The sequence below is a fragment of the Hyphomicrobium sp. genome (genome assembly GCF_019753045.1).
In the GTDB taxonomy this organism is placed as follows: Bacteria; Pseudomonadota; Alphaproteobacteria; order Rhizobiales; family Hyphomicrobiaceae; genus Hyphomicrobium_B.
Window position 1 is genome coordinate 1 of sequence record NZ_JAIELN010000021.1, and the last position, 56,457, is coordinate 56,457.

At 61.2% G+C, this 56,457-nt stretch carries 56 protein-coding genes and 1 tRNA gene (1 of these 57 only partly in view); 26 read left to right on the forward strand and 31 right to left on the reverse strand.

Going from position 1 to position 56,457, the window contains the following annotated elements:
- Positions 1-4: 4 nt before the first annotated feature.
- The 3 genes from K2Q04_RS19775 to K2Q04_RS19785 all read right to left on the reverse strand — a co-directional run bounded on the left by K2Q04_RS19775 (position 5) and on the right by K2Q04_RS19785 (position 3,202).
- Positions 5-856, reverse strand: a complete 852-nt coding sequence (locus K2Q04_RS19775) for a glucosaminidase domain-containing protein (protein WP_291166779.1) — start codon at positions 854-856, stop codon at positions 5-7.
- Between the two features lie 30 nt (positions 857-886).
- A complete protein-coding gene (locus K2Q04_RS19780; RefSeq protein WP_291166781.1) occupies positions 887-2,284 on the reverse strand; it encodes a glucosaminidase domain-containing protein in 1,398 nt (465 codons plus the stop codon).
- Between the two features lie 177 nt (positions 2,285-2,461).
- Positions 2,462-3,202 carry an SDR family oxidoreductase gene (locus K2Q04_RS19785; protein WP_291166783.1) on the reverse strand — a complete coding sequence of 247 codons (741 nt, stop codon included), beginning with the start codon at positions 3,200-3,202 and terminating at the stop codon, positions 2,462-2,464.
- A gap of 451 nt (positions 3,203-3,653) precedes the next feature.
- On the opposite strand from K2Q04_RS19785, the gene K2Q04_RS19790 reads away from it, so the two are divergent.
- Both K2Q04_RS19790 and K2Q04_RS19795 read left to right on the forward strand, forming a co-directional pair.
- Entirely contained in the window at positions 3,654-4,421 is a 768-nt protein-coding gene (locus K2Q04_RS19790) for a TorF family putative porin (protein ID WP_291166785.1), read from the forward strand.
- Between the two features lie 206 nt (positions 4,422-4,627).
- Positions 4,628-5,419: a hypothetical protein gene (locus K2Q04_RS19795; protein ID WP_291166787.1), complete on the forward strand. Its 792-nt coding sequence runs from the start codon at positions 4,628-4,630 to the stop codon at positions 5,417-5,419.
- Between the two features lie 79 nt (positions 5,420-5,498).
- Here K2Q04_RS19795 and K2Q04_RS19800 read toward each other — a convergent pair whose 3' ends face one another.
- The gene (locus K2Q04_RS19800) at positions 5,499-6,470 is read right to left on the reverse strand and encodes a ribonuclease T2 (RefSeq protein WP_291166789.1); all 972 of its coding nucleotides are present in this window, start codon (positions 6,468-6,470) and stop codon (positions 5,499-5,501) included.
- A gap of 56 nt (positions 6,471-6,526) precedes the next feature.
- Positions 6,527-7,933, reverse strand: coding sequence for a dipeptidase (locus K2Q04_RS19805; RefSeq protein ID WP_291166791.1), 1,407 nt, complete (start codon positions 7,931-7,933; stop codon positions 6,527-6,529).
- A gap of 149 nt (positions 7,934-8,082) precedes the next feature.
- Here K2Q04_RS19805 and ppdK point away from each other — a divergent pair, with 149 nt between their 5' ends.
- On the forward strand, positions 8,083-10,794 hold the full coding sequence (gene ppdK / locus K2Q04_RS19810) for a pyruvate, phosphate dikinase (RefSeq protein ID WP_291166792.1): 2,712 nt from the start codon (positions 8,083-8,085) through the stop codon (positions 10,792-10,794).
- Here the strand turns inward: ppdK and K2Q04_RS19815 are convergent.
- The 8 genes from K2Q04_RS19815 to K2Q04_RS19850 all read right to left on the reverse strand — a co-directional run bounded on the left by K2Q04_RS19815 (position 10,791) and on the right by K2Q04_RS19850 (position 18,248).
- Positions 10,791-11,015 (reverse strand): hypothetical protein, encoded by a 225-nt coding sequence (locus K2Q04_RS19815; RefSeq protein ID WP_291166793.1) that lies wholly within the window; start codon positions 11,013-11,015, stop codon positions 10,791-10,793. The two genes, ppdK and K2Q04_RS19815, sit on opposite strands and share 4 nt — an antisense overlap.
- Before the next feature lie 135 nt (positions 11,016-11,150).
- Positions 11,151-12,026: a carboxylating nicotinate-nucleotide diphosphorylase gene (gene nadC, locus K2Q04_RS19820; RefSeq protein WP_291166879.1), complete on the reverse strand. Its 876-nt coding sequence runs from the start codon at positions 12,024-12,026 to the stop codon at positions 11,151-11,153.
- The gene (locus K2Q04_RS19825) at positions 12,023-13,687 is read right to left on the reverse strand and encodes an L-aspartate oxidase (protein ID WP_291166794.1); all 1,665 of its coding nucleotides are present in this window, start codon (positions 13,685-13,687) and stop codon (positions 12,023-12,025) included. Before K2Q04_RS19825 ends, nadC begins: the two co-directional genes overlap by 4 nt.
- A gap of 35 nt (positions 13,688-13,722) precedes the next feature.
- On the reverse strand, positions 13,723-14,781 hold the full coding sequence (nadA, locus tag K2Q04_RS19830) for a quinolinate synthase NadA (protein WP_291166796.1): 1,059 nt from the start codon (positions 14,779-14,781) through the stop codon (positions 13,723-13,725).
- Positions 14,782-14,967: 186 nt separating this feature from the next.
- On the reverse strand, positions 14,968-16,023 hold the full coding sequence (locus K2Q04_RS19835) for an NAD regulator (RefSeq protein ID WP_291166797.1): 1,056 nt from the start codon (positions 16,021-16,023) through the stop codon (positions 14,968-14,970).
- A 109-nt stretch (positions 16,024-16,132) separates the two neighbouring features.
- Complete coding sequence (locus K2Q04_RS19840) at positions 16,133-16,741, reverse strand: HD family hydrolase (RefSeq protein ID WP_291166799.1); 609 nt, start codon at positions 16,739-16,741, stop codon at positions 16,133-16,135.
- Positions 16,738-17,346 (reverse strand): DNA-3-methyladenine glycosylase I, encoded by a 609-nt coding sequence (locus K2Q04_RS19845; protein WP_291166801.1) that lies wholly within the window; start codon positions 17,344-17,346, stop codon positions 16,738-16,740. Before K2Q04_RS19845 ends, K2Q04_RS19840 begins: the two co-directional genes overlap by 4 nt.
- Entirely contained in the window at positions 17,343-18,248 is a 906-nt protein-coding gene (locus K2Q04_RS19850) for a folate-binding protein (protein ID WP_291166804.1), read from the reverse strand. Before K2Q04_RS19850 ends, K2Q04_RS19845 begins: the two co-directional genes overlap by 4 nt.
- 82 nt (positions 18,249-18,330) lie before the next feature.
- Here K2Q04_RS19850 and K2Q04_RS19855 point away from each other — a divergent pair, with 82 nt between their 5' ends.
- The gene (locus K2Q04_RS19855; protein WP_291166806.1) at positions 18,331-19,668 is read left to right on the forward strand and encodes a dihydroorotase; all 1,338 of its coding nucleotides are present in this window, start codon (positions 18,331-18,333) and stop codon (positions 19,666-19,668) included.
- A gap of 31 nt (positions 19,669-19,699) precedes the next feature.
- Here K2Q04_RS19855 and K2Q04_RS19860 read toward each other — a convergent pair whose 3' ends face one another.
- Both K2Q04_RS19860 and K2Q04_RS19865 read right to left on the reverse strand, forming a co-directional pair.
- Positions 19,700-20,449: a L,D-transpeptidase gene (locus K2Q04_RS19860; RefSeq protein ID WP_291166808.1), complete on the reverse strand. Its 750-nt coding sequence runs from the start codon at positions 20,447-20,449 to the stop codon at positions 19,700-19,702.
- Positions 20,450-20,574: 125 nt separating this feature from the next.
- Entirely contained in the window at positions 20,575-21,087 is a 513-nt protein-coding gene (locus tag K2Q04_RS19865; protein ID WP_291166810.1) for a hypothetical protein, read from the reverse strand.
- Between the two features lie 214 nt (positions 21,088-21,301).
- Here K2Q04_RS19865 and K2Q04_RS19870 point away from each other — a divergent pair, with 214 nt between their 5' ends.
- A complete protein-coding gene (locus K2Q04_RS19870) occupies positions 21,302-21,967 on the forward strand; it encodes a LysE family transporter (protein WP_291166812.1) in 666 nt (221 codons plus the stop codon).
- 16 nt (positions 21,968-21,983) lie between these two features.
- Here the strand turns inward: K2Q04_RS19870 and K2Q04_RS19875 are convergent, their stop codons facing one another.
- Together K2Q04_RS19875 and K2Q04_RS19880 are read right to left on the reverse strand one after the other, a co-directional pair.
- Positions 21,984-22,229 (reverse strand): hypothetical protein, encoded by a 246-nt coding sequence (locus K2Q04_RS19875; RefSeq protein ID WP_092867658.1) that lies wholly within the window; start codon positions 22,227-22,229, stop codon positions 21,984-21,986.
- A gap of 158 nt (positions 22,230-22,387) precedes the next feature.
- A complete protein-coding gene (locus K2Q04_RS19880; protein ID WP_291166815.1) occupies positions 22,388-22,795 on the reverse strand; it encodes a TIGR02301 family protein in 408 nt (135 codons plus the stop codon).
- A gap of 108 nt (positions 22,796-22,903) precedes the next feature.
- Between K2Q04_RS19880 and K2Q04_RS19885 the strand changes: the two genes are divergently transcribed.
- The 4 genes from K2Q04_RS19885 to K2Q04_RS19900 all read left to right on the forward strand — a co-directional run bounded on the left by K2Q04_RS19885 (position 22,904) and on the right by K2Q04_RS19900 (position 26,993).
- On the forward strand, positions 22,904-23,587 hold the full coding sequence (locus K2Q04_RS19885; protein ID WP_291166817.1) for an SOS response-associated peptidase: 684 nt from the start codon (positions 22,904-22,906) through the stop codon (positions 23,585-23,587).
- Positions 23,588-23,763: 176 nt separating this feature from the next.
- Positions 23,764-25,458 carry a Clp protease gene (locus tag K2Q04_RS19890; RefSeq protein WP_291166819.1) on the forward strand — a complete coding sequence of 565 codons (1,695 nt, stop codon included), beginning with the start codon at positions 23,764-23,766 and terminating at the stop codon, positions 25,456-25,458.
- Positions 25,459-25,582: 124 nt separating this feature from the next.
- Positions 25,583-26,692, forward strand: a complete 1,110-nt coding sequence (locus tag K2Q04_RS19895) for an acyltransferase (RefSeq protein ID WP_291166821.1) — start codon at positions 25,583-25,585, stop codon at positions 26,690-26,692.
- 112 nt (positions 26,693-26,804) lie between these two features.
- A complete protein-coding gene (locus K2Q04_RS19900) occupies positions 26,805-26,993 on the forward strand; it encodes a hypothetical protein (protein WP_291166823.1) in 189 nt (62 codons plus the stop codon).
- Positions 26,994-27,012: 19 nt separating this feature from the next.
- Here K2Q04_RS19900 and K2Q04_RS19905 read toward each other — a convergent pair whose 3' ends face one another.
- Positions 27,013-27,975 (reverse strand): L-threonylcarbamoyladenylate synthase, encoded by a 963-nt coding sequence (locus tag K2Q04_RS19905; RefSeq protein ID WP_291166825.1) that lies wholly within the window; start codon positions 27,973-27,975, stop codon positions 27,013-27,015.
- An 81-nt stretch (positions 27,976-28,056) separates the two neighbouring features.
- Here K2Q04_RS19905 and K2Q04_RS19910 point away from each other — a divergent pair, with 81 nt between their 5' ends.
- From K2Q04_RS19910 to K2Q04_RS19940, 7 genes are all read left to right on the forward strand, one after another.
- A complete protein-coding gene (locus K2Q04_RS19910) occupies positions 28,057-29,826 on the forward strand; it encodes an acyl-CoA dehydrogenase (protein WP_291166827.1) in 1,770 nt (589 codons plus the stop codon).
- Positions 29,823-30,596 (forward strand): crotonase/enoyl-CoA hydratase family protein, encoded by a 774-nt coding sequence (locus tag K2Q04_RS19915; protein WP_291166829.1) that lies wholly within the window; start codon positions 29,823-29,825, stop codon positions 30,594-30,596. The genes K2Q04_RS19910 and K2Q04_RS19915 overlap by 4 nt, the downstream gene beginning before the upstream one ends.
- Before the next feature lie 104 nt (positions 30,597-30,700).
- Positions 30,701-31,582 (forward strand): NAD(P)-dependent oxidoreductase, encoded by an 882-nt coding sequence (locus tag K2Q04_RS19920; protein ID WP_291166831.1) that lies wholly within the window; start codon positions 30,701-30,703, stop codon positions 31,580-31,582.
- A gap of 29 nt (positions 31,583-31,611) precedes the next feature.
- Positions 31,612-32,556: a histone deacetylase family protein gene (locus K2Q04_RS19925; RefSeq protein WP_291166833.1), complete on the forward strand. Its 945-nt coding sequence runs from the start codon at positions 31,612-31,614 to the stop codon at positions 32,554-32,556.
- A gap of 31 nt (positions 32,557-32,587) precedes the next feature.
- Positions 32,588-32,866: an exodeoxyribonuclease VII small subunit gene (locus K2Q04_RS19930; RefSeq protein ID WP_092868165.1), complete on the forward strand. Its 279-nt coding sequence runs from the start codon at positions 32,588-32,590 to the stop codon at positions 32,864-32,866.
- Positions 32,867-33,083: 217 nt separating this feature from the next.
- The gene (gene dxs, locus K2Q04_RS19935; RefSeq protein WP_291166836.1) at positions 33,084-34,991 is read left to right on the forward strand and encodes a 1-deoxy-D-xylulose-5-phosphate synthase; all 1,908 of its coding nucleotides are present in this window, start codon (positions 33,084-33,086) and stop codon (positions 34,989-34,991) included.
- Positions 34,992-35,036: 45 nt separating this feature from the next.
- Positions 35,037-35,405, forward strand: coding sequence for a DoxX family protein (locus tag K2Q04_RS19940; RefSeq protein WP_291166838.1), 369 nt, complete (start codon positions 35,037-35,039; stop codon positions 35,403-35,405).
- 22 nt (positions 35,406-35,427) lie between these two features.
- Here K2Q04_RS19940 and K2Q04_RS19945 read toward each other — a convergent pair whose 3' ends face one another.
- Positions 35,428-35,850 (reverse strand): DUF4399 domain-containing protein, encoded by a 423-nt coding sequence (locus K2Q04_RS19945; RefSeq protein ID WP_291166840.1) that lies wholly within the window; start codon positions 35,848-35,850, stop codon positions 35,428-35,430.
- 77 nt (positions 35,851-35,927) lie between these two features.
- Here K2Q04_RS19945 and K2Q04_RS19950 point away from each other — a divergent pair, with 77 nt between their 5' ends.
- Together K2Q04_RS19950 and K2Q04_RS19955 are read left to right on the forward strand one after the other, a co-directional pair.
- Positions 35,928-36,659, forward strand: coding sequence for a TlyA family RNA methyltransferase (locus K2Q04_RS19950; RefSeq protein ID WP_291166842.1), 732 nt, complete (start codon positions 35,928-35,930; stop codon positions 36,657-36,659).
- Entirely contained in the window at positions 36,652-37,884 is a 1,233-nt protein-coding gene (locus K2Q04_RS19955) for a TRAM domain-containing protein (RefSeq protein WP_291166844.1), read from the forward strand. Before K2Q04_RS19950 ends, K2Q04_RS19955 begins: the two co-directional genes overlap by 8 nt.
- On the opposite strand, the gene K2Q04_RS19960 is transcribed toward K2Q04_RS19955, so the two are convergent.
- The 11 genes from K2Q04_RS19960 to K2Q04_RS20010 form a co-directional block, all read right to left on the reverse strand.
- Positions 37,881-38,585 (reverse strand): NAD-dependent deacylase, encoded by a 705-nt coding sequence (locus K2Q04_RS19960; RefSeq protein ID WP_291166881.1) that lies wholly within the window; start codon positions 38,583-38,585, stop codon positions 37,881-37,883. The genes K2Q04_RS19955 and K2Q04_RS19960 overlap by 4 nt on opposite strands.
- Positions 38,586-38,599: 14 nt before the next feature.
- Positions 38,600-39,688, reverse strand: coding sequence for a chorismate synthase (aroC, locus tag K2Q04_RS19965; RefSeq protein ID WP_291166846.1), 1,089 nt, complete (start codon positions 39,686-39,688; stop codon positions 38,600-38,602).
- A 529-nt stretch (positions 39,689-40,217) separates the two neighbouring features.
- A complete protein-coding gene (locus K2Q04_RS19970; RefSeq protein WP_291166848.1) occupies positions 40,218-40,835 on the reverse strand; it encodes a histidine phosphatase family protein in 618 nt (205 codons plus the stop codon).
- Positions 40,832-41,683, reverse strand: coding sequence for an enoyl-ACP reductase FabI (gene fabI / locus K2Q04_RS19975; RefSeq protein WP_092867642.1), 852 nt, complete (start codon positions 41,681-41,683; stop codon positions 40,832-40,834). Before fabI ends, K2Q04_RS19970 begins: the two co-directional genes overlap by 4 nt.
- Positions 41,684-41,851: 168 nt before the next feature.
- Complete coding sequence (locus tag K2Q04_RS19980) at positions 41,852-42,592, reverse strand: ABC transporter ATP-binding protein (RefSeq protein WP_291166851.1); 741 nt, start codon at positions 42,590-42,592, stop codon at positions 41,852-41,854.
- Between the two features lie 20 nt (positions 42,593-42,612).
- Positions 42,613-43,827 (reverse strand): ABC transporter permease, encoded by a 1,215-nt coding sequence (locus K2Q04_RS19985; RefSeq protein WP_291166853.1) that lies wholly within the window; start codon positions 43,825-43,827, stop codon positions 42,613-42,615.
- 108 nt (positions 43,828-43,935) lie between these two features.
- Positions 43,936-44,499 (reverse strand): hypothetical protein, encoded by a 564-nt coding sequence (locus K2Q04_RS19990; protein ID WP_291166855.1) that lies wholly within the window; start codon positions 44,497-44,499, stop codon positions 43,936-43,938.
- Between the two features lie 212 nt (positions 44,500-44,711).
- Positions 44,712-45,134 carry a hypothetical protein gene (locus tag K2Q04_RS19995; RefSeq protein ID WP_291166857.1) on the reverse strand — a complete coding sequence of 141 codons (423 nt, stop codon included), beginning with the start codon at positions 45,132-45,134 and terminating at the stop codon, positions 44,712-44,714.
- 23 nt (positions 45,135-45,157) lie between these two features.
- The gene (locus K2Q04_RS20000) at positions 45,158-45,376 is read right to left on the reverse strand and encodes a hypothetical protein (protein WP_092867637.1); all 219 of its coding nucleotides are present in this window, start codon (positions 45,374-45,376) and stop codon (positions 45,158-45,160) included.
- 363 nt (positions 45,377-45,739) lie between these two features.
- The gene (locus K2Q04_RS20005) at positions 45,740-46,822 is read right to left on the reverse strand and encodes an efflux RND transporter periplasmic adaptor subunit (RefSeq protein WP_291166858.1); all 1,083 of its coding nucleotides are present in this window, start codon (positions 46,820-46,822) and stop codon (positions 45,740-45,742) included.
- Between the two features lie 267 nt (positions 46,823-47,089).
- A complete protein-coding gene (locus tag K2Q04_RS20010; protein WP_291166860.1) occupies positions 47,090-47,365 on the reverse strand; it encodes a hypothetical protein in 276 nt (91 codons plus the stop codon).
- 204 nt (positions 47,366-47,569) lie between these two features.
- Here K2Q04_RS20010 and K2Q04_RS20015 point away from each other — a divergent pair, with 204 nt between their 5' ends.
- Entirely contained in the window at positions 47,570-48,160 is a 591-nt protein-coding gene (locus tag K2Q04_RS20015) for a glutathione peroxidase (protein WP_291166862.1), read from the forward strand.
- A 79-nt stretch (positions 48,161-48,239) separates the two neighbouring features.
- Positions 48,240-49,841, forward strand: a complete 1,602-nt coding sequence (locus tag K2Q04_RS20020) for a glucan biosynthesis protein (RefSeq protein WP_291166864.1) — start codon at positions 48,240-48,242, stop codon at positions 49,839-49,841.
- Between the two features lie 82 nt (positions 49,842-49,923).
- Here the strand turns inward: K2Q04_RS20020 and sseA are convergent, their stop codons facing one another.
- Positions 49,924-50,787, reverse strand: a complete 864-nt coding sequence (gene sseA, locus K2Q04_RS20025; protein WP_291166866.1) for a 3-mercaptopyruvate sulfurtransferase — start codon at positions 50,785-50,787, stop codon at positions 49,924-49,926.
- Between the two features lie 250 nt (positions 50,788-51,037).
- On the opposite strand from sseA, the gene K2Q04_RS20030 reads away from it, so the two are divergent.
- The 6 genes from K2Q04_RS20030 to K2Q04_RS20055 form a co-directional block, all read left to right on the forward strand.
- Positions 51,038-51,122 (forward strand) — tRNA-Leu (locus K2Q04_RS20030).
- Positions 51,123-51,320: 198 nt separating this feature from the next.
- Positions 51,321-52,625, forward strand: a complete 1,305-nt coding sequence (locus tag K2Q04_RS20035; RefSeq protein WP_291166867.1) for an NAD(P)-binding protein — start codon at positions 51,321-51,323, stop codon at positions 52,623-52,625.
- A gap of 14 nt (positions 52,626-52,639) precedes the next feature.
- Positions 52,640-53,488 (forward strand): hopanoid biosynthesis-associated protein HpnK, encoded by an 849-nt coding sequence (gene hpnK / locus K2Q04_RS20040; RefSeq protein ID WP_291166870.1) that lies wholly within the window; start codon positions 52,640-52,642, stop codon positions 53,486-53,488.
- Between the two features lie 95 nt (positions 53,489-53,583).
- Complete coding sequence (gene hpnI, locus K2Q04_RS20045; protein WP_291166873.1) at positions 53,584-54,792, forward strand: bacteriohopanetetrol glucosamine biosynthesis glycosyltransferase HpnI; 1,209 nt, start codon at positions 53,584-53,586, stop codon at positions 54,790-54,792.
- Entirely contained in the window at positions 54,789-55,814 is a 1,026-nt protein-coding gene (locus tag K2Q04_RS20050) for a lysylphosphatidylglycerol synthase domain-containing protein (RefSeq protein WP_291166875.1), read from the forward strand. Before hpnI ends, K2Q04_RS20050 begins: the two co-directional genes overlap by 4 nt.
- A gap of 162 nt (positions 55,815-55,976) precedes the next feature.
- Positions 55,977-56,457: the 5' portion of a DsbA family protein gene (locus tag K2Q04_RS20055; protein WP_291166877.1), read on the forward strand. Its footprint extends 62 nt past the window's final position; the window shows 481 of its 543 coding nt (coding positions 1-481); it begins with the start codon at positions 55,977-55,979; the stop codon falls past the right edge of the window.

Below are 56,457 nucleotides of genomic sequence, written 5' to 3' on the forward strand. Positions count from 1 at the left end.
GAGTTTATTTCGTTGCCGCCGGGGCGCCCGCAGCCGCAGGCTGCTTTTTACTCGAACCAGCCGCGGGCTGCTTCTCACTCGAACCAGCAGCAGGCGTCGAAGGTGCCTGGTCGTCTGGCAGGGGACCGCCAAGCCCTGACGGCGGACGGAACGGGGCCCGCCACTCGCTGCGCATAGGTAGCGGAGCCGAAACCGCGTCCGCTTCGGCGGAACCCGCAGCAGGATCGCAATAGCGCTTCTGATAGAGGCCGGCGATGAAGTCGATCGACTTGCCGTAGGCGCGGTCAGCCGCCCAGCGGCGTGCAAGATCGCCGAATGTCACCGGACGCCCGAGACGCTTCGACTGAGCTGCGATGTCGTCCTGGTTCTCCCGCGTGCGCTTGGCGACTGGAGCCGCGAGACGTTCGCCCGAATAGGCGACGAGATGCTGGATTTGCGCGTGAACGCCGGTCTGGATGTTGGGGAAGAATTCGCCACGAACGCCACCGCCGGTCGCGCCGATTCCGGCGAAGTTGTTTTGATTTTCCCAAACGTCGCCGCGCTTGCCGCCTTCACGACGGAACTTCAGGTAGTTGGTCTCGATGACCATCTGGTAGAACGCATAGTCCCACCGCACGCGCCAGCCATCGCCGTAGTATTTGTACCAGTGCGCAATTTCGCGGTAGCGCGGATCAACATTCGGATTGCGTTCGCTGATGAACGCCATGAGCCGCTCGGGCGTAACGCAGGCGGGAACTTTGTTGCTTTCGCTCGTCCGAATGGGAGGAGCGGCGTTGGCGGCGTCGGTCGCTAACGCGAACGACGCAGACGCTAGAGTGCAGGCAATAATACGCGATACAAGCGACTTAGTCGCCATTCAACTATCCTTTGAGATTATGTGTTGGTTTCAGCCGTCGGGGCAGAGCTCGAAAGCTTTGTCGAGGGCCTGGGAGGGATTGGAGAATTCGCCGACTGTCTCGCCGCCCTTTGCGTAGGCTGCGATGTAAGCGTCGGCTTCTCGCTTTTCCGATCCTTCGTTGACGTCGAGGACGGTATAATTGTCTTGCTGATCGGCGCGTGCGCGGATGATGACGGAATGACCGCCGCCATAGCTCGCCGTCCAGACCTTGCAGTTCGGTTTGACGCCCTTCGGCGGAACCATGATCGCCGACTTCGTGGCGGCGCCCGCCGTGACGGACGCTTTCGTTCCAGCGCCGAGTGCGGCCGTCTGGATTTTCTTCGTCGTGGTCTTCTTCGCGGGAGCCTCGACGGGAGCTGAATCCGCCGGACCGCGCGCATCAGCTGTCGCGCCCGACGCATCGGTCGTAGACGAAGCATCGTCTGACGGTGCGGCAGCGTTGATGATCTTGAAGGCTGTGGGTGTCTGGTCCGCGACTTCCGGTTCACCGACCGCCGGAGTGACGTTCGCTGTCTCGATCAAGGATTCGCCGCCAAGGCCCGAGCGTACGAAGGAGCCGGACTTGCGGGCTTCTTCAACGGCACGGCGAGCGAGATCGGCGCCGGAAAGCTTGGCCGCCGACTTGTTCGAGTCTTCAATAGAAGCGGTTTGCACGCGCGCAGCGTCGGCATCGGCACCGGCCTTGGCCTGAGCGTTGCCCGTCTTCGCATAGGCAAGAAGTTCAGGCTGCGGATCGGCGCCCTTGCACGGGCTGCCGTAGAACGCTTCCGCAAGAGCGGCGATGTCCCGGGCATAGTGACGAGACGTCGGCGCCCACTGCTTGGCAAGCTGGGTGTAATCGATCGGTCCGTTGAGCGTCTTCTGCCAGTCGGTGAGAACGCCCCACTCCTGGACCTTGCGCGTGCGCTCGGCGACCGGATCGTCGAGATGCTCGCCCGCATAGAGAAGGAGATGCTGGAGATGTGCTTTAACGCCGGTGCTGACGTCGGCGAAGCTTTCGCCGGGGACATGCTTGCCCGTGGCGCCCATGCCGGCGAAGTTGTTCTGCTTAGAGGAGACGTCGCCTTTGAAGGTCAGGTTGCCCGTCTCGAGCATCATCTGGAAGAACGCAATGTCCCAGCGGATATTGAGTTCGTTGCCGACGCGCATGTAATCCGCGGCGATTTTTTCGAAGCGCGGATCGATGCTTCGGTTCCGGCTTGCGAGGAAGCCCATCAGCCGTCCCGGCGTGGCACACGCCGGAACCTTGTTCTTTGCGCTAAGTTTAACCTGTGGAAGATCCGCTGCCTGAACCGGCAGAGACATGGCAGCCAAAGGCATGGCTGCTGCGATGACGAACGCCAGCGGCGTCCGAGCACGGCCAATCATGAATACACCCTTGAGCACGCGGCACCCTCGTAAAGGCGCCCAACAAAACCATTAAGGTTCGTAGACGCTTAACGTTAATAAAATGTTGATAAACCCCCTGTGGGATCCCGAATCGAGAGTCGCGGACCATTTGGGCAGCAATGAGAAAGATGCGCGGTCAGATTGCGGCAGGGGCGAGCGGCCGCAACGTTTGGTTTACGTTAAATGCTGCCCCCCATCGAGGGCGATCATCTGACCGGTCAGGGATGGCGTGGCGAGGATAAACCTGACTGTCGCCGCAATTTCCTCGGGCGAGGCGCCGCGTTGGAGCAGCGTCGACTGGCTTTCCCGAACGAAGTCGTCGTCGGTTTGATGGATGCTGCGCATCACAGGGCCAGGACCGATGGCATTGACTCGGATGCGCGGCGCGAGCGCCTGGGCGAGGGTTCGCGTTGCCGTCCAAAGCCCGGCTTTCGAAATCGTGTACGAGAAGAATTCCGGCGTCAGATTCCAAACGCGCTGATCGATGATGTTGATGATGTTGCCTTCGCAACCTAACGGCAGGTTCGCCGCCATCGCCTGCGCGAGAAACATCGGCGCTTTGAGATTGATGCCGAGGTGAAGATCCCAAGTGGTATCTTCGAGGCTCTGGATTGTGTCGGGTTGAAATTCCGAAGCGTTGTTGATGAGCACGATCGGCGGGCCGAGGTCGCGGACGACGTCGGCCATGAGCCGTCGCGAGGCGTCGGGTTCGGCGAGGTCGGAGCGGAACGATTGTGCGCGGCCGCCTCTGTCCACAATCTCGCGAACGAGGCTCTCGGCTTCGTCATCTGATTTCCGATAGTGGATGGCGACGGTCCAGCCGTCGCTGGCGAGATCCATCGCAAGCGCCCGGCCAATTCGGCGTGCGGCCCCGGTGATAAGAGCGGTCCGAGAGTCGTTCTGAGGCTGGTTCATGATCTCTGTTTACTTGGGGGCCGGGCGGTCCGGAATAGTGACTTAGCGAGCACAGAGTGGCTAGCACAAGCACAAGACGGAATCCCGCCGCCAAGTCGAACGAGAATCGCGCACTTCCAGTTGCCAACGTTTTCAGCACATTGCCGCAGGCTTCGCGCTGTCGACGGCGCTACTGTGCTCAAATTCAAGGCATACCTGCGGGATGCTAGCTTCTTATCGCAGCAGAGTGTCCCGACGGCGACATCGTCAGTATAAGTCGCAATATGCGACGTGTAATGACTTGTGTGGTTTGCGTGAAAAAGTTTTCCTAGCCCCAGAGCGGCAGAGAGAGTCGCTGTGTCCGCATAGAGCGGGTGCGGCGAGCCGCAAATCTGGGACGGGGGTTTGTCTTATGACGAATATAAAGGGTTTCTTGGGGGCTGCTGGATTCGCGGCAATCGCAGCGATCAGTATGTCTTCTGCTGCACTCGCGGATGATGATGGAGAGCGGAAGTTCGGCTACTCGATCACCATTACAGGTACGAGCGACTATATCTTCCGTGGTATCTCGCTGACGAATAACGATCCGGCCTTCCAGCCGTTCATCGAATTTACCTACGGAACGCCGAGCCTCACGTGGTATCTTGATTTCTGGGGATCCAACGTCAACGACGGTCTTGGCGATCCATGGGAATTGGACGTGTATGCGGGTGTCAGGCCTGTAACGGGACCAATCAGCTGGGATTTGGGTGTCTTGTACTACTCGAACCCAAGCCATCAGGCTTCGACAATCAATCCGACGGACGCCGGCACGGACTATGTCGAATTCAAAATTGCGGCGACGATCACGCCCATTACGAACCTGAGCCTGACCGCCGTTGGTTACGCCACACCTGACGTCGGCTTTGCCTCGCCGGTAACGGAAACGGGCGAACTCGACGTTGCCTACACGCTTCCTGCTTGGGGCATATTTACGCCGACGATCAGCGGCGCGGTAGGTTACACCCATGCGGAGCGAGCGGGCACCTTCGACGCATGGTGCCCGAGCGATCACTGCGATCCTTCACAAATCAATCCCGGCACAGACGCCTACACCTACTGGAATGCGGGCGTTAAACTGACGGTAGACAAGTACTTCATGGACTTCCGGTATTGGGATACTAGTATCAGCAAGCAGGATGACCCAAACGGTTATGCCGATGCCCGTTTCGTATTCCAGGCTGGTGTAAACATCCCGTAATCGAGACGACCTATTCCGTCGCAGTATTAAACCGGGGCCTATGCAAGGCCTCGGTTTTTCGCGTCGGGTGCGTTTGCAATTCGAAGACCCGTGACATGCCCAGCTGATCGCGGAACGCGATCAGCCGGCATCCCCATACCCTCAAGTTTTCACCAACGGCCTCGACGCTTTGACTTGAGAAATTCCGCAACTCACGCCAGAGATTGATGCGAGGGGTTCCCTGGTCATCTGCTGCTCAATCCGTGCTCATATCGGTCTTCGCGCTCGTAATCTTGACCACGGTGATCGCCGGCGCGGTCCTGGTGCCGCGTTTCCTGACGCACCACGTCCGGCTGGCGAACGCACCTGACCAGCCGCGCGCATTCGGCCGCGACATGGCTTGGCTTGCCATCCAGACGGACGACGGTGACGCCGTGGCTGCCGCGCTGGGATTGACTGGCTTGCGTCCGGCAAACTGGGATTCCGGCATCGGTGCGATTTATGGCCCCGAAGTCTCGGACGGACTTCTCTTCATTTCACCCCCCGTGCGGGGCTGGACGATCGTCGCCGGCGAAGCGCTGCCGGTACCGGCTGGGTCTCCGTTCATCGACAAGATGACGCCGCTGCTGAAACATCTCGGAAAGAAGTTTCGCAGCGTCCAGTACTTCGCCTCCTTCCCGATCATCGACTTCTATGCGTGGGCGCGCGTCGACAAGGGACGCGCCAAAAGAGCGTTCGCAATAGGCGAGGCAGGTATCGTCTGGGATTTGGGGAAGCCGACGTCTGAGGAGAGGCGGCTCGGCCTCTCCTACATCGAGGTGAGGGGCATCACGGAGCGGCACGGCGATGTCGGCGGACAGCTGTTGCTGCATCCGACCGAGGAGAACGTGTTTGGTGTCGCCGCGGGCTGGAGCCTTAATCCGATGACGCTGGAGGGTTTCAAGCATCCCCGCGGAGTCGGCTGGATTGCGGACGCGCCGCGGTCATGGCGGCCCGAGCGAGCCCGTAGAGTGGCCTGACCGCACAATTCGATATCGGAAGCGACTTCAGTCTGCAGTCACTGCGTGGCCGTCGCCGCGCGCGCCTCATTCTGCGGGATCACTGAGCGTGGCGGCCGTAGTCGTAATCCATTCGCGGCCCCGGAAGCGGAGACGATCGGTCGGTTGCAGCCGGACTTCCGTTCGCGGATCCCGACCGCTGGCCCGATGGCTGATTGTCCGTCGCCGAACGTGCCGGCGGAATGAAAACCTGGTTGGCCGTGCAGAGCTTGCGCCGCGTTTCGTTTTGGCCGCACGAACGTGGCTTGCCGTCTTTCGACAGGCACAATCGGACTTCCCTCAGACTTGCGGCCGCACCGCCGCAAACGACGGCGATCATATCCGGCCGAAACTGCGGGTTGGCCCGCAGGAACTCCCGCTCCACATCGGCAGCCGAGACGGTTTGCGACTCGAATGGATTTCGAAAGCGGTCGGGAATGTTGATGCTGTCGAACAGCCGATGGGCGGTCGCGAAGTATTGCGCTGGGTCCATTCCCGAGCATGTCCCGTGCGTCCGGTACTCATGGATCACGAGCCCGCGGCTCGGCATGACATCGAGCATGTTCGAGATGACGGAGTCCGGCACGAACGGTCGTCGCGGCAATCGGCAATTCGACGGGTAGCCGTTTTCATATTGCGGCCAGAGGCCGTGGAGGACAAATGAGTAGCGGCGGCCGTCGCGGCGATTGCATTGCGTGTCGTCGTCCCGGTCGCGGCCCTCTCCTGCGCAGTAGGTCGGGCTCCACGACAGAACGAGCGCGTAATAATCGAATTCGCCCGGCACGTTTCGGCCGTAGCCGCCGTAGCCGTTGTCCGAACCGTTGTCGTTCGAACGAGAGCCGTAATCTCCGTTATCGGCGCGCCTGTTCGATCCGCTCGAGTTCGATCCGCTCGAGCCGCTGCTCGCGCCCGTGTTCCCGGTCGTCACATTTCCAGGCGACAGCGCCGTCCGCTGCTCGATGGCGAAATGCGCGATGTACACGCCAAGCAGCGCGAAGACCAAAATCGTGAGAAGAATATGTGGTCTCAGCATTTCATCGTCCCGGTCGGGTTACGTGCGAAGTCGCGCCACGGCGATGGCGCCAGAGCCTACGCGGATTGCTTTGCTAGCGCCGCAAGAATGCGCACCCAGCTGCGAGCGCCCTTCTCGAAGCTTCGGACATTGTATTTTTCGTTCGGCGAATGAATGCGGTCGTCGTCGAGGCCGAAGCCGATCAGCAGGCTGTCCATGCCGAGCGCATCGCGGAACGATGACACGATCGGAATGGACGCGCCGCTTCCCATCAGCACGGCAGGCTTTCCCCATTCCTCTTCGAGCGCCTGCGCTGCCGCACGCATCGAAGGATCGCTGGTGTCGAACATGATCGCGCCCGACCCACCCCGATGGCCGAGCCACGTCGCCTTGCAATCGGCCGGAATGAGTTTTTCGACGAAGTCGTGAATGGCCTTCAGCACGTGATCGGGATTTTGGCCCGGAACGAGCCGGCAGGTGATCTTCGCCGATGCTTTTGCCGGAATGACGGTTTTTGTGCCGGCGCCCTGGTATCCGCCGGTCACGCCGTTGAACTCGAGCGTCGGCCTCGACCAGAGCTGCTCGATGACGGAGCGGCCCTCTTCGCCCGCGGGAACCTTGAGCCCGACGGAGCCGAGAAACGTATCGGCCCTGACATTCAGCGACTGCCACTGCGCGAGCTGCTCGGCCGTCGGCTCCTTGACGCCGTCATAAAAGCCCGGAACGGCCACCCTGCCGGTATCGTCATGCAGGGCTGCCATGACTTTGGCGAGTACGCGAATGGGGTTCGCAACCGGACCGCCATAGATGCCCGAGTGGAGGTCGCGCGTCGGGCCCGTAATGATGAGCTCGTCACCGGCGAGGCCCCGCAGCATCGTGGTGATGGCGGGCGTATCCTTGTCCCATTGGCCGGTGTCACAAACGAGCACGAAGTCGGCTTTGAGTTCGTCGCCATACTTGGCCAGGAAGGCCGGGAGGGACGGCGAACCGCACTCTTCTTCGCCCTCGATCAGCACCGAAACGGCGATCGGAAGATTGCCTGCAACCGTCTTCCAGGCCCTTGCCGCCTCGAAGAAGGTCATCAGCTGGCCCTTGTTGTCTTCGGCGCCACGAGCAACGATCACGTCGCCGTTCTCCGGCTCATTCGCGATGCGTGGCTCGAACGGAGGCGTTTTCCACAAATCCAGCGGATCCGGCGGCTGCACGTCGTAATGGCCATAGAAAAGGACGTGCGGCATATTCGGATCGCGATCGAGCCGGTCATGGGCGACCACCATGGGATGACCGCTTGTTGGCACAACCTTGGCCTCGGCGAACCCGATGTCTCGAAGCGTCGCCGCGCACCACTCCGCGGCTTTGACGCAGCTCGCCTTGTAGGCTGGGTCGGTCGATACGCTGTCGATGCGCAAAAGTTCGAACAATCGATCGAGACCCGCCGACTTCGATTGGCCGAGGGTGTCGAGAACCGTTTCAAGCGTGCTCATCGTGCTAGTCTTTCCGGGTTGCTGGCTGCGGCGGGGGAACTTGGTTCCCAAGCTAGGAATAGCGGGTCTCATTTGCTATGCCACCTCTCCCTGCGCCAACCACTCGTGACGAGAATGGTGGGCAGCATGAAGACCGCATTGGAGGTCTGATGGCACAGCCAAACGCCGACGGCAAAAAGAAATGGGTTTATGCCTTCGTGCCGGGTAGGGCCGAGGGCAGCGCCAGCATGGCCGAACTGCTGGGCGGAAAGGGTGCCAATCTTGCCGAGATGGCGTCCCTGGACTTGCCCGTGCCCCCGGGCTTCACAATTACGACCGAGGTTTGCGAAGCCTTCTTTGCCGCAGACCACAAGCTGCCCGAGGCCCTGAAGGGCGAGGTCATGCAGGCGCTGGAAGCCATCGGCAACACCGTTTCGGCAAAATTCGGCGACGAGAAACGTCCGCTCCTCGTTTCGGTGCGATCAGGCTCGCGCGCCTCGATGCCGGGCATGATGGACACGATTTTGAACCTCGGTCTCAACGACAAGACGGTCGAGGGCCTGGCGGAGCTGACGGGTGACGCGCGCTTCGCCTTCGATAGCTATCGCCGCTTCATCCAGATGTACGGCGACGTCGTGCTCGGTGTCGATCACGGGGCCTTCGAGGACATTCTCGAGAATTTCAAAAACCTGAACGGTTTCGCGGCCGATACGGACCTCGACGCCGAAGCGTGGCACGAAATCATTGCGGACTATAAGGCGGCGATCGAGCGCGAACACGGCGCGCCGTTCCCGCAAGATACGAGCGAGCAGCTTTGGGGCGCGATCGCCGCAGTGTTCGATTCCTGGCACAACCCGCGCGCCGAGACCTATCGTCGGCTGCATGACATTCCTGACGACTGGGGAACCGCCGTCACGGTTCAGGCGATGGTCTTCGGAAACCTCGGCGACAACTCCGCGACCGGTGTTGCCTTCACCCGCAATCCGTCGACCGGCGAGAAGGAAATCTTCGGCGAATATCTTCCGAATGCGCAGGGCGAAGACGTCGTCGCCGGCATCCGGACGCCCCACGCTTTGACAAAGAAGAACACCGGCGAAGCATCGGACGCTTCGCTCGAGGTTGCGATGCCGGAAGTGTTCGCGGAGCTGAGAAAGATCTTCGATCGCCTCGAGCGGCACTATCGCGACATGCAGGACGTGGAATTCACCGTCCAGCTCGGAAAGCTTTGGATTCTGCAGACGCGCTCGGGCAAGCGCACGACGGAAGCCGCGCTCAAGGTCGCAGTCGACCTCGCCGCGGAAGGCCTCATCACGCAGGATGAAGCCATTCTGAGAATTGAGCCGTCGCAGCTCGACCAGCTATTGCATCCGGCGATCGACCCCGTAGCCGAACACGATCTGATCGCGAAGGGCCTGCCCGCGTCGCCCGGCGCGGCTTCCGGCGAGATCGTGTTCCACTCGGAGATGGCGGAAGCACTGAAAGCCAAAGGCCGCGATGTCATCCTGGTCCGTTCCGAGACGAGCCCCGAGGACGTGCACGGCATGCACGCGGCCGTCGGCATTCTGACCGCGCGTGGAGGCATGACCAGTCACGCCGCTGTCGTCGCGCGCGGCATGGGCCGGCCCTGCGTATCGGGTGCTGGAACGCTCAGGATCGACGCCAACGCCGGCATCATGCGGGCCGGCGCGCGCACGTTCAAATCCGGCGACATCATCTCGATCGATGGCAGCACGGGCCGCGTCTATGCCGGCAAGGCGAAGATGCTGCCGCCGCAGCTTTCCGGCACGTTCGGCACGATCATGGAATGGGCTGACGCCACGCGCCGCATGAAGGTGCGCACCAACGCCGACACGCCGCGCGATGCCCGCCAGGCAAGATCGTTCGGCGCCGAAGGCATCGGCCTCTGCCGAACCGAGCATATGTTCTTCGAGGAAAAGCGCATTCTCGCCGTGCGCGAAATGATCTGCGCGGAAGACGAGGAGGGGCGCCAGCAAGCGCTCGACAAACTCCTTCCCGTTCAGCGCGCCGACTTCGAGGAGCTGTTCGAGATCATGGCCGGGCTGCCGGTGACGATCCGCCTGCTCGATCCGCCGCTTCACGAATTCCTGCCCCACGAGGATCGCGAGGCGGCGCAAGTCGCGGCGGCACTTGGCATGGATCTCATGCGGCTCAAGGCGCGCGTCGCCGAGCTCGAGGAATTCAATCCGATGCTCGGCTTCCGCGGCTGCCGCCTCGGCATCAAATTTCCCGAGATCACGCGCATGCAGACGCGTGCGATTTTCGAAGCGGCCGTCAACGCCCGGAAGAAAACTGGCGAGGCGATCCGTCCCGAGGTCATGATCCCGTTCATCGCCTATCGGCGCGAGTTCGAGATTTTGCGCGAGGTGATCGCCGAGACGGCAAAGGCCGTCGAAACGGAACAGGGTGTCCCCATACCCTACGATATCGGCACGATGATCGAGCTGCCCCGGGCTGCTCTGCGCGCGGCCGACATCGCAGCTGGACCGTTGGGCGCCGACTTCTTCTCGTTCGGCACGAACGACATGACGCAAACTGTGCTCGGCCTCTCGCGCGACGACGCGGCGCCCATTCTGTCGAACTACCTCGAGCACGAGGTGATCGCGATCGATCCGTTCGTATCGATCGATCAGGCGGGAGTTGGCGAACTCGTCAAGATCGGCGTTGAGCGCGGCCGTTCAGCGAAGCCCAATCTCAAGACCGGCATTTGCGGTGAGCACGGCGGCGATCCGCGATCGATCGGCTTCTTCGAGACGGTCGACCTCGACTACATCTCTTGCTCGCCCTATCGCGTGCCGATCGCACGTCTCTCGGCGGCGCAGGCCGCTATTCGCCGGCGGCGCCGCGAACAGAAGGCGTCCTAGTAGCCGTTGTCGCGCCGGTCGATCTCGTCGAGGCGAGGCTGCCGCGGACGCGGACCTTTGTACTTCGGAAGGAACAGCAACCAGAGAACGACCGGCGGCACGACGAAGCTCCAGCCGATCCAGTAGGAAAGATCACGGTTTTTGATGCCGGCCAAAATGCCCGCGAGAATTGAAGCGGCGATTGCGGTCCCGCCCCAAAGCACGATCCACTGCATCGCCATGGAATTTCCCTCCATGTCCAACCGGACACTCCTTTTAGCACGTCCTGCCAAATGCGAGTTGCCCGACGCGAACGCCGGGAGCGCAGTGCCAAATGCGCAGTGACTATGGCGAATTCAAGCTTTGCGGGCCGGTGACTATTTCCCGGGCGTCACAAAATCCAGCCCGAGATCGAGAACAGGCGCCGAATGGGTGAGCGCGCCGACCGAAATCATGTCGACGCCGCTTGCAGCAATGTCTCTAACCGTATCGAGGTTAACGCCGCCGCTGGCTTCCGTCAGGCACCGCCCCGCCACAATGGCGACTGCTTTCCGAAGTTCCGCCGGAGCCATGTTGTCGAGGAGCACGCAGTCGATCTTGTCCCGCATGACCACTTCGAGCTGATCGAGTGTGTCGACTTCGACCTCGATTTTCGTCATGTGCCCGGCCGTCGCCTTGGCGGCTTTGATCGCGGCTTCGATGCCGCCTGCCGCGACGATGTGATTGTCCTTGATGAGAACCGCGTCGAACAAACCGAAGCGATGATTGTGACCGCCGCCGCACCGCACGGCATATTTTTCAAACGCCCTCAATCCGGGCGTCGTCTTGCGCGTATCGACGATTCTGGCGCTGGTCGCCGCCACCGCATCGACATAACGGCGCGTGAGGGTCGCGATCCCGCACATCCGGCCCATGAAATTCAATGCGACGCGTTCCGCCGTAAGAATCGCACGCGCGTTCCCCGAAATGCGCGCGATCGTGCCGCCGGCCGCCACCGCGCTGCCGTCCTCGATCTCGATTCTGAAGGCACATTCGGGATCGAGTTCGCGGAACGCGGCTTCCGCTAATGCCAAGCCGGACACGATGCCGGGCTTGCGCGCCGCAAGGAGAGCCACTGTGCGTGCATCCGGCGAGACCGTCGCGTCCGTGGTGATGTCGCCGCTGAGCCCGAGGTCTTCTTCGAGCGCGTTCCGTACGGCGGCAAGAACAAGATTGGGGAGGAGTGTCGCGAATGAGGAAGAGGGGGCCGTCATGTGCCGCATGGAGCTAGCGCCGGTGGTTCGCAGTGAGCTTTTTTTGGCTTTTCACCAACCGCTTCCAGATCGGCGAGCGTGATGAACGTGCGGCGCGCAAGCGCCGGATTGGTTTTCGGATAATCGGTGCGGTAATGACCGCCGCGACTTTCCTTCCGAAGCAGCGCCGCCGCCGCGATCAACTGCGCGGCGAGAAGCATGTTCGACAGGACGCGATCGTTCGAACTTGCAGCGCTAAGCGTCCTGAGCTCCGAAAGCGCCGTTTTCAAACCCTCACCGGAGCGCTGAACGCCGACGTACTTCGTCATGATGCTGCGCAACGCGTCCATGGCCTCTTGCCGCGACGCCGTATCGGCCGCGCGGCCGCTCCCGGGAATACGGTGCGGGACGACGAAGTGGCCCACGCGATCGTGCGGGAGAAGGTTGCGAATGTCGCTCGCGGCGCGGGCACCGAAAACGACGGCCTCGAGCAGCGAATTCGACGCGAGCCGATTGGCGCCGTGAAGCCCAGTCGAAGCAACTTCGCCGACGGCCCAAAGTCCCGTCAGGCTGGTGCGCCCGTTCGCGTCGGTCGCAATCCCGCCCATGTGATAGTGCTCGGCCGGCGCCACCGGGATCAGCTCCTTCGACGGGTCGATGCCCGCGCGCTGGCAGTGTCCCCAGACGGTCGGATATTCTTTTTCGAAATTGGCGCCGATCGCCGTGCGGCAATCGAGATAAACGCTGCGACCCGCGTTGAGTTCGTTGTAAACGCCGCGCGCAACGACGTCGCGTGGCGCGAGTTCTCCACGCGGGTCGATCGCAAGCATGAAACGCTCGCCATCCGAATTGACGAGCGTCGCTCCTTCGCCGCGAAGGGCTTCCGTCGCGAGCGGCGCCGGATCTATGCCCGCGTCGATGGCGGTCGGATGGAATTGCACGAACTCCGGGTCCGCGATCACCGCGCCCGCGCGTGCGGCCATCGCAAGCGCTTCGCCTTTTGCATAGGAGGGGTTCGTTGTCAGCGCGAACAGCGCGCCGACCCCGCCTGTCGCGACGACGACCGCGGATGCCGGAACGAAGGCATATCTGCCGTTGCCGAGAGCCGTCGGCCGGATCAGCCGGACGCCTTCGATCCGATCGTTCGCAACGATGAGATCGTCGGCTTCGTATCCTTCGAGCACGCGTATCGACGGCGTTGCGCGCACGGCCGCGATAAGCGCTTGCATGATTGCGGCGCCCGCCTTGTCGCCCGACACGCGGACGACGCGCTTCTCCGAATGCGCCGCTTCCTTGGACAGAATGTAGTGACCTTTGAGATCGCGGTCGAAAGGTACCCCGTAGGCCAGAAGATCGCGGATCCGGTCGGGACCCTCTTCGGCAACCAACCGTGCGACGTCCGGGTCGACGATGCCGGCTCCTGCCTCGATGGTGTCGGCGGCATGCTTGGCCGTGCTATCGCCTTCGCCGACAGCGGCCGCGATGCCGCCCTGCGCCCACATGCTCGACGCGCCTTCACCGAGCGGTGCGGCGGCAATGACTGTCACCGGCAGCGGCGCAAGCTTCAGCGCGGTGAAAAGTCCCGCGAGCCCGGCGCCGATAATAACGACGTCGCCGGGGCCTGGCTCGCCTTTGAAACCCTTGAACTCGGTAGCGGCGCGACGTTTCGTCGGTGCGGCCATGAGATTGCCCTCCTGGGGCATGTGGTCCCGAAGAGCTAGTTGGTGAGATTGACCATGCGTTCGACCGCGCGGCGCGCGCGCTCGGCGACATCCGGATCGACGGTCACCTCGTACTGCATGTGCACGAGGCTCTCGTAGATGTTTTCAAGGCTGATGCGCTTCATGTGCGGGCAAAGATTGCAAGGCCGGATGAACTCGACGTCCGGAACTTCGACGGCGACGTTGGACGCCATCGAGCATTCGGTGACGAGCATAACTTTCCGGGGTCGCTTGTCCTTCACCCAGTTGATCATCCCGGACGTAGAGCCGGTGAAGTCGGCGGCTTCGATCACATCAGGCGGGCATTCGGGATGCGCGATGATCTTGAGGCCGGGCTCGTCGGCGCGCATCGCGCGAAGCTCCTCGCCCGTGAAGCGCTCGTGCACCTCGCACGCGCCCTTCCAGGCAATCACCTGAACCTTGGTCTGCGATTGTACCCACTTCGCCAAATACTGGTCAGGAATGCAAAGCACGCGGGGCACGCCGAGGCTCTCGACAACCTGGACGGCATTGGACGACGTGCACGTGATATCGCATTCGGCTTTCACCGCTGCTGATGTGTTCACGTACGTGACAATCGGCACGCCAGGATAAGCCTCGCGCAGCATGCGGACGTCTTCGGGCGTGATCGACGAGGCGAGCGAACAACCCGCGCGCATGTCCGGGATGAGAACGGTTTTATCGGGCGAGAGCAGTTTCGACGTCTCGGCCATGAAGTGCACGCCGGCCTGCACGATGACCTTCGCATTGGTGCGTGCGGCTTCCTTGGCGAGCTGCAGCGAGTCCCCGCGGAAATCCGCGACGCAATGGAAGATCTCCGGCGTCATGTAGTTATGCGCCAGTATGACCGCGTTGCGCTGCGCCTTCAGCGCATTAATCGACTTGATGAGAGGCGCGTAGTGCGGCCACTCCATCGGGGTAATGATGTGCTTAACCCGGGCATAAAGAGGCGCCATCTCCGCCTCGAGGGCGGGGGACCAGGTAAACAGGGGCGCCGTTTTCGCCCTATTCCGGGGCGAAACCGGCGTCGCCAAGCCTGAGACAGAAACAGCCATTGTAGTCGCCCTCCATATATGCTCGAAACGAGCATATTCGGGGTGTGGATTACGCCGGCACATTCGCCGCTCACACCGTGCATCGAAATGCTCGCCGCGAGCACTCCTGAACACTGATAAAATAGTGGAAGTTCGAACAAATTTCCAGGGCGGAGGTTCCCGCCCTGGAATTTCGACCATGGGTCGTTAGCTGCGGCTTGGAGGTGCCGAGACCCTGACGCCGGGTGCCGGTCTCTCGAGAAGGACTTCGCGGCGGAAACGGAAAAGTTTCGCCGGGCGTCCACCTGTCCGCGTTTTGACTTCTCCCGTCGGTTCGACGAGGCCTGCGCCTTCGACGAGTCGCCGGAAGTTTTGCTTATGGAGATGCGGACCAAGAATGGCTTCGACAGTCTTCTGAAGCTCGTAGAGTGTGAACTCGTCGGGCATCAACTCGAAGACGACGGGCCGGTATTTGATCTTGGCACGCGTGCGGCTGATCGCAGTCGCAAGTATCCGCCGGTGATCGGCCTGCATCGGAAGACCGAGTTTGGGCCTGTCGGTCCATTCTTCGGCGCCGTTGCGTCCATCCCGTGCAGCTTCGTCGGCAAGACCCGCTTCGTAGAGAAGCTCGAAACGCTCGAGAACCTTCTCTTCGTCCCAGGCAGTGCCATCGAGGCCAAAGCAGATACGTGCTCGATCGCCACGGGCGATCGAATGCTGGGTGCTCGTCGTCGGCGTGGGCTTCTCGGCCCATGCTTTGAGACGGGGCTCAATGTCCCGGGCGATGATTTCGGGCCGCCCGCGACGCCAGTCTTCCCAAGGAAAATATTGGTACCAACTCCGCCAGAGACCATTGGTTAATCCATGGTGTCCGACGGCCTGCGTCAATGCAAGATAACCAATTGAAACATAATTCGGCGCAACATCGCCAGGGGTGGCGTGCCGGCCGCGATCAGCAAATGTATAAAGTTGCTCGGCATAGCCGAGGTCCAAACCGGTCTGGTCTTGAACCCAGGCTCGTAAGCCGCTCTCCAATGTTCTGTGCTCGCGCGGATTAAAAGGCCCGAACGGCAATACATCTGTTGCGCCTATGCTGTCCGGATCGCCCCGGACGACAAGTGCGACTGGTTCGTTATCGGATACGGCGACGATCGCCGCATTTAGTCCGATGCCGAGAGAAGGCTCTAACTCGTGGTCGTCTTCTGGTGCGAGTTGAGACTTTTCAGGCGTCGGTTTTCTCCTGCCAGAAAGTTCCATGTTCATGTTTGTCTTCCCCGTGCTCCCCATGAGGCGAGCTAGAGGGCGATCATGGCGATTTTCAGATAGTCGCCCCAAATGAAAAACGCGAAGTAGCCCCAAATTCGCCAGATTGTCAGTGCGGAGACAATTTCTCAAATCTCAAAAGAAACTGAGTTTGAGCATCCTTCGCCGATACGGGGTGGAGAACGGAGAGAACGCTATGAAGTTCCGTGGGCAGCTTCGGAATTCCAAAAAATTCTTCCGCCTCGGCTGTTTCGAAGCCGGCGAGCAGCGTCGCTTCGTAGTAGGCCGCGACCGTATCCGCATCCTTGATTGCCGTCGCAGCAGCGACACTTAATTGCCCAACACCGAACCGCCGATGGATCGCGTCGAGCAGATTGAGTTCGAATGCCTTGTAGTCGAGTCCGATGGCGGTTTTGAAAGGGCTGATAAGATCGCCGATGACGTATTCAGGCGCGTCGTGAAGCAACGCAGCGAGACGTTCGTTCGATGTCGACGCCGGCCACAGAGCTTCGAAGATGTCGGTGACGACGAGGCTATGCTGAGCGACGGAGAAAGCGTGATCGCCCTTCGTCTGTCCGTTCCATCGCGCAACGCGTGCGAGCCCGTGCGCGATATCCTCGATCTCGATGTCGCGAGGCTCCGGCGAGAGTAGATCGAGCCGGCGCCCCGACAGCATGCGCTGCCAGGCTCTCGGCGTTTTCGCGCGTGATGGATTCATAGTCCTGCGATCTTCAGCTTCTTTTGAAGTTTGGCACATGCGCCGTGTCTGAAGCACGAGACGAGATGATCGTTGACCATGCCCGTCGATTGCATGAATGCGTAAAGCGTCGTCGATCCGACAAAGCGGAAGCCGTCGGCTTTGAGTGCTTTGCTCATTCTCTTGGAAACGTCGGTTTCGGGCTTGATGTCCTTCGTTGACGCGAGCGCGTTGATAATCGGGCGACCCTCGACAAAGCCCCAAATATATTGGGCAAACGGCATCCTTTCGGATATCTCAAGATACATCTTTGCGTTCGAGATTGTGGCCTCGATCTTCGCGCGGTTCCGGATGATGCCTTCGTTTTTGAGTAGGCGATCGATATCGCGCGCAGAGTAAGAAGCGATGCGCGCCGCGTCGAAATTGTGGAACGCCTTTCTGAAATTTTCGCGCTTACGGAGGATCGTGATCCACGAGAGTCCAGCTTGAAAACCTTCGAGCATCAGCTTCTCGAAGAGCGCGCGATCGTCGGTCATCGGCACGCCCCACTCTTCGTCGTGATAACGAATGTAGGTGGCGTCCGCGCCGGCCCACGGACAGCGTTCGATCTCCTTCGATGTGATCATGACGAAGGTAGAGCCGCTGCCGATCGCGCCGCTGCCGACGCGCGGTAATTCTCGAGTGCGGTATGGTCGACAGTGATCGCGACGCCGCCCGCTGTGAGCGTCTGATGTTTCTCCTGCGCTTCGAGAGCTCGGTCGAGCCGAAGCATGGCGATGGCATCGCGACCGTCGACGGTGCCGATGCGTCCGATCGCGACGTCTCCGATCAGCACATCGTCGTTTGAGGAGAGAGGTGCTGCGCCGGAAATCTTGACGGCGCGTTTGCGTACGACGGTCTTGTTCTGCATCCGCGCGACGATCTCTTGTCCGACGTAACAGCCCTTGGAGAACGACACGCCGTTGAGCAGATCGAAATCCGCTTCATGCGGATATGCGTCGCCGAAATTGTAGTCTCGTCCGCCCTCAGGCACGCCGAGCGAAACGCGAAGCGCATCGTAATCGCGAAGCGTATTTGGAGCCTCGAATCCGGTCGCGGAATCGTCGGCCGATCGGGTGTCGATCAGGTGGCGAACGCCTAGAAGTGAATGTCTGGGGTCCGAAAAATGCATGGCGGAATTGCGTTGAAAACTCGTCGCGCCGTCGCCCCACGCGGCCTCGATTCCAAACGACTCCGAAATGTCGGTGATGATGACATCGGCGCGAAGCTTGTACATCGACAGCCGCTTTACCAGATCACCGGCACTCGAACGGAGAACATCAAGTAAAAATCCGTCTCCGTGACGGACGACGAAAAAGTCGAAAAGGATTTTGCCTTGCGGCGAAAGTAGCGCCGCGTGATGCGCGTCGCCTTGGGCAAGGCCCTCGACATCGTTCGTCACCAGCCCTTGCAGGAGCTTTTCGCTGTCCTTGCCGGTGACGCTGACAACACCACGATCTGCAAGGCGCACTAGCTTTGCGGCAGACATGAATTTCACGCCTCAGTTGCAAATGAGGGAAGAGTTACGTATGCGGGCTTTTCTCGTATGCAAGCCTAAGGAGCACCGCAAGATGGTTGAGACGTTCGACGTCATTATTCGGGGCGCGACGGTGGTCAACCATGACGGAGAAGGCATCCGCGATATCGCAATTCGGAGCGGAAGGATCGCCGCCATCGGCGATCTCGGCAGCTCGGCCACTGCCCCGGAGATCATCGAGGCGAGGGGCCTGCACATACTTCCCGGTGTCATCGATACGCAAGTGCATTTCCGTGAGCCCGGCCTTGAGCATAAGGAAGATCTCGCGACCGGCAGCCGGGCGGCGGTCGCAGGCGGGGTGACGGCAGTTTTCGAGATGCCCAACACCAAGCCGCTGACGACGAGCGCCGAAACCCTCGCCGACAAAGTCCGCCGCGCGCGCCACCGCATGTTCTGCGACTTCGCATTCTTCGTCGGCGGAACGCGGGATAATGTGGCGGACATCCCCGAATTCGAGAAGCTCGAAGGCTCGGCGGGCATGAAAGTGTTCATGGGGTCGTCTACCGGCGATCTCCTCGTCGATGATGGTGTGACACTCGACCAGATCATCGCCAAGATCTCGCGCCGGGCATCCTTTCATGCCGAAGACGAAGCCAGGCTCAAGTCGCGGATGCATTTGCGGCGGAAGGGCGATCCCTCGTCGCACCCCGAATGGCGCGATCCGGAGGCAGCCCTCATCGCAACCAAGCGGCTCGTCGGTATGGCCGAGAAGCACGGCAAGCGCGTCCACGTGCTGCACGTCTCGACGGCCGAGGAGATGGAATTCCTGAGGGATCACAAAAAGTACGCGACCGTCGAGGTGACGCCCCATCATCTGACGCTCGAGGGCCCGGAGTGCTACGAGCGCCTCGGTTCCTACGTTCAGATGAACCCGCCCGTTCGGGACGCGCGGCACCGCTCGGCGATCTGGGCCGCGCTCCAGTCAGGGGTAGTCGACATTCTGGGGTCGGATCACGCGCCGCATACGCGCGAGGAGAAGGATCACGTCTATCCGGACACCCATTCCGGAATGACCGGGGTGCAGACGCTCGTTCCGGTCATGCTCGATCACGTCAATGCGGGACGCCTGTCCCTTCAGCGCTTCGTCGATCTGACGAGCCACGGCCCGCAACGCCTCTTCGGAATTCGCTCGAAGGGGCGTATCGCCGTCGGTTATGACGCCGACCTGACCGTCGTCGATCTGCATCGGACGGCAACCATTACGAACAAGTGGATCGAAAGCCGCGCCGCCTGGACGCCTTACGATGGCGTGAAGGTCAAGGGCTGGCCGGTCGGAACGTACATTCGCGGCCGGAAGGTGATGTGGGAGGGGGAGATTATCGGCCCCGCCAGTGGAGAGCCCGTCGGTTTTCTCGAGGGCTTCGCCGGCTGAGGCCGAAAACTGATGCTGAACCTGCTGCCGGTCAGCCTTCGCTGCCGGTTTTGGCGACGCGCGACAGTTCCGGCGGCAACTGCTTCAGCACATGGACGGTCGTGCCGACCTCGGCGAGGCCCGAAAGGTGGACGACGTTACCGTTGGTCATGCGAATGCAGCCCGACGATGACGCCGTTCCGATCGAGGAAGCTTCATTCGTGCCATGGATGCGGTAGAGTGTATTGCCGAGATAAAGCGCCATCGCGCCAAGCGGATTGCGGACGCCGCCCGACATCCGGACGGGCAGCTCCGGTCTCCGCTTGCGCATCTCCGCCGGCGGAATCCAGTCCGGCCAAGCTGCTTTCCGCGTGATCTTTTCCGTGCCCGACCAGGCAAAACCCTGCTTGCCGACGGCAATCGGATAACGATAGGCCGTCGAGGAATCGAGCACGTAATAGAGGCGCCGTCCCGCCGTATCGATCACGATCGAACCGGCTTCATAGCCGCTGTGGAACGGCACCTTCGGTGGCGCCTTCGCGGCAATGCGCGGTTGTCCGCCACCGGTCAGGGAACCCGGCGCCTGGCCGGGAACGCTGCGGTCGCTCGGTGCGGGCTGGTCCCAATCCCATCCCATTCCGAAAAGCTGCTGCCCGTCTCTGCGGGCACTCTCGCGCTGTTTGCGATCTAGCTTTTTGGGTGCAACGTATCCGTAGCTCTCTTCGGAAGGATGAAAGGCATAAGCCGGCGCAGCAATGGCGCAGCTCAGAACCGCTGCTGCCAAAAGCGACATACTCTTCATCGACAAAGTCCCTCGCTCTTCGTTTAACTTGTAACGAGCGGAATAACCCTTTCCGTCGGAGCTTGAATACCCGGCTGCGGCAATTGGCGATGCAAGGCGAGCGCATCGGAGCAATGCGCTGACGTTCAGTCTGCTTTTTTGAACGAGGTCCAAGAACCGTCAGCCGCGATGACGAGGCGCCACCACAGCCAGCGCTTTTTTTCCCGCATTTCTGCGGCCTTGGCTGGCGTGACGAGACGGTATAGATCGACTTCCTCGGCAGGCGTGAGCTTGTCGATTGGACGCTCGGCGAGATAGGGCCAGACATAGATCAGGTTGTTCTCGATGTCGTTGCCAAGCGGCAGGGCGACGGGCGGCATCTCGAATGCCTGAATGAGTGCCGCGAGAATTTCCCGGCCCTCGTGATCCTCCGAATGCTCCTTCAGCGCTTTGATCGGATCACCCGCTGCGTCGATGCCGAGGTCCGGCACGACCCCGCTGACTTCAAATGCTGTCTTGAGTTCCTCGATATTGCCCGAGCGAGCGGCCGTCAGGATCACATCGCGAAGGTCTTCGACATGAGGCGGCAGCTTCACGTTGTTGTTGCCGGCTTCGTTGGCCCCCGCCGCTGCAACGTGGACAAGTGCGGCTCCCGCCACTACGAGTACTATTAATACCCCAAGCAGGCCCGTTCTCTGAAGGAGCGCCTGCCGGACAGACCTAAGTCGCCTTTTGCATGTTGCCCGAGGGATTTCCCACATTGCAGTTGCGCCTTCCGTTGATCCCTGTAGCCGTCGCGCCAATGGCCGTGTTGGATATGCGAACGCCGCCTAGCACAACATGCTCCCAACTCCGACACCGAGCTCATACCCATTGCTGAGTTATATCCCGAACCCTCTCATCATCCCGATTGGCCTGATCGTTGGGATGCTCATTGCCGCCCCCGTCGGGCCTGTCAATGTCCTGTGCATCCAGCGCGCCATCGAGCGCGGCTTCTGGGGCGGGGTCGCAGCCGGTATCGGCTCGGTGATGGGCGATGGCCTGATAGCACTATGCGCAGGCATGGGCGTCGGCACGGTTTCGGGTGTCGTCCAGGAACATCGCGCTACCATCCAGGTCATCGGCGGCTTGGCGCTTATCGCCTTTGGTCTGCGCCTCTATTACAGCGCGCCGCGTTTGAAGATGACATCTGAGGCGGATGCCCAGACCGCCCGTCTGAAGGACTTCGTCTGGGACATCCCGCAGACATTCTTCCTGACGATCACGAACCCCGGGGCCGTCCTCGGCCTCTTCGCCGTTTTCGGCGGCGTCACCACATTCGTCGAAGTGCATTCGACGATCGACGTCCTGCTGCTGGTCGCGGCGATCGTCTGCGGCAGCATGCTGTGGTGGATTACGCTGTCGAACATCATCAGCCGCTATCGGCACCGTATGGACCTTCACATACTAAAGGTCGTCAATCGGGTTGCGGGTCTGCTGCTCGCCCTCTTCGGCGGCGTATTGATCGCCGAAGTCATCATGAAAGCCGGCAATTTCTAGTCCCGGCTGTGGCCGATTATTGATCGCGGCGCGTCAGCGTGAATTCGCCCTCGACGACGCGCTTTTCCAATCCGCGCGTCAAATGGATAACGGCATCTTCGCCGTAGATCGCCACCAGATCGGTGAGTGCGGTGAACAGTGCCGCATAGGCCATCTGCTGCGGCTCGACCCCCGTATCGACGCCCTCGTCCCAAGCGGCGAGGATGAGGTCCAGCGCCTTCAGCGTCGGGTTCTTAGTATCGATGTCCTCGAAGCACTCCATGCCGGTCCCAATCTTCCCTCATCCCTGGCCGTCGCTTATGCGAGCGGCTCCCACCGGTTGTCACCTAGCACGACCTTTTGCGATAGGTCGATGCTGCCACTATTCACAGTAAACCTTGTGAAAAGGAGCGGCCCGGCGTTAAGCGAGATTTCGCGGGATCAGTTTGGAAACGCTTTCAAGAGGCCGTCCGAGAGTTCGGAGCCTTCAGAAAGAAATCGATTGATGGCCGTCTGGGCCGAGGGGCTGCAGGTATTATAAGTGCGGCTATAGCTGCGATACCCTTGGTTGAACGCGCGGGTCAGCTTCGCGCGCCGGAGCGCGGTCGATCCTTCCGCGTCCATTAAGTCGCGCATGCGGTCGCGCCAGTACTGGCCTTCGTTGGCGCCGCAAAGCTCGCGGAGATAGTGAACGGCGCCGAGGATCTCGGACAGCCGGAGCAGCCTGTCGTCATAGGGCTTCGAGTCGGACGCGGCCATGACCGGACCGCTGGCGGCTGCCCAAAGCGCCATCAGGGCCATAAGAGGCGACCCAAGATTTCGCCAGATGTTGGGTTTGCGACGTTCCACTATTCGGTCCGGATTTCTCATGTCGGCTTGCTTAAAGCAGATTCTGGGCGGCCGAGCAGCGAACGCTTATATTCGAGTGTCATTCTACATCAAAAGGACCAAACGGGTTTGTGCGCACGATACAGTTTGACCTCTCCGGCTGAGGCCGTGCGGGCTTTCTTCAGGGCGCCAGGCGTCGAGGATTTCCCGCCGCGCTATAATATTGCGCCGTCGCAACCCGTCCTGATCGCCCGAAACGACGTGCATAACCGCCCCGAGCTGCAACTGGTGCGCTGGGGCCTCATCCCGTCCTGGTTGAAGGATCCGAAGTCGCTGGGCTCGCCGCTGATCAACGCGCGAGCTGAAACGGCAGCCGAGAAGCCCGCCTTCCGAGGTGCCATGCGCCATCGCCGGTGCCTTGTGCCGACGACCGGCTTCTACGAATGGACCGGGCAGCGCGGCGCCCGCCAGCCGCACCTCATCCGACTGAAAGACCAAGAGCTTTTTGCGCTCGCCGGCATTTGGGAAGGGTGGCTCGGCGCTGACGGCAGCGAGATCGAGACAATGGCGATCCTGACGACCGCCGCGAATGACGAGATGGCGCGCCTGCACGACCGGATGCCGGTGATCCTTGACGAGGCGGACTTCGATCGCTGGCTCGATTGCCGCCCGGGATCCGCCGAAGGCGTGCTCGACCTTCTCAGACCTTATGGACCCGGGCGCCTCTCCGCGACCGCGGTTAATTCCAAGCTGAACGATGCGCGTGCGGAGGGGCCGGAACTTCAACAGCCGGAGTTTTCGACGCTGCTGTAGCGACCCGTTCGGCGCCGCTCGTAACAGTCTAAAATCGGCGCTAACCTAAAGATTACCCTTAAACTGAAGACCTATTTGTTATCCAAGTGTAGATAGCTAGCAAGGGAACGGCCGGTGTTTGCGGCCGCATGGCTTGGGGCCGGGCCGGCGCCAAGGGGACATATGGGGAGAGCGCGATGGCGTACCACGGCGAGGATCTCGACCTCAGAACACAGCAGACTTGGACGCCCGCTGATGTTTTGTCAGAGCCCAATGCGCCATCCGCGAACGGCAAGCGCGGCCCCCTTCAGGCCGGGCCGGTTCTCGTCGAGGATACGGTGCTCGCTTGTTTCAACCAGGCTTACGACATCGCATCGGCGCACCGCGCGATAGAAGTCCGCGTCGAGCATTTGCTGAACGCGATGACCCGCGTCGACCCCGCCGCCGTCGCGCTTGAGGCGAACGGCGTGCGCGTTGTCGCTCTGAAACGCGAGACCGCGACCATCATCGCGGGGGACATTCCGGCTGCCCCCGGCAGCGGCGCCGTCTCACCGCGACGCTCGGATGAATTGGCGGAACTCCTGCGGCTCTCGGCATCGTTCGCATCGCGAAGAAATGCTGCGGTAAGCATCGACGATCTCCTGCATGTGCTGTTCGATCAGAGGTCGGATTTTGCGCAGTCCGAACTGCTTTTCCGCTTTTCCTCGCGCCTCGCCCAGAGAGAAATGCCCGAGCCGCTGCCGCCGTTGACGCGCGCCGATAGCCGTTATCAGCCAACCAACCTCCGCTATTCCACGGACTACGCGCGCGCCTCCTACCGCAACGACTATTTGGGAACACAGGCTGACGCACTGCAGAATTCCCGCATTGATGCGCTCGAGCAAATGCTGCGCGGACTGAGCCACGATTTCACCAACGAGCGCCACATCATTGCCGGCCTCATCCGCGATCTGACCCGCGATACGCTTGCGCACCAGGATGATCAGGGGCGCGGGCAGGCCGTGTTGATCGAGCGCATTGGAGCCCTCGAAGCGACGCTCCGCGACGGTGGCGCCGGGACCAGTTCGACCGAAACACTCCCGCTGGTCTCAAAGCTCGAGAACATCGAAGCGGCGCTGGAGCTTCGCTTGCAGGAGATGTCGCAATCGTGGGCGGTCCTCTCGACCCGGCTTCAGGAACTGGAGGCATCGGTACGGGCCCGCCCGGTGTCCGATGGTGTGGACCTGAAGCCCGTCACCGATCGTCTCGACATCATCGAGGAGGCGGTGCTCGGCCACGATCAGCATCGCGGCATCGGCGACCTCGCCGACCGGCTCGGGAAACTAGAGGATGATATCGGCCGGGTGCTCGCAACGTCGACGGATGCTGGAAGAGCCGATGCGCTGCTCGGCGGTTTCGATAAAATCGACGGCCTGTCTAATAAGCTCGATACGCACAACGGATCGTTGAATAAACTCGCCGTCGGTCTCGCCGAACGCATGAGCGAAGTCGAGCGCGCCGTCGCCGCCGAAATAGAAACGGCAGCCGCTAAGCACCAAGCCTACGCGCACGATCTCACCGAAGTCCACGAAGCCTTGCTGAAGGTCAACGAGAACCAGCACACCCTCGCTGGCTCCATGGATCAGTGGCGCACGGAATCGGCGACCGACGTCGCCAATATACTGAACCGTCTCGCGGGCATCGATCGCGACGCGGCCTTGCCCGCTGAAACGCTTGCCGCACTGAACCACCACATGGAGGCGACGAACCGCTTCATCATAGAACGGTACCATCGCCGCCATCGCTTCATGTATTGGCTTTTTGGAACCGACGATTGGATCAGCGCCAGTTGGCCGTCGACGAAAGCAACGATCGCGGCCGAAGAGCAGCGCCTCAAGGAAGCAGGCGCTTGAACGAGGGGCCGCTTCAAACGGACACTCGGCGCAATCGTTCGTTAACATGACTGAGAGGTTAGTGTTTACCCATTTGGCTTAATTGGTGCGGCGTCATTCCGTCGGAAAGCCAGCACCTTTCGCCATGCAATCACAACATCGCCCCTTCCTGCGCCTCGCGGATATCATGTCGCCGGAGGCCAATAGCTTCGGCGTTCTGCGTCTGCTGATGGCGACGTTCGTGCTGATCTCCCACAGCTATCTGTACGCCGCCGGAACCGATGCCGCAGAGCCGCTGCAGCCGTGGCTTGGCCGGTCGCTTGGCGAATATGCCGTGCAGGTCTTCTTCATCTTGAGCGGCGTGCTGGTGGCCCAAAGCTTCGACCGCAGCCGCAGCATTCTGAACTTCGCAGCAGCCCGTGTGCTTCGAATTTTTCCGGCCCTCATCGTCTGCGTCGCCGTAACAGCGTTCGTGCTCGGCCCGATGGTCTCGCGCCTGACGGTTGGCGAATACTTCTCCGACACCGGCCTTTACGCGTACGTCGCCAAAACGCTGGCTCTGACGACCGGAGCGGCGCCGCTGCCCGGCGTCTTCGAAAGCCTGCCGTACGCCGGTTACGTCAACTCTTCGCTCTGGACGCTGAAGTACGAGGTCCTTTGCTATGTCATTCTTGCGGCGCTGGGCGTCGCGGGCCTGTTCGAAGAGCGCTGGCGGAAGCTCGCGATCGCCGGTCTCGCCGTCCTCGTCGGAACCGTAACGCTGGGACTCCCCGCCGAAGCTGAAGCCTACGGCTTCTCGGACAATTTGCGCTACTTCATCGTCTTCTTCTTCAGCGGCGTGCTTGCCTATGTCGCTCGCAGGCATCTTATTATTCACGGTGCCGCGCTTGCGCCTCTGGCCGTTCTTTTTGTCTGCTTGGCCAAAACGCCCCTTGCAGAAATCAGCGCCGCGCTCTTTCTGGGCTACGCTGCCCTTTGGCTAGCGACCAAGGCGCTCGGACTGCTTCGCGCCGTTTGCAACAAATTCGACGCCTCATACGGCATCTACATCTTTGCCGGTCCGACGCAGCAGACGCTGCTGTGGCTCATGCCGGGCCTGCCGCCCGTATGGCTGTCTCTCGTAGCCTTCGCCATCGTCCTGCCGACGGCCATCGTCTCGTGGATCATGATCGAGAAGCCGGCCATGAAGCTGAGATCGCGGATTACCGCGCGACTGCAGAAGCGCGAGCCGGTTGAGCCGCTGCCCGCGACCTGATTGACCGGACTTTCCCCGCTCCGTTTACCAAGGTCTGCCGAAAGACCTTGAGCCTGCCGCCGCCGCCGTGCTTTCCTTAACGAAGCGTAAAAGGGCGTACGGGGGCCGGGGCATGTTGCAGCGATACGTAATTGTCAACGGCGCGACGACAGCGGTCCTTTACGGCGCAGCCTATGCCTTCACCCCATCGTCGTTGCACGTGCTGGACTCCATCCGAGCCGGTTTCGAAGGCTTCGTCATGCAAAGTCCGGTGTTGGGTCCGCTTGTGAATAAGATCATCCTCGTCATCAGCGCTCTCTGAGCTCTGAAGCCGCGCAAGCTTATTCGCGCGGCGCGGCCGCCCGCTTCAGCCGATCGTTGATCGCTTCGCCCAAGCCATGCCGTGGGATAGGCGTCGCGGCGATTGTCGAGGCGCCGGAAGCATCGAGCGTACGCAGTGCCGCGAAGAGGTTCGCGGCAGCTTCGACAAGATCGCCCGACGGGCTGAGATTGATGAAGGTTCGTGCTGGCTGTCGCGCAATTCCGCCGAACGCCAGAACCGCTTCATCCGGACCCCAGTCAAAAGCATCGAGCCGCAAACCCGCCCGCGGCGCGTAATGGCTCTGAAGCTGGCCGGGGGACAAGGGCCGGTCCGTTGAACCGTCCTCGCGCGCAAGACGGCTGCCGAGAACCTCTTCGATCGCTTCCACCGTCACCGCACCCGGCCGAAGCAGAACGGGTGTCTCATCGACAAGGCTAATGACCGTCGACTCAAGACCGAGCGTGGTCGGGCCGCTGTCGAGAATGAGCGCTGCCTTATCGCCGAGGTCCGCTGCAACATGCTCGGCATGGGTCGCACTGACATGGCCTGACCGGTTGGCTGAGGGCGCCGCGAGCGGACGCTGGGCCGCAACGAGCAGCGCCCGTGCGACGGCATGATCGGGAGAGCGCAGCGCAACCGTCGGCAGGCCGGCGGAGACGAGATCGCTGACCTCGGACTTGGCCGTGCGCGGCACGACGAGCGTCAGCGGGCCGGGCCAGAATGCGTCCGTCAACCGCCGCGCGACCGGTGAAAATGTCCCGATGATGACGGCCTGCTCCAACCCGAGAACATGGACGATGAGCGGATTGAACGTTGGCCGGTTTTTAGCCGCGAATACGCGAGCGACAGCTTCGCCGTTCGTCGCGTCTGCGCCGAGGCCATAGACTGTTTCGGTCGGAAATGCGACGAGCGCACCCGACCTGATCATTTGCCCCGCTTCGGCGATCCATTCGGCGTTGGCGGGGGCAATCCTGCCCTGCATTAATTTTCCACCTGGTTTGCTCGCACCTCTGTTCGGCATAGTGTCTGCAGCCAGTTCCCGAGAAATATTGAGATACGATCCATGACCTATCAGGCTCCAGTAGACGAAATCGTCTTTGCGCTTAAGACCGTGGCTGCCCTCGACGAAATGGAAACGAGCGGACTCTACCCGGAGCTTGATGCCGATACCGTCGTGGCCGTCATCGAAGAGGCGGGAAAGTTCGGCGCCGAGGTCCTAGCACCTTTGAACGCAATCGGCGACCGGATCGGCTCGAAATTATCTGACGGAAAAGTGATGACCCCGCCGGGCTTCGCCGATGCCTACCGCAGGTTCGTTGAGGGCGGCTGGAGCGCGCTTCCCTGTTCGGGCGCCTACGGCGGACAGGGCCTTCCCGAGCTCGTTGCAACGCCCGTCGGCGAGATATGGAACGCCTCTAACGTCTCGTTCGGGCTTTGTCCGCTTTTGACGCAGGGCGCGATCCACGCGATCGAGGCCGGCGGCAGCGAAGGCCTGAAAGCCAAATTCTTGCCGAAAATGGTCGCAGGCACGTGGACCGGCACGATGAATTTGACGGAGCCGCACGCGGGCTCCGATCTGGGCCCTCTTTCGACACGTGCCGAGCGTCAGCCAGATGGAACATACCGCATCACCGGCACGAAGATCTTCATCACTTACGGCGAGCACGATATGGCGGAGAACATCGTCCACCTCGTCCTCGCCCGCTTGCCCGATGCGCCGCCGGGAACGCGCGGCATTTCTCTCTTTTTGGTTCCGAAATTCCTCGTCAACGAAGACGGATCGCTCGGCGATCGCAACGACGTCATTTGCGCAGGTGTTGAGCATAAGCTCGGCATCATGGCGAGCCCGACCTGCGTAATGAAATTCGGCGAGAACGGCGGCGCGACGGGTTATCTCGTTGGTGAGGAAAACCGGGGTCTCGCGTCCATGTTCATTATGATGAATGCGGCTCGCCTCGGCGTCGGCGCTCAGGGCGTCGGCGTGGCCGAGCGGGCGACACAACACGCCATCGCCTATGCGAAGGAGCGCCGCCAGGGCAAGAGCCTTACCGCGAATGGCACGGGCGGCATGAGCCCGATCATCGAGCACGCCGATATCCGGCGTATGCTGTTGACGATGAAAGCGCTCACCCAAGCCGCGCGCATGATCTGCTACGCGACGGCGAAAGAACTCGATATCGGCCATCGAGGTAGCGATGAGAGAACGCGCAAGGACGCGCTCAATCGCGCCGCGCTGCTGACGCCGCTGGCCAAGGCATTCTCGACGGACATCGCCAATGAAGTCGCGTCGCTCGGTGTCCAGGTTCACGGCGGCATGGGCTTCGTCGAAGAAACGGGCGCCGCGCAATACCTCCGCGATGCACGCATTCTGCCGATCTACGAAGGCACCAACGGCATTCAGGCCATCGACCTCGTGACGCGAAAACTCACGCTCGATGGCGGCGCGACGGCGACGGCATTTCTCGCGGGACTTGGCGAGACGATCTCCAAAGTCCGCGCCGCGAAGCGCAGCGATTTCGGCCATACCGCCGAGCGTCTGACGGAAGCCTTGAATAGCCTCCAGTCGGCGACGCTGTGGATGGCGCAAACGCTGCCGGGTCACCCCGAAAAGGCCCTCGCATCGGCGACGCCCTTCCTGCGGCTCATGAGCTTGACGGCCGGCGGCACGTACCTGGCAAAGGGCGCGCTGACGGAACCGGAAGGATCGCCCCGCGTCGCGATCGCGCGGTTCTTCGCAGAAAATCTGCTAACGGAAGTAAAAAGTCTCTCCGAAACCGTTCAGCACGGCGCCGACTCGGTGCTCGTCGATGCCCATGGCGCGGTGTTCGCATGACATCGGAAATCGCAATATGGCGCGACGGCGGTGTTCAAGTTCTTCGCATCGCGCGTCCGGAGAAGAAAAACGCACTGACCGGCGCAATGTATCGAGCACTCTGCGACGCGCTCGAAGCAGCCGACGCAGATCGTTCGATTGCCGCCCACATTGTAACGGGATCGGACGGCGTCTTCACCGCCGGCAACGACATCGCCGATTTTCTCGCGACGTCGCGAGGCACCGGCAATCTCGGCCAGGACGTGGTGCGATTCATCAAGCTGTTGCCCGTCATCAAGAAGCCGTTGATCGCAGCTGTCGGCGGTAACGCGATTGGCATCGGCACGACGATGCTCTTCCATTGCGATCTCGTTTACGCAGCGCCTGACGCAATGTTTGCGACGCCCTTTCTCGATCTCGGAGTGACGCCCGAGGCGGCCTCCAGCCTGCTGATGACGCAGCGGATGGGCTACGCGCGCGCCTTCGCAATGCTCGCGCTCGGTGATCCGATGTCGGCTGATGACGCAGTCGCCGCCGGATTTGTGAATGCGATTGTTCCGGCCGCCGATCTCGAACAGGCGGCGCTCGATGCGGCTCGCCGCCTGGCAAGGAAGCCGCCCGAAGCATTGGCGTTGGCGCGACGCCTGATGCGCGGCGATCCAGCCGAAGTGCTGAAGCGGATCGACGAGGAGGTGGCTGTTTTTCGCGAGCGGCTCCGGTCTCCGGAAGCGATCGAAGCGTTCACGGCCTTTTTCGAAAAACGTACTCCGAATTTCAACAAATCAGCATAGCTGGCCCGGTGCGGTCCCCATACCCGATTGAGACGCCCCTTACGTAATCGCGGCCAAGCTATTAGGGTGACCTCCCTGTCCGGCATGGAATGAAAGCAGCGGAAATGGCGTCACTCAAGGGCAAGACCCTCTTTATCACTGGGGCAAGCCGCGGCATCGGGCTGGCGATCGCGAAGCGAGCGGCGAGGGACGGCGCGAACATCGCAATCGCCGCCAAGACGGTCGATCCAAATCCCAAGCTCGAAGGCACGATCCATTCCGCGGCCAAGGAGATCGAGGAGGCGGGCGGCGCAGCGCTCGCGCTCGAGTGCGATATTCGCAACGAGGACGAAGTCGAGCGCGCCATCGCAGAAACGGTCGAACGCTTCGGCGGCATCGACATTTGCGTCAACAACGCCAGCGCGCTCTCGTTGACGCCGATCGAGAAAACGGAACTGAAGCGCTTCGATTTGATGTTCGCGGTCAATACGCGCGGCACGTTCCTGACGTCCAAACTATGCCTGCCGCATCTGAAGCGCGCCGCCAACCCGCACATTCTGATGCTGTCGCCGCCCCTCGATATGCATGCCAAATGGTTCTCCGGGCACGTTGCCTATTCGATCGCAAAATACGGCATGAGCCTTTGTGTTCTGGGGCTTTCCGACGAGCTGAAAAAGGATGGCATCGCCGTCAACGCGCTCTGGCCGCGGACGACGATTGCGACGGCGGCCGTGCAGAACATTCTCGGCGGCGACAAACTCATGCGGATGAGCCGCACGCCCGAGATCGTCGCCGACGCGGCACATCTCGTCTTCAGTCAACGTGCCAAAACATTCACCGGCCGCTTCCTGATCGACGATACGTTTCTTTACGAAACCGGAGGCGTCCGCGATTTCGAAGGCTATCGCATCGATAAGTCGATGCCTTTGGCGCCCGACTTCTTTGTCCCAGTTGAAAGCAAGCCGCCTCCAGGCGTTCAGATCGCACGGCTGTCGGAATTGGCGTGAAGCTCAGACCAGAGCAGTGACGGAAGCATATGACGACAGCATTGATCACCCATCACGCTTTCCTCAATCACGATACCGGCAACGGTCATCCCGAACGGCCAGACCGGATGCGGGCCATCGACGAGGCATTGTCGCACGAGAGCTTCGCGCTCCTGGAACGCCGGGAAGCGCCGCTCAGGGAAGATGACAAGACCTACATCGCCATGGCGCACGGCGCGCAGCATATCGCTGGTCTGATCGGCGCGATCGAGCACATCGAACAGGGTCATAAGAACCTCGACGTCGACACGGTCGCGTCGCAGGGCACGTGGGAAGCCTCCCGCCGAGCCGTCGGCGCAGGGCTCGACGCCGTCGATATGGTGATGAACCGCGAGGTCGCGAATGTCTTCTGTCAGGTTCGCCCGCCGGGACATCACGCCGAGAGCCAGCGGGCGATGGGCTTCTGCATCTTCAATAATGTGGCCATCGCTGCACATTACGCGCGGAAAAAATATGGAGCCGAGCGCGTCGCCGTCGTCGATTTCGACGTCCACCACGGCAACGGTACGCAAGAAATTTTCTGGTCCGATAAGGACCTTTTTTACGGCTCCACGCATCAGATGCCGCTCTTTCCCGGCACAGGTGCGTTGCGGGAAACCGGTGTGGGTAATATATTCAATGCGCCGCTGCGCGCGGGCGACGGACGCGAACACTTCGAGGAAGCGTTCAGGAGCCGGATCCTGGGGCCGTTGCACAACTTTGGCCCCGATGTGCTATTGATCTCGGCAGGTTTCGACGCCCATCAGCGAGATCCGCTCGCCGGGCTCAATCTTGTCGCACAGGACTTCCAATGGGCGACCGAATCCCTTTCAGAAGTGGCTCGGCGCCATGGCAACGGGCGAATAGTCTCGATGCTTGAGGGCGGATATGATCTCACGGGGCTTGCTCAATCCGTTGCGGCCCACGTAAAGGCGTTGATTGACGCAGGCCATTGAGCGGCAAACCGACGCCCGGAAGCAGGACAATATGAATACGAAAGCACCGGAAAAAAACTTCGCCGACATCAAGGACATGACGTTCGAGCGCGCGCTGAAAGAGCTTGAGGCCATCGTTGGCAAGCTTGAGCGCGGCGATGTCGAGCTTGAGGAGAGCATCAGCATTTACGAGCGGGGCGAAGCGCTTCGCGACCATTGCGATCGCCTGTTGAAAGCGGCGGAGGCAAAGGTCGAGAAATTGACGCTCGGAGCCGACGGCGCGCCGACGGGCACGACGCCGCTGGACAAGGACGGAAACGCCCCCTTTTGACCCGGACGGCGTGTGATACTACCAAACCCCGGCGATGACAGGGCCAACGCCAGGCGTTAACTACTCTGCGGCACGCAAGCGCATTATGTCATCTACGAGCCTCCGCAGTTGGGGCAATCGAAGATAGGCGTTATGAAGGCAAGTGCACGTTGAGGGATCATTGTTTACTGCACGCTTCCACCACGGCATTTGATAGCCGCCGCATCAAGGTTTTACCGTGAGCCAGACACCGTTACTTGATCGAATTCAAACGCCGCACGATCTGCGTCAATTGACGGAAGATCAGCTGCCGCAGCTTGCTGCCGAGCTTCGCGACGAGACGATCAGCGCCGTCTCGGAAACCGGGGGGCATTTGGGCGCGGGCCTCGGCGTAATCGAGCTGACGGTCGCCCTGCATTGGGTCTTCAATACGCCGGACGACCGCGTGATCTGGGACGTCGGCCATCAGGCCTATCCGCACAAGATTTTGACGGGGCGCCGCGAGCGTATTCGTACCCTGCGCCAGCCGGGCGGGCTCGCAGGCTTCACGAACCGTGATGAAAGTCCCTACGATCCGTTCGGCGCTGGACACTCCTCGACCTCGATTTCCGCAGCGCTCGGCATGGCCGTCGCGCGCGATCTCAGCAACAAATCCAACAACGTCATCGCCGTCATCGGCGATGGCGCGATGAGCGCGGGCATGGCCTACGAGGCGATGAACAACGCCGGCGCGCGCGATGAGCGGCTCATCGTCATTCTCAACGACAATGATATGTCGATTGCCCCGCCGACGGGAGCGCTCTCCGCTTACCTCGCGCGCGTCACGTCGAGCGGAACGTACGTGCATCTGCGCGATTACGCGAAACAGCTCGCGAAGCTTCTGCCCAAGGCGTGGGAACGCCGCGCTGCGCGCGTCGAAGAGTACACGCGGCACCTTTGGCAAGGGGGCGCTTGGTTCGAGGAGTTGGGCTTCTATTACGTCGGCCCGCTCGACGGCCATGACCTCAATCAGCTCCTTCCCGTCTTGAAAAACGTGCGCGATCTCCAGCAGGGTCCGATCCTGGTGCATGTCGTGACGAAGAAGGGCAAGGGCTACGCACCGGCGGAAGCCGCTGACGACAAGTATCACGGCGTCAACAAGTTCAACGTCATCACCGGCGCGCAGGTCAAACCGAAGCCCAATGCGCCGAGCTACACGAAGGTGTTCGCCGACGCTCTGATCGCGGAAGCCCGAAAAGATAAACGCGTTGTCGCGATCACGGCGGCAATGCCGTCGGGTACGGGCCTTGATCACTTCGGGAAGGAATTCCCCGACCGCACCTTCGATGTCGGGATCGCGGAGCAGCACGCCGTGACCTTCGCGGCCGGTCTCGCGACAGAGGGCTATAAACCTTTCGCGACGATCTACTCGACGTTCCTACAGCGCGCATACGACCAGGTCGTGCACGACGTCGCAATCCAGAAGCTGCCGGTTCGCTTTGCGATCGATCGCGCAGGCCTCGTCGGCGCGGACGGCGCAACGCACGCCGGTTCGTTCGACGTCGCCTATCTCACTTGCCTGCCGGACTTTGTGGTGATGGCCGCGGCAGACGAGGCCGAACTCGTCCACATGGTCGCGACGCAAGCGCAAATCGACGACCGTCCGAGCGCGCTCCGCTATCCCCGCGGCGAAGGCGTCGGTGTCGAGTTGCCTGAAGAGGGCATACCGCTGCCGATCGGCAAGGGCCGCATCGTCCGTCAGGGATCGAAGGTCGCTCTTCTCTCGCTCGGGACGCGCCTTGCCGAATGCCTGAAGGCTGCCGATCAACTCGCAGCCGCTGGGCTTTCGACGACGGTCGCCGACGCGCGTTTCGCCAAGCCGCTCGATTCAGAGATGATCCGTGAGCTGGCCACGAACCACGAGGTGCTGGTCACCGTCGAAGAAGGGTCCATTGGCGGCTTCGGCAGCCACGTGCTGCAGTTCCTGTCCGACGAAGGTCTGCTCGATGGCGGCCTCCGGGTGCGCGCGAAAGTGCTGCCGGATGTCTTCATCGATCACGGTAAGCCGGAAGCCATGTACGAAGCCGCCCGCCTCAATGCGTCAGGCATCGTCGAGACGGTTTTCGCCGCGCTCGGCCGTGCCGTTGCCGTCGGAGAACGCGCGTAGAATTGGAAGCGAGCCACAAAGGCTCAGGGACTCGGAGGGAATGAAATGCATTCGATCGTGAGCCTTGTTGCGCGGATACTTCTCTCGGCAATCTTCGTTACGGCGGGCGTCAGCAAGATCTCGGGGTACGAGGGCACTCAGGCCTACATGGAATCTCACGGCCTGCCCGGCGGCCTTCTTCCCCTCGTCATTGCTCTCGAGGTGATTGGCGGCCTCGCCGTTCTCTTGGGCGTCTTGTCGCGTTGGGCAGGCCTCGCGCTCGCAGCCTTCTGCATCGCGTCAGCCTTGGTCTTTCACTTCAATTTTGCCGATCAGGCCCAGGCGACGAACTTCATGAAGAACATCTGCATGGCGGGCGGCTTCCTGCTGCTCTTCGCCAACGGCTCGGGCCGTTACGCGCTGAGGCCCGACTGAAAGCCGGGCCCCGCGTTACTTCTCACTCGACTGTGATTGTCACGACGTCCGACGTCACCGGCGGATCGTGCGGAATGTGGTTCTTGTCGCCGAGCAAAAGCTGCAGAGTATGCTTCCCGGGCTTCAGCTCGACGGACGCGTCCGTCTGCCCCTTGCCGTAGTGAACGTGGTGATCGTCTTTGGGGATCGCCTCGCCAACGGCAGGCAGCGGCGCGTCTATCAAGAGATGATGGTGGCCGCTATTCGGCGTTTCCGAACCGGCAGGAGCAACCTCCATGCCCTCGATGCCGAATTTTATGGTAACCGGGCTCGAAACGGTCGCGCCGTCCTTCGGCTCGATGATAAAGACCTTCGCACCGGTCGGAGACGGCGTTCGCCCGCTGTCCGCCAGGGCAACCATCGGCAGCGCCAGCGCAACGAGCGCCGCGAAGATTGCAGGTTTCATGTGTGTGCTCTCCATCGTTTCCCGCCGACAGAGATGGGGCCGATGCGGGGCAACGTCAATTAGGTTGGCAAAGGATCATGCGTTTGGATCAGATGCTCGTGACGCGCGGACTGGCGCCATCACGCGCCCGCGCACAGGATCTGATCAAGCGTGGCTTCGTGCTAGTCGGCGGCAGCGTTTGCGATAAGCCGGCGCAGGATGTGAAAGATCATCTGACGATCGAGATTTCATCCGCAGCTCCGGCCTACGTTTCGCGCGGAGCGGAAAAGCTTTTGGCGGCGCTCGATCGCTTCGGGTTCGACCCTTCGAAGCGCACTTGCCTCGATGTCGGAGCCTCGACCGGCGGCTTTACGGAAGCCTTGCTCGAACGGGGCGCCGCCCGCGTCTACGCCGTCGATGTCGGCACGGCGCAGCTGCACGCGCGAGTGCGAGACGATGCCCGCGTGGTCTCGCTCGAAAATTTCGACGCGCGCCGGTTGTCGCCGGCGGATGTCCCCGATCCGATCTCGGCGATCACCGTCGATGTCAGTTTTATATCGGTCACGAAGCTGTTGGCTCCGGCGCTACAACTTGCAGTGCCCGGCGCTTGGATGGTCGTGCTGGTGAAGCCGCAATTCGAAGTTGGACGCGAGAATATCGGTAGCGGCGGCATCGTGCGTGACGAGGCGGCGCGTCAGGGCGCACTTGAAAGCGTTCGCGCGTGGATCGAAAGCCAGCCCACGTGGACCGTCGTCGGTGAAATGCCGTCGCCCATTCTCGGCGGCTCCGGCAATTCGGAATTTCTACTTGGAGCACTTCGTAATGACTGACGCGCGCGAACTCTTGATCCGCCGCATCGGCGCGCAAGGCGACGGCGTAGCTGACCTCGATGGCGCGCCCGTCTTCGTGCCGTTTACGCTGCCAGGAGAGCGGATCGAAGCGGAAGTCGATGGCGAACGCGCACGCCTGGAGCGCGTGTTGGTGCCGAGCCCGGAGCGCATCGCCCCCGTCTGCAAGCACTTCGGCAAGTGCGGCGGCTGCAGCGTTCAGCACATGGCGTCCGCAACCTACGCCGAATGGAAAAGAAATCTCGTCGTCGATGCGTTTCGCTCGCGCGGCCTCGAACCCATCGTCGATGATTTGCAAAGAACGGCAGGCAAGCGCCGCCGCGCCGTAATGCGCGCAGTGCGCACGGCAACCGGCGTCGCCTTGGGCTTTTATGAGGCTTCCTCGCACGACCTCGTGGAGATCGAGGAATGTCCGGTCCTCGAGCCGAAGATCGTCGCCGCATTTCCCGATATCGGCAACTTGATTGCGCCGCTCATCTCGAAGCGCGGGGAAGCGCGCGTCGCGATCACGCTGACGAAATCCGGCCTCGACGTTGAGGTCACGGGAACCGAGCGGCAATTGACGGCTGAAGTCAGAAGCACGCTCGCTTCGAAGGCAAGCGATCTGAAGCTTGCGCGTCTCGTCATCGGGAGCGAGCTCGTCGTCGAGACGCTCCATCCGTTCCTGACCTTCGGCACGGCGGACGTGATCCTGCCGCCCGGCGTCTTCGTGCAAGCGGTGGAAGAAGTGGAAACTGAGATCGCGCGCCGCGTGGTTGCGGCCGTCGGCAAAGCCAAAGCCGTGGCGGACCTTTTCTCCGGCATGGGCGCATTCACGTTCCCGTTGGCCGCGCGTTCCCGCGTCTCGGCCTTCGACGGAGACAAAGCCGCCGTCGCCGCACTCGCATCGGCCGCCAAAAAGACGTCCGGCCTGAAGCCGATTACGGCAACCGTTCGCGACCTTTTTCGAGAGCCGCTGTCGACGCTTGAACTCAACGAGCACGACGCCGTCGTATTCGACCCGCCACGCGCTGGCGCGGAAGCCCAGTCGCAAAGACTGACGAAATCGAAAGTGAAAACCGTCGTCGCCGTGTCCTGCAATCCGGCGACGCTCGCACGCGATGCGCGTCATCTCGTCGACGGCGGATACAAAATCGAATCCGTCACGCCGATCGATCAGTTCCTCTATTCCGCACACGTTGAGGTCGTCGCAGTTTTCCGCCGCTAGACGTCGCGAAGAATGCGGTCGACAAACGCCGGGACAATCTCTGTCGCTCGCCCGTAGTGCGCTTCCTCGAAAAGGCTCGCGCCTTCGGAAGGTTCGAGATTGAGTTCGACCGTATGCGCCCCATGCGCAGTCGCCTCTGCGACGAAGCCGGCCGCCGGATACACATTCCCGCTCGTGCCGATCGAGATGAACAAATCGGCTTTCGCCAGCAGAGCATTGATCCGCCCCATCTCGTACGGCATCTCTCCGAACCAGACGACGTCCGGCCGCATGCCGCCGGGAAGTCCGCAAAACGGACAAGCCGTATCGACGCGAAGATCGTCTCGCCACCTCGTGCGATGGGAACAAAACGTACAAAGCGCCTTGAGCAGCTCGCCATGCATATGGATCAGCGACTTCGAACCCGCAGCCTCGTGCAGCGCGTCGATGTTCTGCGTGACAATCGTCACGCCGCCGTGTTCTGCCTCGAGCCGGGCGAGCGCGATGTGTGCGGCATTCGGTTTGATGTCTCGATGCGCGTGCCGGCGGGCATTATAGAAATCGTGGACGAGGATCGGATTGCGCCGGAAGCCCTCCGGCGTCGCGACATCCTGCAAATCGTACTTCGACCAGATGCCGTCAGGATCGCGAAATGTCGAAAGGCCGCTTTCCGCCGAAAGCCCCGCGCCCGTAAGAACGACGATGTTCCGAAAACGCGCGATTGTGTCGCCTCCGGCTAAACGCCGATTTGCCCACGGTGCCGCAGGAAATGGTCGGCAAGAACGATGGCCATCATCGCCTCGCCGACAGGAACGGCGCGAATGCCGACGCACGGGTCGTGGCGGCCCTTGGTGATGATCTCGGTCTCGTGTCCCTGCCGGTCGATCGTCCGGCGTGGTGCGAGAATTGACGAGGTCGGCTTCACCGCGAAACGGCAAACGACGGGCTGTCCCGTAGAGATGCCGCCGAGAACGCCGCCCGCATTGTTCGACAGGAAGTCCGGCGCGCCGTCATTGCCGATGCGGATTTCGTCTGCGTTCTGCTCGCCGGTCAACTCCGCGGCGCCCATGCCTGAGCCGATCTCGACACCTTTGACGGCGTTGATCGACATCATCGCGCTGGCAAGGTCCTGGTCGAGCTTGCCGTAGAGCGGTGCGCCCCAACCCGCAGGAACGCCCTCGGCAACCACCTCGATGATTGCGCCGACCGACGAGCCCGACTTACGGATCTTGTCGAGATAATCCGCCCAATGCCCGGCAGCCGTCGCGTCCGGCGAGAAAAACGGATTGTTGTTGACCTCGTCCCAATTCCAGTTGGCGCGATCGATCTTGATCTGCCCGATCTGAATGAGCGCGCCGCGGATTTTGACGCCGGGAATGATCCGGCGCGCGACCGCGCCGGCCGCAACTCGGGACGCTGTCTCGCGCGCCGACGACCGTCCGCCGCCGCGATAGTCGCGAATGCCGTATTTTGCGTCGTACGTGAAGTCGGCGTGACCTGGGCGGTACGACTCCTTGATGTCGCCGTAGTCCTTCGAGCGCTGATCGGTATTTTGGATTTCGAGCGCAATCGGCGTGCCGGTTGTCACCTGCTTGCCCGACGCATCCGCGAAAACGCCGGAAAGGATTTTGACGGCGTCGGCTTCCTGGCGCTGCGTCGTGAAGCGCGATTGCCCGGGCTTACGCTTATCGAGGTAGGCCTGGATATCTGCTTCTTCGAGCCCGATGCCGGGCGGACAGCCGTCGACGACCGCACCGATGGCCGGGCCATGGCTTTCGCCCCAGGTCGTCACGCGAAAAAGATGGCCGAAGGTGTTGTGAGACATTGCCTGAATATTCGGAGTGGTGCCCGATGAGCGAATTCGGTGGCTCTGCAACGATTGTTGCCGGGCTGCGTCACCGTTCTTCTTAGGAGCGGTCGCGAGAGGGGGCAAGACCGCATCGCCCGCAAAGCTACGTGACAAGCTCCGGCGACGCAGATTAACTCAGCCACAGTACGCGTTCGCCGGTACGTCCTTCAGCTGATGACGGGACAAGGCGAGACCAACGCATCCGTATTGGATCGACAACTCGGCCGAGCCCGCGTCCGCTGCCCGACCGCAGCTCGCGGCGCATCGAGAGATCGCAGGTGGCGGCAATGCGGATCATCCGTTCTACTTGAACGGCGGTCTCAAGCCGTGTCGCGTCGTTTCGCACGAAGTCCGCTACAGGCCCCTAAAAGACCGTTCTTCCCGGATTGAGCGTCCGTGGTCGAGGGGTCTTTCATCATGCACTCTTGATTGAGTGTGGAAGAGCCGGAGAGCCGCATCTCCGGCTCTTTTTCGTCGGGCTCAATTCTGGCGCGGCCAGGCGCCGTCAGATCCACTGCATCCTGCCGCCGGAAAGCTTCAGAATCCTGTCCTGCGGCACTTCGAGAAACGGCACGATGCCTCTCTCGATGCCGAGAAGCGCGCCGCGGGCGACCCGGCTGACGCCGCCATGGCTGACGGCAACGGTATCGGTCGTGAGGCGGGCGAGCCAAGCGGACACGCGCTGCTCGAGGTCTTGGTAGCTTTCGCCCTCACGAGGCCGCCAGCCGTAAGGGTCGGACGACTTACCGGCAACGCCCTCAGGATCCTTCGCGGGAAGCTCGGCGGCGAGCTCACCTTCCCAATGTCCGTAGCTGAGTTCCGATATTTCGGGAGCGATCTGAAAGTCTTCTGGATCTAGCCCGAGCTCCGAGCGCGTGATCCGCATCGTCTCGACGGCGCGCTGAAGCGGGCTCGATACGAAATCGAAGCCGGCGACGGACGGCACGATCCCTTTCAAAACCTCGCCGTGACGGCGCGCCTGCGCCAACCCGGTCTCATTCAACGGGATGTCGCGCTGCCCCTGATAGCGAGATTCCCGATTCCAATCGGTCTCGCCATGACGAATGAGATAGAGCGTGATTCCGGGCTTCAACGAGACAGTAGTTGGCGCCCCGTTGCTCAAGCTTCGTCGCTCTTGACGACAGAGATATCCGGGGCGTCTTCGTTCTTCATGCCCTGGATATGATAGCCGCTGTCCACGTGATGGATCTCGCCGCTCACACCGCGCGACAGATCGGAAACGAGGTAAAGCCCTGCGTTGCCGACGTCGTCGATCGTCACGTTGCGCCGTAGCGCCGAATTGTACTCGTTCCACTTCAGGATGTAGCGGAAGTCCGCAATGCCGGACGCGGCGAGCGTCTTGATGGGCCCCGCCGAGATGGCGTTGACGCGAATGCCCGTACGGCCAAGATCGGCCGCCAGATAACGCACGCTCGCCTCGAGAGCCGCCTTTGCGACGCCCATGACGTTGTAGTGCGGCATTACCTTTTCGGCGCCGTAGTAGGTCAGCGTCACGAGCGACCCGCCGTTGGGCATCAGCTTTTCGGCGCGCTTGGCGAGTGCGGTGAACGAATAGCAGGAGATCAGCAGGCTCTGCGTGAAGTTCTTTTCCGTGGTGTCGACGTAGCGGCCGTCGAGCTCGTTCTTGTCAGAAAAAGCAATGGCGTGAATCAGGAAGTCCAGGCTGCCCCATTCTTTTGCGAGCGTGTCGAACACGTTGTCGATCGACGCGCCATCGGTCACGTCGCAGTGCAGAACGGTCTTCGTCCCGAGCTCGGCGGCCAGCGGCTCGACGCGCTTCTTCAGAGCATCCCCTTGGTAAGTCAGGGCAATTTCAGCGCCTTGCGCCGCGCAGGCCTTCGCAATGCCCCAGGCAATCGATCGGTTATTCGCGACACCCATGATCAAGCCGCGCTTGCCCGCCATCAGCTGGCCTGGGGAAATGGACGTGTTCGGCTGAGGCCCCGCCATGGGCGCTATTTCCTTAATTATTCCAATTTGGGATTGGTGAGTTTGGGCGCATCCTACACAAATGCCCCTCCCGGTCCAGATGCCCGGTTGGGTTGAATGCGCGGCCATTGGCCCGGGGCCCGGCCTGGCCCCGGGGGCTGTTCGTAGGCCGGAATAGGGCTCCAGGGCCTAGTGAGCGGCCATCTCGACCGCCTTGCCCGAAATCTTGGGGCGCTCCGAGCCCGCGATCCGCCCATCGTCGATCGTTATGATGCGGTCGGCAAACTGGAGTGTGCGGTGGTCGTGTGTGACCGCGAGAACGGCCCGGCGCGTGTCCTGAGCGACTTGCGCGAGCAACTCCATGACCGCCATGCCGTTTTTGGCGTCGAGAGCCGCCGTCGGCTCGTCGGCGAGGATGACCGAGGGCGAGCCCGCCAGGGCGCGGGCGATCGAAACCCGCTGTTTTTCGCCGCCCGACATTTTCGAGGGCATGGCGTTGATGCGATGGCCGAGGCCGACCGACTCGAGCGCCTCGGCGGCTTGGTCGTAGGCGCCCGGACCGTTGATGTCGCGCAGATCGAGCGCCAGCATGACGTTCTCGACCGCCGTTAGGGTGGGCACGAGATTGTACGACTGGAACACGAACCCGACGTGCTTGCGTCTCAGATTAGCGAGCTGCTCTTTGCTCATATTCTGCGTCTTGAGACCCGCGATCGTGAGCTGTCCCTGTGTTGGCGAAAGGATGCACCCAAGGATCGAGAGCAGCGTGGTCTTGCCGGAACCCGAAGGGCCCATCATGAGCGTCAACTCGCCGGTCTGAAGCTCGAGGTCGATGCCTTTGAGAACCTTGATCTCGTTCGGCGCCGTCCCGAGCACCTTCACGATGCCTTCGGCCTCGACGATCACTTTGCTGTTGCTCGGCTCGGTCATGTTAGGTCTCCAGAATTCGGTTAGCGGCTGAACACGACGGCCGGGTCGATACGGACGACCTTGATGATGGCGCTAGTGGCGGCGAAGATGCACATGCCGATCGTGATCGCGAAGAGCTGCACCGCGAGCGGCGTCGTCATGATGATTGTCAGCTTCGTATCCTGTGCGGCTTGGATGGCGATGAGTGCCAGGCTCATGCCAAGTGTGTAGCCGATTAGGCCGGACAAAATGGCCTGGATGAGGATCACTTTCACGATGTAGCCGGCTCCGGCACCGAGCGCACGCAACGTGGCAAACTCGTTGATGTGATCCTTGGTGCTCGAATAAAGCGTCTGGGCAACGATGACAATACCGACGATCAGACCAAGCAGCTTGCCTGCATCGAGTGCCGCACCGGCGCCTGTCTGTTTCAGCCAATAATCCTGGCTGCGCGTGCGGAATTGTGCCTGCGTCAATACCTCCGTATCGGGCAGTCGCCTCTCGATTTCCTTGCGTACGGTCTCGATATTTGCGCCGGGCAACAGCGTGACGCGCTGATAGCTCGCCTGATCTTGATTAGCGCCAGCGAGGCGGCGCGACTCTTCGATCGACGTGAAGACGAAAGGCAGTGTGGTGAACGAACGCACCCGTTTGGTGATCGCGACGAGCTTCACCGTCGTGCCGTTGAGTTCGGCCACGTCATTAAGCTCACTGACGCCGAGATCGTTGAAATAGCTGCGGTCGATCGCGACCGTGTTCGGCGCTTCGAGCGCCGCGCGGCTTCCGTCGGTGATGTTCAGCGGCAGCGCTTTCGGGCTCTCGCCGGCGGTGCCGATCAGCAGAACCGTCGTCTCTCCGCCGAGTGGCTTACGCCAGCGGGCGAACGAAACGAGCATATCTTCGGAGTTTGCGACACCGGGCGCCGACAATGCCATGTAGCGCTCGCGGCCCGACAGAAACGACGGATCGTCGTAGCTCTTCGTCCCGAGTGGCACCACCCAAAGATCTGCAGGCGCCGCATCGATGATAGCGGCGATCTTGTTCGCAGAGCCGAGATAGATGCCGGATTGCACGGCGACGAGCACGACCGAGAACATGATGCCGACGACGGTAACGAAAAAGCTCAAGCGGTCATGGAAGAGATTGCGGTAAGCGAGCTTGACCACCATCGGCACTGTGCGCTTGCCCGACCGGGGGCGGGGTGACTTCGCGGTTCGCGCTTTCGCCAGTGCGGGCGCTGAGGCTGCAAGTTCCATGACCTTTTCCCCTCCTTGAGGCAATGGTCGAGATTTCAACGATAGCGTCTCGGTTTCAGCTTTCCCAGGGCCGAGCTGTTGGCTGGCCCTGGCGAGTGTCGTTAGGCTTTATTCGCAAGGAACATCGACGAGCCCGGCGATGGCCGCAGAGTAGCGGCGGCAGACGTGCTTCGTGTCGGTGGCGGCCGCGGTCGTCGCAGTATCGGCCTTCACAGAAGTGTCGGTCTTGTTCGCCGTCGTCGAAGCCTGCTTGATGGAACCCGTCGTCATCTCGTTGGCGGGCTTCGTCGTTTCGCTCGCCGAGGTGGAGGCTGGCGTCTTCTCAATCTCGGTTGTCGTGGCGGGATCGGAAGAGAGCTTGTCCTCGAGCTTGGCAGTCTGAACGGCCGGGACGGCGGGAGCCTTCACAACCGGAGTGTCTGCAACCTCAACCTTCGGAGCGCGCTTGATCTTTGCAATTTTCCGGGCCTGAGCATCATCCTGATAATCGCGGCGCACAGTGCGGGGACGTTCATTGCGCCGATAATCGTTGACGCTGTAATTCTCATTCGAGTGCGCGACGAACGATCCGAGCGGGAAACCGAAGCCGAGGCGAACGCCGGCATTTGCTGCGTTGGTCATCGTCGTGCCGGCCAGAACAGCTGCGGCGAGGGCGAAAGCGATCTTGGTCATGTGAGCCTCCAGCGGTGACTTTTGTTTCTATCTCGTCGCCGGTCCTCACCGGCTATGAGAGGAGAATGCCTCATCGCCCCGTCTGCCGCTGTTCCTGCCGGAACAGAGCGAATGACTTTAAAGGATTTATATTTTCGTATTATAAATCAATGACTTGTGGAGTTGCAATGGGAGTGTCTGGCGCGCAAATTCTCGCTTTTCCTTGCTCCCGATTACGCAGCCATCGCCAGTGTCGTATCTTCGCGAACGCTGCTGAACGTGACAGTGGTCCCGGCGTCGAGCGCGAGAAGCAATTGCTGCGCATTGAACCCGAAACGGATGTTCAGTGGACGCCGGGCAGCCTCCCGCGCCGCCGATGCCAGAAGGCGGAAGCCGCGGTCGAGGAACAGAGCCTTGAGACGCCGGCTGGCAAACACGTCGAGCAGCGCACGAAAGCGTAAGGCGACAGCCAGACGGGCAACGTCCGAACCTTCGAAGTCAGCCCAGATGCGAGCTTCGAGCGATCGTATCTCTTCCTCTTTGAGACCTCTGAGGAACGCCAGTCCTTGACCTGTTCGGATCAGCATATCCATGACGAAGTGAAGCTCTCTCGCTTCGACCACCGGTACGTCCGCGAGATCGATGTTCGCACGCATGACACTTTCTCCTCACACGCTGATCAAATGCCGATGCTGCCGAAAGCCGACCATGGCGAGCCCGCAAGCACGATGATGTCGCGAGCCTTGAGTTCACCAAGCTGAAAATGCACTTCCTGCCCTTCGAGGTCTTCGAAGCGATTGCGAATGTCGGTGCCTTCGAAACGATAGGCACGACCATCCTCGGCGCGAATGACCCCGACCCCGAGATCGCGGCGGAATTTTTTGATCTCTCCGTACATTCGTCTCTCCCTGAGTGAGCCTTGGCGGCGTTGTTGTCCAATGTCTGCATGATGCAAAAAGTATTGATTCTACGCTGTTCCTAGCGAGACACGACTTACGCGGATAATATTTGTGGAAGAGAAAGTTGGGGTCACGGCGAGTTTATCGGCGGCGCTGAAAGCGAACGCCTGAAACGCCGGCGGGGAGGCGTGCTGATCGGGACCGCATTCCCATTCAGCACAATCCTCCCCGCCTTCAGGACCGGCGACGGCTTCACTAAGGAGGAAGCTGGCCGCCGCTGGTCTTTCCTGGGCTCCGTTTTCAGAAGTCGTTCGCGAGCATTACGCGCCGGCGTTTTCCCTCAGGAGCATTCGTCTTCCCCCTCACTTGAAAAAAGCGTCGGCTCGCATTCCCGGCAGCAGCGGAGGATTGCCGTCGAGGTCGATGGTGACTTCGAGAACTTCGACGTCGGTCGGACGGCGCGCACCACGAAGTGCGAACTGGGGTGAAGACAGCGACGGAGCGAGTGCCGCAACCGTGCCTGCGAATTCCTTGCCGGGATACGCATTGCTCTTCACAGTCACCTTGCTTCCGACTTTGATCTTCGAGACATCCGTCTCGTCGACTTCGGCCTTGAGACGCACCACCGACATATCGCCGAGTACGGCGAGAGCCTGGTCGGGAGAGGGAGCAACCATCTCTCCGGCCTTCGCCGGAAGCTGCAGAACCGTTCCGGCGACCGGCGCCCGAATGCGCGTTTTTTCGAGCAATGCCTCGGCAACCGACACGTCCGAGCGTGCCGCCTGCAATGCCGATTCCAGGCGATTGGGCGCGGGAATGTCGGCCTTCGACTGCGCTGTAGCGTAAGTGGCCCGCTCCTTTTGCAGTTTGGCTTTCGCCTTGGTCAGGTACTTGCGCGCATCGCTGACGCGGTCGGCGCTACCGTTGCCCTGGCGCTGTGCCTGAAGTTCATATTCAAGCCCGAAGCGTGCGTTCGTCAGCGCGCGTTCGGCGGTGAAGACGTTGTCTTCCGCGTTGCGAAGATCATCGCGGGCCTTGTCGAGAGGCTGCGCGTCGCGCTCGCGTTTGCGGGACGCGGCCTCCGTCTCGGCAGCCTGCAGGCGAGCCCGTGCTTCGTCGTCGTCGAGACGGATCAGAAGCTCGCCTTCCTCGACGTTATCGTTGAGCTTTACATTGACCTCGGCGATGCGGCCGAGAAGCTGGGCGCCGACGCGCACGAGTCCGGATTTCGGCTCGATCCGGCCGGGTGCTGCGGCCACCCAGTCGATTTTCGCCGCTGCTTCCTCGTTTTTTATGGTGTCGTTGGTGTCGGTCTTTGCATCCAGCAAATCGCTGCGCGAGATGGCGATTGCGCCAAACGCGCCGATGCCGACAGCAACGAGCAGAAAGAGAAGCTTCCCGAGAAAGCCTCCCCTGCGCGGGTGATAGGTTTCATCAGTGCTCATGTCTTAGTCCTCCTTAAAAATACAAAGCCGGCCGGAGCTTGAATCCGGACCAACATCACGAGCGACACTATCGATCCTATCCCGTCTTTGCTGTTTCGGGCGGAACAGGGCCTGAATTCGGTGAATATCATAGGCGGAGCACTGATGGATTTTAGCAATTCGAGACCGGCGACGAGAACATGAGCTGAGACGAAAAAAGCTCCGGAATTATCCGGAGCTTTTGATATCGCGGTCGGGGGGAGTTATTTGAACGCTGAGCCTGACGTCTTACTGGCACATTTCGCGGAGCGTCCAGCCGACGATTTTGCAGCTCTCGGAGCCATTTGCATTCGTCACGCACTTGCGGGTCGGAAGGCGCTGATAATCGCAATAGTAATTGCCCGAGTGACCCGAATAACCGTGCATCGGCTTCGAGAAATTATAGTCTTGAACAAAGAACTCTTTCGCGCCGCTGCCAGCATATGCGGCGGAGGTGAACGACATCGCGCCGGCCAGAATGGCGAAAGTTGCGCCCGCGGCGAACGTGAAGCTGAATTTCGACATTGCCAATTCCTCCTTGGGTGAGCCTCGAGGCTCGTGAGTTGATGGAGGCAACCTACGCGCGATGACCGCCGAAGGCTGTTACGGGTGGAACACGCCATTTATGAGCCCACGATGCCGCGCACTCTTGATGGCAGATATCCCGGTAGTAGTATGGGGCACCATATCAAAACATCAGTAAGCACCTGAAATCGTGAGGCACACAAGTTGCAAAATCTTTGGAAGACCGGTCGCAATCTCTGGTCGGTCTGGAGGGCGCCGCCGAGCGCAGCACCCGTGGCGGATGTGGCCGGCTCAGCCTACGACTTTGAATTCGTGAGTATCGACGGCAGCCCGATGAAGCTTTCTGATTGGCACGGCCGGCCCCTGCTGGTTGTGAATTCGGCATCGCTTTGCGGCTTTACCAAGCAATACGCGGGCCTGCAGGAGCTATGGACGCGCTACGAGAAAGAAGGCCTCGTCATCATTGCCGTGCCGTCGAACGACTTCGGTGAACAGGAACCGGCGCACGAGGGCGAGATCCAGACCTTCTGTCAGGGCGTGTTCGGTGTCTCGTTTCCGCTCACTGCCAAACACTCCGTCGTCGGGCCGGAGGCGCATCCGTTTTACAAATGGGCGGCCGAAGTGATGGGACCCGCGGGCACGCCGTCTTGGAATTTTCACAAATATCTGGTGGGCCGCGACGGCCGCCTGCTGCGTTCGTTTCCAGCCAAATTGGCGCCCACATCCGCCGAAATGATCTCCTGGATTGAGAAAGCGCTCGAGAAAAAAGTTTCGGCTTCGACCGCACTAAACTGATCGTCGCGCGTTGGTGTTCAGGCCCGGTTCAAGGGCAGGAACGCAAATGAGACCGATAGACGATCGCAAAGGGCGGATAATGACGACCAGCCGCCGTTCACTTTTGAAGTCCGGAGGAGGGTTTGGGCTGGCTGGGGTGCTCGCCGGCAACCCGCTCAAGGCGGTGGCCGCCTCCGGCATTCCTCAAAATGAGTTCAAGGCCCCGGAACCATTCTCGTTCGATATTCTCGACCAGGAAGCGCAGCGCCTCGCTCGCTACAGCTACGAACCGCCGATCACGCCGTCGCCGAACGTTCTGGCCGCAATAGACTACGATCAATCGCAGCGCATCCGTTACCGGACCGACCGCACCGTGGATCTCGACGGCGCGGGACATTACCCGGTCCAGTTCTTCCACATGAACAAGTATGCGTCCGATCCTGTCCGCATCAGTCTTGTGGAAGGCGGAGAAGCGCGCGAGCTCATCTACAATCAGGATCTGTTCGAAATTCCCGCAGGCCATCCGGCCGAAGGGCTCCGCGCGGGCGCAGGGTTCGCGGGCTTTCGCATCATGGCCGAAGATAAGAAGACGGATTGGTTCGCGGCCATGGGCGCTTCCTATTTCAGAAGCTCCGGCCCCTACAACCAATACGGATTGTCGGCGCGTGGCATCGCCATCGACACCGCGATGTCGAAGCGCGAGGAATTTCCACGCTTCACGCATTATTGGCTTGAAGCATCGCCCGAGCCCGATGGTCCGGTCGTCATATATGCGCTGCTCGACGGGCCAAGCATCGCCGGTGCCTACCGCATGGCGACCAAGCGCGTGACGCAGCCCAACGGCTCGTATCGCTGCGACATGGAAATCGAGGCGCGCCTGCATATTCGCGCAGATATCGACCGCATTGGGATTGCGCCCTTCTCGAGCATGTTCTGGTACGGCGAAGACTCGCACGTCGAACCGCGCGACTGGCGGCCGGAAATTCACGACAGCGACGGCTTGGCGATCCTCACCGGCAACGGCGAACGCATCTGGCGGCCGATCATCAATCCGCCGCACGCCATGACGAACGCCTTTTCCGACCGTGACCCGAAAGGCTTCGGGCTGCTCCAACGCGACCGCGATTTCGTACACTATCTGGACGACGGAATTTTCTACGAACGGCGACCGTCCGTTTGGGTCGAGCCGCTCGATGCATGGGGCGAGGGCGCCGTGCATCTCGTCGAACTGCACACCGATACGGAGACCTGGGACAACATCGTCGCCTGCTGGGTGCCGAAAGAAAAATGCAAGGCCGGTCAACGCCGTGTGTTTCGCTATCGGCTTTCGTGGCTGGACGACATTCCATTTCCCGGCACGCTTGGGCGCACGATCGGAACCTGGTCCGGCATCGGGGGACCACCGGGCTTGAGCTTCAGCGCGCGCCCGGCAGCGACGCGGAAGTTCGTGATCGATTTTGCCGGAGAGGTATTCGAAGGGCTAGGCCGCGACAGCGGCGTCGAACTCATCGTCAATTGCTCTCGTGGATCGATTTCGGGCATTGCGACATACCCGGTGGTCAGCCAACGCCATCGCTGGCGCGCAATGTTCGATCTCAAGGAGCAAGGTGCCGAACCGATAGATCTTCGGGCCTATCTGCGCAAAGGCGACGCCGCCCTGACCGAGACGTGGCTCTATCAGTACTTTCCGGCGTCAGCCTAAGTCCACGCCGATGTTGCGGGGAATAGGTGGCGGACGCGCATCAGACGCCGATGGCGCGACGCGCGTCTCGTTTCGACCAACGTTACTTCGCCGGTCCCGTCTCGATGGGAAGTCCGTTCTCCTGGCCCCATTCCGCCCAGCTGCCGTCGTAGACGGCCGCGTTCGTCTGGCCGACGACGGCAAGCGCGAGCGCCAGCATCGAGGCCGTCACGCCCGATCCGCACGTCGTCACAACGGGCTTCGAAACATCGATGCCGACATTCTTGAAAAGGGTGGCGATCTCCTCCGGCGACTTATACGTGCCGTCTGAGTTCAGCAGCTGCTGCGAGGGAATGTTCTTCGAACCGGGAATGTGTCCCTGTCGCAAGCCTGGACGCGGCTCGGCCTCGGTGCCTTCGAAACGCCCTGCGGGGCGCGCGTCGACAAGCTGGACGCCGTTCTTCTTAAGGAGCGCCTTCATGTCGTCGAGGTCGCGAATGATCTCGGTGTTCTGAAGCGGTGAATAGTGCCGTTCCGATCGCTTCGGCGGCAGCCCATCCTCAAGTGGCCGTCCTTCGGCCTTCCATTTGCGCAAGCCCCCGTTCAACACGGCGACGTCGCGATGCCCCATGGCGCGGAACGTCCACCACACCCGAGCTGCCGAAAAAATGCCGGTCGTATCGTAAACCACGATGCGGGCGCCGTCGCCGATGCCCATCTTCTTCATCCGCGACGCGAATTTCACGGTCGACGGAAGCATGTGAGGCAGCGGTGACTTTTCGTCCGACAGATCGTCGATATCGAAGAATAAGGCGCCTGGGATGTGCTCGGCGAGATACTCTTTCTTCGCGTCGCGGTTAGCAGTCGGAAGGTGCCAACTGCCGTCGAGGATGATCAAATCGGGCGAGGAGAGGTGCTCAGCGAGCCAATCCGTCTCGACGATCCAGTTCTTCGCTGTCACAGGCAAGGAGATTTCCCACGGTTTGCTGATCACGGCTTTGTTTTGCGGCCTGAAGCACATAGGCAAATCTGGGCCCGCCCGCAAGTTGAAGCGGCGAATTGGAGCAGGGTTGGTGCTAAGGCAAGCCGCTGACGCATTTTGCGGCATCTGCGCATTGGACCCGATCCGTTTACGCGTTGTTTTCGGATGCGGTTTTCAGTATGAGACGCCCTTCGCAACCGGCCGGCGGGGTAAGTCTCAATGGTTGGAAGCACGTGCGGGCGTGGCGGAACTGGTAGACGCACTGGATTTAGGTTCCAGCGGCGCAAGTCGTGGGGGTTCAAATCCCTCCGCCCGCACCAGCTTTTCCAGGGGCGCGCTGAAAAAACGCCACCTTTCGGCAATTGCTTCAACCTGGGCGTTGCATGCTTGCAGATTTGCTGCTGCGCATCTAAAGGGAGCCCGTTCTGCCGCCCCATTACGCAAACGCGAAGGTCACTCTCGATTGATGGCTCGCGTCGGCGCCAGTCTCGGACCAACAACTTCGGATACTGACTGAGATGTCTCGGAAATGGCTCGTAGCCGGGGGAGGCATCTCGGGTCTCGCGGCAGCTCAGGCTTTGCAGGCGAGCGGCAAAGATTACGTCCTGCTGGAGCGCTGCCCTGCTGTCGGCGGCCTGACTCGCACGACGCAAGTCGAGGACTTCTGCTTCGACTACACCGGCCACTTTCTTCATCTTCGCCGCTTTCCGTCGCCATCGCAGGTTCCCCATGCGCATTTGAACGATGAGGACTGGGAGACGGTCGAGAGGAAGTCCTATTTCTACGCGGGCGGCCGTCTCATCGATGCGCCCATCCAATATCACCTCGGCGAATTGCCTGACGAGCTGCGCAATGAGTGCGAGGCGTCCTACAACGCGAGACCCGCCGCTGGCGACAAAACCGAAGGCTTTCGCGAGTTCATCGTTTCAGGCTTCGGGCAGGCCGTTGCCGATCGGTTTCTCATTCCGCAAAACGAGAAGACGATGGCGACGCCGCTCGGCCGTCTCTCGATCGGCGCCGTGAAAAGGTTTTTCCCGCTGCCGGACGAAAAGCGTATCCGCGCCGGATTCGCGAACGAGGCCGTGAAGACCGCCGAGTACAATTCGACGTTCTGGTATCCGAAGCGCGGCGGCATCGACGTTCTGACGCGCGGCCTTGCGCACGGTTTGAAGAGCGTCGCAACGAACGAAGAGATCGTCGGCATCGATCTCGAACGCCGCGTCGTCAAGACGAGCGCGGGCCGCAGCATCGAATGGGAAAACATGCTGCCGAGCATTCCTCTCAAGGCGCTCTGCAAGCTGACACGGGACCCGCAGTTGACGGCTGCCGCCGAACAGCTGAGCCACAGCTCGACAATCAGCTTCAACTTCGGCGTTCGCGGAAAATTGCCGAGCGCACTCAAGGACGCGCATTGGGTCTATGTGCCCGACCGCGACATCCCTTTCTATCGGTTCGGCTGTTATTCGAACATCAGCGCGGCCATGTGCTCGAACGGCTATAATGCCGTATACGTCGAGGTTGGCGTTCCGGGCGAGGATATCGACCGCACCGCCATTGCAAGCAAGCTTCAGACCGACGTCATCGCGGCGCTTGAAAAACTCGGATGGGTGAAAAGCGAAGATATCGTCTGCACTGTGGCGCACGTGATCCGCTGCGCCTACGTTCATCACACGCCGGAACGCGATCAACTCGTGCGCGACATTCTCTCGCGGCTGAATGCGGCAGGAATTCATCCCATCGGCCGGTATGGACTATGGGATTATGTGGGCATGGAAGATTCGATTAGCTCGGCGTTAACTACGGTCGAAACGCTAACCCGATGAGAGGAGGCCGCCGCATGAAATCATTGATCGTGACGGCCGACGACTTCGGAATGTCGATCCCCGTCAACGAAGGCATCGAAGCCTCCCACAGCGACGGAATTCTCTCGACGACGAGCTTGATGTGCGGAGGCGATGCATTTTCAGATGCCGTCGAACGCGCAAGGCGCCTGCCGAACCTCGGCGTCGGCCTGCACATTCATTTGGTGGATAGCCGCCCAGTCCTGCCGCCCGAAAAGGTACCGCTGCTCGTCGGTCCGGACGGGTGCTTCTCGAATAACCCTGAGTGGTTCGGCTTCAATCTGTACTTCTCGGGCGAGATGCGGCGTCAGGCCGAAGCCGAGATCGAAGCGCAGTTCCAGCGTTTCGAAGGCACTGGCCTCGTGATGGATCACATCAACGGCCATCACTATTTCCACATGCACCCTGCCGTGACGGACGCCATCGCGAAGTTCGCGCCGCGCCACGGATCGCCACCGGTTCGATATCCGGTCGAGCCGTTTTGGCCATCGTGGGAAGCGGGCGCCGACAAACCTGTCCGGCGGCTCTTCAACTGGGCGCTCTACGCCAGTTTGACCTCGAGGATGCGTCGAAAGCTCAAGAACGCTGGGTTGGCGCTCAACGATCACATCTTCGGCGTAAACGACACGGGCGCCATGACCGAAAAGCGCATTCTTGCCTACCTCGACCACTTGCCCGACGGTGTGACCGAGCTTTATGCGCACCCCGCGAAGCGCATGGAAAATCAGCCCCAAACCTACGGTTCGGCCGAGGAATACAGCGGGCTGGTCAGCCCGGTTGTCCGTGCCAAAATTGCAGCCCTTGGGTTGCAGCCTCTGACATTCAAAGCAGTCTTCTCGGCCTGAGGTGTCGAAAGCTGCAGCATGTGCTACGCCGACCGGAAATAATCGTCGCCGCGCGTTAGCCGCCTGATCTCATCGCCTGGGGAGACCTCTACCGCATGCACTTGCCAATCGTGGTCCTCAATCCCGTGGTGATCGCCGGTATCATCCTGGGTCTTGCGGCCTTGGCCTACCTTGTGCTCGCGCTGTATTTCACGCGGCGCTTCCGTGAACGTCCGGTCTCGGTCGACGGATGGCGCCCCCCTGTTTCGGTATTGAAGCCTGTCCACGGCGCCCAGCCATTCCTTTACGATTGCCTTCGCACGTTCTGCGATCAGGATTGGCCGGAGTACGAGGTCATTTTCGGCGCGCACTCGGAGAGCGATCCGGCCGTCGCGGTTGTGAAGCGCCTGATCGCCGAGTTCCCCGATCGCAATCTCAGGCTCGTGGTCGATGCAAATCTTGTCGGACCCAATCCGCGCGCATCTAACCTTGCCAACATTTATAGGGCAGCGCGCTACGACATTCTGCTCGTCGCCGATGCCGACCTTCGCGTCGATAGGAATTGCATCGCGTCGATGGCCGCTCCGTTCGTCAACCCGAAGGTGGGCGCGGTTGCCTCCATCTACAAAGGGCTTCCCTATGGAGGAGCCGCTGCCGCCGATTTCGGTACCCTCAATATCAGCGATTGGTTCGCGCCGTCGGTCCTGGTGGACGTCGGGCTTCGCGGTATCGATTTCGCGTTCGCGATGGCCAGCGTTCGCCGCGAGGCGCTCGACTCGTTCGGCGGCTTCGACCATCTCTCCAATTTCTTTCCCGACGATTTCGCGCTCGGAAACCTCACGGCTCAGCGCGGCTACGAGGTCGTTCTGTCATCCTATTGTTGCGACACCATCGTCGCGGAGAAGAGTTTCAGCGAGTTGTTCCGCCACGAAATCCTATGGCAACGGATGGAGCGCTTCTGCCGCCCGGCCGACCACTTCATGTCGGTGATCACCTGGCCGCTGCCGTTGCTTCTCGTTCTGCTGCTTCCGTGGCCGTCTATCGTCGGACTTTCGATCATCGGCTTGGAGATCGTGCTTCGCATCGCGCTCCACTACCAGGTTCGCCGAAGCTTCCGGATGAACACGCCGCCTCAGCCTTGGATTGTCCCGTTGCGCGAGTGCGTCTGCTTCTTCGCTTGGGCTTTCGGCCTTTTCGGCAACAAAGTGCGCTGGGGTAAGAATATCTTCACGTACGAAACCTTCCGGAAGCTCATCGCCGACGGTCGTAACGCCCGCTCCGCCGGTCCTGATCGACACGTCGCTCCGATCGGAGACAAGCGATGAGCGCCGAGCCGGTCGCAGGTCCTTCCGGCTCGCGCGTCGCGTTTTTCATCGCCGCGATGGCGGGAATTGCAGTCGCGATTTGCCTCGTCGTGTATTTCGGCATCTCCGGAGTCTGGGACGCCATCGCCACGGCAGGCTGGCGCGGCATGGGGGCGATCCTCGCGGCCTATCTCGCCTCGCTCGTGTTCTGCGCGTGGTCCTGGCGTGTCCTGCTGGTTGAAGGTCATCCCGCGCACGCGGGCCTTTTGTTCCTATGGGCGCGCTGGATCCGCGACAGCATCGGCAACCTGCTCGCCATCATACCCGGAGCAGGCGAGGCTGCCGGCGCGCGGGAATTGAGCAAGCACGGCCTGCGTGTGAGCGTCGCGGCCGCGACGACCATTACCGACATGACGACGGAGATGCTGAGCCAGCTCATCTATACGTTCATGGGGCTGACATTTCTCTTTCTCTACCATCCGGATGAAGCCGCCGCGTGGTGGGCGGCCGCCGGACTATGCATCGCAACCATCGCGGTCGTCGGATTCCTCATCGCGCAGAACAAGGGCCTGATACTCTTTCTCGAAACATTGCCCGCAAAGCTTGGCTTCACGCGCGCCTGGGAAGGATTATCCGACAGCGACAGCGTTCACGCAGCGGTCCAGGCGATCTATCGCAAGAAGGGGGCAGTGATCGCGTCGACCTTCCTGCACCTGCTGGGCTGGCTCGCGGGCGCAGCCGAAACGTGGATCGCTCTTTGGTTCATGAACCACACGCTTTCGGCAGGAGACGTCCTTGCTCTCGAAAGCCTCGTCTTCGCGCTTCGAACGGCGGCCTTCATTGTTCCCTGGGCTGCGGGTGTGCAGGAGGGCGGCTATGTCGTTGTGGGCGCGCTGTTCGGGCTGGGCCCCGATGTCGCTCTCGCCCTGTCGCTGCTGAAACGTGCCCGCGAGATAACCTCCGGCGTTCCGGGTCTCTTGGCGTGGCATTTCGCGGAAGGCAAACGCCTGTGGCAAGGCCGCCTCGCGGCCTCCCGCAAATAGCGCGCTCGGCCATCAGCCCGAAATCGTTAACGAGCTGCCCTGAATTGCCGCGAACCTGTGAACGGCGTGTTAGGCGCGCGTGCTCTGTTGTCTTGCGCTAGCGAAAGCGCTTTACTGACCTTGAAGGCAGTCCACTGAACGTTGGCATATGAGAGGCAAATCATGGGCCAATTATCCGTACCTGTTTCCAGCGAAGATCACATCGAAGGTTCGCCGAATGCGCCAATGACCTTGGTTGAATACGGTGATTTTGAGTGTCCCTACTGCGGTGACGCCTATTCGGTGATCAAGGCGGTGCAAGAGACGATGGGCGACGAGCTGCGGTTCGTCTATCGGCATTTCCCGCTCATTCGACTTCACCCGCACGCACTGCACGCGGCCGAAATTTCTGAAGCCGCCGGCGCGATCGACCGCTTTTGGGAAATGCACGATATTCTCTTCGAGAACCAAATGGCGCTCGCGGATGACGACCTGCTGGTTGACGCCAGTGCAGTTGGGTTGAGCGACAACGCCGTCCAACAGGCGTTCGCCGGTCGCTTTGCCGATCATATCAAGCGCGACTTTCGCGGCGGCGTTCGCAGCGGCGTGAACGGAACCCCGTGCTTGTTCGTTAATGGGCAGCGCTTCGACGGCCCGCGCGAGG

Coding starts and splice junctions, on each gene's coding strand:
- K2Q04_RS19980 (WP_291166851.1), bottom strand. CDS start 42,592: ATGACCGAGCCGAGCAACAGCAAAGTGATCGTCGAGGCCGAAGGCATC.
- nadA (WP_291166796.1), bottom strand. CDS start 14,781: ATGGCTGTTTCTGTCTCAGGCTTGGCGACGCCGGTTTCGCCCCGGAAT.
- K2Q04_RS19945 (WP_291166840.1), bottom strand. CDS start 35,850: ATGAAACCTGCAATCTTCGCGGCGCTCGTTGCGCTGGCGCTGCCGATG.
- ppdK (WP_291166792.1), top strand. CDS start 8,083: ATGGCACAGCCAAACGCCGACGGCAAAAAGAAATGGGTTTATGCCTTC.
- K2Q04_RS19835 (WP_291166797.1), bottom strand. CDS start 16,023: ATGAACATGGAACTTTCTGGCAGGAGAAAACCGACGCCTGAAAAGTCT.
- K2Q04_RS20010 (WP_291166860.1), bottom strand. CDS start 47,365: ATGTCGAAATTCAGCTTCACGTTCGCCGCGGGCGCAACTTTCGCCATT.
- K2Q04_RS19775 (WP_291166779.1), bottom strand. CDS start 856: ATGGCGACTAAGTCGCTTGTATCGCGTATTATTGCCTGCACTCTAGCG.
- K2Q04_RS19800 (WP_291166789.1), bottom strand. CDS start 6,470: ATGCTGAGACCACATATTCTTCTCACGATTTTGGTCTTCGCGCTGCTT.
- K2Q04_RS19910 (WP_291166827.1), top strand. CDS start 28,057: ATGACCTATCAGGCTCCAGTAGACGAAATCGTCTTTGCGCTTAAGACC.
- K2Q04_RS19940 (WP_291166838.1), top strand. CDS start 35,037: ATGCATTCGATCGTGAGCCTTGTTGCGCGGATACTTCTCTCGGCAATC.
- K2Q04_RS20050 (WP_291166875.1), top strand. CDS start 54,789: ATGAGCGCCGAGCCGGTCGCAGGTCCTTCCGGCTCGCGCGTCGCGTTT.
- K2Q04_RS19875 (WP_092867658.1), bottom strand. CDS start 22,229: ATGGAGTGCTTCGAGGACATCGATACTAAGAACCCGACGCTGAAGGCG.
- K2Q04_RS19915 (WP_291166829.1), top strand. CDS start 29,823: ATGACATCGGAAATCGCAATATGGCGCGACGGCGGTGTTCAAGTTCTT.
- K2Q04_RS19790 (WP_291166785.1), top strand. CDS start 3,654: ATGTCTTCTGCTGCACTCGCGGATGATGATGGAGAGCGGAAGTTCGGC.
- K2Q04_RS19795 (WP_291166787.1), top strand. CDS start 4,628: ATGCGAGGGGTTCCCTGGTCATCTGCTGCTCAATCCGTGCTCATATCG.
- K2Q04_RS20000 (WP_092867637.1), bottom strand. CDS start 45,376: ATGTACGGAGAGATCAAAAAATTCCGCCGCGATCTCGGGGTCGGGGTC.
- K2Q04_RS19925 (WP_291166833.1), top strand. CDS start 31,612: ATGACGACAGCATTGATCACCCATCACGCTTTCCTCAATCACGATACC.
- nadC (WP_291166879.1), bottom strand. CDS start 12,026: ATGACGGCCCCCTCTTCCTCATTCGCGACACTCCTCCCCAATCTTGTT.
- K2Q04_RS19950 (WP_291166842.1), top strand. CDS start 35,928: ATGCGTTTGGATCAGATGCTCGTGACGCGCGGACTGGCGCCATCACGC.
- K2Q04_RS19825 (WP_291166794.1), bottom strand. CDS start 13,687: ATGGCCGCACCGACGAAACGTCGCGCCGCTACCGAGTTCAAGGGTTTC.
- K2Q04_RS19815 (WP_291166793.1), bottom strand. CDS start 11,015: ATGGCGATGCAGTGGATCGTGCTTTGGGGCGGGACCGCAATCGCCGCT.
- K2Q04_RS19850 (WP_291166804.1), bottom strand. CDS start 18,248: ATGTCTGCCGCAAAGCTAGTGCGCCTTGCAGATCGTGGTGTTGTCAGC.
- K2Q04_RS20005 (WP_291166858.1), bottom strand. CDS start 46,822: ATGAGCACTGATGAAACCTATCACCCGCGCAGGGGAGGCTTTCTCGGG.
- K2Q04_RS19920 (WP_291166831.1), top strand. CDS start 30,701: ATGGCGTCACTCAAGGGCAAGACCCTCTTTATCACTGGGGCAAGCCGC.
- K2Q04_RS19995 (WP_291166857.1), bottom strand. CDS start 45,134: ATGCGTGCGAACATCGATCTCGCGGACGTACCGGTGGTCGAAGCGAGA.
- K2Q04_RS19955 (WP_291166844.1), top strand. CDS start 36,652: ATGACTGACGCGCGCGAACTCTTGATCCGCCGCATCGGCGCGCAAGGC.
- K2Q04_RS19900 (WP_291166823.1), top strand. CDS start 26,805: ATGTTGCAGCGATACGTAATTGTCAACGGCGCGACGACAGCGGTCCTT.
- K2Q04_RS19905 (WP_291166825.1), bottom strand. CDS start 27,975: ATGCAGGGCAGGATTGCCCCCGCCAACGCCGAATGGATCGCCGAAGCG.
- K2Q04_RS19890 (WP_291166819.1), top strand. CDS start 23,764: ATGGCGTACCACGGCGAGGATCTCGACCTCAGAACACAGCAGACTTGG.
- fabI (WP_092867642.1), bottom strand. CDS start 41,683: ATGGCGGGGCCTCAGCCGAACACGTCCATTTCCCCAGGCCAGCTGATG.
- aroC (WP_291166846.1), bottom strand. CDS start 39,688: ATGTCTCACAACACCTTCGGCCATCTTTTTCGCGTGACGACCTGGGGC.
- K2Q04_RS19785 (WP_291166783.1), bottom strand. CDS start 3,202: ATGAACCAGCCTCAGAACGACTCTCGGACCGCTCTTATCACCGGGGCC.
- K2Q04_RS19930 (WP_092868165.1), top strand. CDS start 32,588: ATGAATACGAAAGCACCGGAAAAAAACTTCGCCGACATCAAGGACATG.
- K2Q04_RS19985 (WP_291166853.1), bottom strand. CDS start 43,827: ATGGAACTTGCAGCCTCAGCGCCCGCACTGGCGAAAGCGCGAACCGCG.
- K2Q04_RS19805 (WP_291166791.1), bottom strand. CDS start 7,933: ATGAGCACGCTTGAAACGGTTCTCGACACCCTCGGCCAATCGAAGTCG.
- K2Q04_RS20035 (WP_291166867.1), top strand. CDS start 51,321: ATGTCTCGGAAATGGCTCGTAGCCGGGGGAGGCATCTCGGGTCTCGCG.
- K2Q04_RS20020 (WP_291166864.1), top strand. CDS start 48,240: ATGACGACCAGCCGCCGTTCACTTTTGAAGTCCGGAGGAGGGTTTGGG.
- K2Q04_RS19990 (WP_291166855.1), bottom strand. CDS start 44,499: ATGACCAAGATCGCTTTCGCCCTCGCCGCAGCTGTTCTGGCCGGCACG.
- K2Q04_RS19840 (WP_291166799.1), bottom strand. CDS start 16,741: ATGAATCCATCACGCGCGAAAACGCCGAGAGCCTGGCAGCGCATGCTG.
- K2Q04_RS19855 (WP_291166806.1), top strand. CDS start 18,331: ATGGTTGAGACGTTCGACGTCATTATTCGGGGCGCGACGGTGGTCAAC.
- K2Q04_RS19845 (WP_291166801.1), bottom strand. CDS start 17,346: ATGATCACATCGAAGGAGATCGAACGCTGTCCGTGGGCCGGCGCGGAC.
- hpnK (WP_291166870.1), top strand. CDS start 52,640: ATGAAATCATTGATCGTGACGGCCGACGACTTCGGAATGTCGATCCCC.
- K2Q04_RS19895 (WP_291166821.1), top strand. CDS start 25,583: ATGCAATCACAACATCGCCCCTTCCTGCGCCTCGCGGATATCATGTCG.
- hpnI (WP_291166873.1), top strand. CDS start 53,584: ATGCACTTGCCAATCGTGGTCCTCAATCCCGTGGTGATCGCCGGTATC.
- K2Q04_RS19860 (WP_291166808.1), bottom strand. CDS start 20,449: ATGAAGAGTATGTCGCTTTTGGCAGCAGCGGTTCTGAGCTGCGCCATT.